This is a genomic window from Streptomyces rhizosphaerihabitans (genome assembly GCF_025399795.1).
GTDB lineage: Bacteria > Actinomycetota > Actinomycetes > Streptomycetales > Streptomycetaceae > Streptomyces > Streptomyces rhizosphaerihabitans.
The window spans coordinates 57,672-113,122 of record NZ_JAODTZ010000027.1 but is presented as its reverse complement, the minus strand read 5'-3'; the positions used below and the strand labels follow the sequence as shown (position 1 = coordinate 113,122).

The following is a 55,451-nucleotide window of genomic DNA, read 5'->3' as shown; positions in this document are numbered from 1 at the left end:
AGGTCCCCGCACTGCGCCGCAGGTCGGCACATATTGTCATGGCCTGGCAAAATATGAGCGCTGATCGATCGCGACGCACGGCCCCTTGCCGAGTCCCTTCCGCAAGAAGACGATCTTGGCGGCCAAGGAGGCACGATGTTGCGGTTGATGGACTGGTCAGTGGTTGCCATGGGGTGTGCGCTGGTTCTCGTGGTAATTGGTATCCGCTGGTGGGAGCGCTTCAGAACGCCAAAGGGAGAGAGCCCCGACCAGGACACGCGCCGCTCCTGGGTGTGGCTCCCCCTCCTCATGGGTCTGGCGATGATCGCCGCCAGGCTGCCGGGTCTGGTGCACGCACCCCACCCGGTCGTGGAGCTCGTCGACGCGCTGACGCTCGTGATCGCGGTGACAGGACTGGTCATCGCCGTCCGGTCGGCGCGGCACGCCTTCCGGGCACGCGGCACCGTGTGAGCGCGGTGTGAGCGCCGTGTGACGGCTCCGGCCGTGGCTTCTCGGGGTCCGGAGGCCGCAATGGGCATGAGGCCCGTCGTCCCGGGGGATCACTCACCGTGCGCCGGGTGCGTGCCGGGACGCCTGCGGATGCCTCCTTGCCGTAGGGGTCATCCAGGGTCCGCGACTGCTGTACCTCTACGGGCGGTGCCCGACCGCGTATGCATATGCGTATACGTATATCTGTGTGCGCGTGCGTCGCCATGGCCGCAATCAAGAGGAACAGGCTGACCAGCGCGGCGGGAACGGCGGCCGCCAGCCACTGCGGGCCCTTGTCGGGGCCGGTGGTCGGCGGTCGGCGGTCGGCGAAAAGGTCGCCGTGGCCACGGTGATGGCCAGTCCGGCGCCGACGAGGACGGCAAGGGCGGTGAGGCCGCTTCGGGAGCGGTGCGGCGGCACGCTCCGGCGTCCGTCCGGCTCTGACATCCGGGGCCGTTCGGCCCTATCCGTCCCGGGCCGCGAAGTGATCTTCTGGCGCGGCGGCCGGGTGCCCCGCCTCTCCAACTCCCGTTCCCCCGTACGGGAAAGAGGCCGGAGCACCCGGTACGCGCCAAGAACGGCCCCGGCCGGTACGGACCGCACCGGCCACGCACAGGTTTCCAGAAACCAGCCGGTCCCAGGAGGCTCAGTTGCGGCGCAGCTTCGTCACGATGTTCATGGTGTTGGCGATCCTCGGCACGATCGGCTCACTCGCGTACCCGGTGTTCTACTCGTACCCTCACCGTTTCGACGCCGCGAAGGCCTCCGTGGCCGACCCCGGACCGGCGGTGAACACACCCTGGGGACCACTGACCGTCGCCGATCGGGACCTCGTGGTGCAAGTGCAGCTCGAAGGGCTGTGGGAGATACCCGCGGGCCGGCAGGCGATCGAGCGGGCCCCCACGAAGGCGATCAAGGAGGCGGGCGACCATCTGGTGGCCGGCCACACCGAACTCGACAAGCGCGTTCGCACCGTCGCGGCCGACCTCGCCCTCGTGCTGCCGACCCAGCCGACCGCGGAGCAGCAGGGGTGGCTTGCGGAACTGTCGGCCGCCCAGGGCGAGGACTACCGGCGGAAGTTCGCGAATCTCCTGCGTGACGAGCACGGCAGGCTTTTCCAGGCACTCGCGCAGGTGCGCAGCAGCACCCGCAACACGCTGATGCGAGAGCTGGCCACGGCCACCAACCGGACCGAGCTGGATCACATCTCGGTGCTGGAGAAGACCGGATACGTCGACTTCGACGCCGTCGCGCACGATGCGACGGCCTCTCCGGCCGCGATCCCGACAGGATTTCCGGCGCTGTCCTCGCCGTGAGGACCGACGGCCTCGGGGCGCAGCCCGTGCGGCCACCCGGATGCCACCTCACCGGACCGCCCGGGTGCCAGTCACCAGGTCGGCCGGTTGCCACCTCACCGGACCGCCCGGGTGCCAGTCACCAGGTCGGCCGGTTGCCACCTCACCAGGCCGACCGCGTGCCCGTCACCGGACCGACCGGATGCCCGTCACGACCGACCGCGTGCCTGACATCAGGCCGACCGCGTGCCCGTCAGCAGGTCGACCGCGGCGCGGCCGGGGGGCCCGTAGCGAAGGCCGCGGCCGCGCGGGCGACTCAGTGGTCGAGCGAGCAGTTTCCCCAGGCGGCGGCCAGGGCGTCGGGAATCGCCGGGATGTCTCCGCAGCCGTGCGGTCCGGCGGGGAAGCCGTCGCTCGCGACGTAGACCCAGCCGTTGCCGGAGCTCCGGAAGTACTTGATGGCGCTGCCCTCGTCCTGCATGCCCACGAGTTCCGGCTGCGTGGCACCCGCGGTGAGCCCGAAACGGGTGGCGGCGTAACGGACGGTGCCGCACTGACCGTAGAAGAACACGTGCGGCACCGGCTCGATGTGCGTGAAGTGGGTGACATCGTGCCGGTAGACCCGGGTCACGGCGGCCTTCACCTCGTCGCCAACGGCCAGGTTGCGGCAGCCGGCGACGGCCGTGGGCGGGTGGCTGGTCGGGGCGGAGGCCTGATCCGCGGCCCGGTCCGGGGCGGCGGACGCGGTGGCCGAGGCGTGCGACGGCGTGCGCGTGCCGGCGGGACTCGACGAGGGTGACGCGGCCGAGGCGTCGGCCCGTACGGCTGCTTCGGACGAGGCGGCCGAAGCGGAGGTGTGGGTGCCCGCGGCGGAACCTGCGTCCGCCGAATCCTGACACCCCGTCAGCAGCATGATTCCGCCCGCTACCGCTATCACCGACGTACGTCTGAGACCGGGCATGGCCCATCCTTTCTCGACGACTTCTCCCGGCCGACTCTTCTCGACCGGCGAAGTCGTGGTCACGGCCTGCGTGACCACGGCATACGGCCGCTGTGTCCCCGGCCGCGGGTTCTGCCCCACAGGACGGCGCGGGACCGCCCGGGAGTTGCAGGGAGAGGCATGCGAGATGATCTCGATTCCGCATACGGGCCGTTCCACCGGGGCCCGACCTGCGCACGAGGCGTCCCCGCCGCCGGCCGTCGCCGTCATGCGGACTGTTCCACCGGGGGCCGTCCCTGCCATGCGGGGCGTCCTGCCGACAGCCGTCGCCTTCGTACGGGCCGTTCCGCCGGAGCCGTCGCCTTCGTACGGGCCGTTCCGCCGGAGCCGTCGCCGTCATGCGGGGCCGTCCCGCCGGGGGCCGCCCTCTGCCCCGCGATGCGGGGTACTGTGCCGTCACCGTGCCACGCGGTGCGCTCGCGGCCGGTCGGCAACGGCGCGGGTCGAATTTCGTCACATTTTCCGAACTCCGCCGCATGATGCCGGGGGCCCCGGACAGAAACGCTGCGACCCGGGCGAGCCAATATCTGTGGCGGCGACGTAAGAAATCGACGACGCACGCGATGAGGATTTCTTGATCGACAGGCGGAGCGAAGTTATCCGCCGCGCACAATCGATCGTGCCGTGCTACTGTCGATAGCAGTTGCAGTTGTGGTTCCCAAAAACTTGTGAGCATCCACCCTCTTCTTGCAGGGTGGAGTTCTTTTGTATCCGGTCATTTCCGGCGGGGTAATCATCACGGCGACACGGAGTCAGCGATCTGCGGACTCCGAGCACCGTCCCAAAGGAGAATTGACATGGCTACTGGCACCGTGAAGTGGTTCAACGCGGAAAAGGGCTTCGGCTTCATCGAGCAGGACGGCGGCGGCGCCGACGTCTTCGCCCACTACTCGAACATCGCCGCGCAGGGCTTCCGTGAGCTCCAGGAAGGCCAGAAGGTCTCCTTCGACATCGCGCAGGGCCAGAAGGGCCCGACGGCGGAGAACATCGTTCCCGCCTGACACCCGCACGCACGGCGCTGCTGGGGCCCGCACCTTGGGGTGCGGGCCCCAGCTCGCCGCGTTTTCGGCGCAGACGCCCCGGCGGTCCGCGGTGGGTTTCGACCCGCGACCGCGCTTCCGGGAGTTCAGGTTCGGATCAGGGTCCACAGCGACCCGCCCTTCCGGGGCCACGGCCCTCGGTACGGGAATCCGTATCCGCCGACCGGGAAGCGAGCGCGCCGGAACGGCGCCCGCGAACGGACCTTTCGGTTCTTTTCCCGACCTCTGCCGCCGATCTCGCACCCGGGCCACCTGGTCCACTCGTGGCCCGCTCCTCGTCCGGTCCTGGCCTACGCCGGCCTGTTCCCGTTCCCGGCTCGCTCCGGGTCCGCGCAGGGGTCGCGCATGGTCCGCGTAAGGGTCGCGTCCGATCTGCTCCTGTGTTCTGTCGCACATCGTCCGGCGCTTGCTCCTCGCTTCCCGTTCGTTTGTCTTCGCTTCTCTTCGTTTTCCTCCACCCTTCTCCATTCCGCTTCATCTGCTTCATCTGCTTCACCCTCTCCATTCCTCTTGTTTCCGGGATCGCGCCGCCCGTTCGGCAGCGCACCCCGTGAGAGATCTCACCGATCCGATTCGGTGTTGAATTTCATTCGGCTCGTTCTCGCGATTCTCTGCGCTGCTCATTCGCTGCGGGAATTCCTTGATACGCGCCCGGTCAAGGAAGGTTCCGCATGAACCGCACGCGCACCAACGATCGCTACTCCCGCACCCGCACCGAGGGTGCCGGCTCCAAGAGGAGTGGCGGCAGCCGATTCGGCGCCCCGTCCTCGGGCCGTTCCGGCGCCCCCAGCCGGTCGAAGGGCTACGGACGCCAGCAGGCCGCCCCGCAGGGAGAGTTCGCGGTGCCGGTGACGATCACGCCCGCCCTGCCGCCCGTGGAGGCGTTCGCCGACCTCGCCCTGCCGGAGCAGTTGCTGGCGGCGCTCGGCCACGAAGGCGTCACCGTCCCCTTCCCGATCCAGGGCGCGACCCTGCCGAACTCCCTCGCGGGCCGTGACGTACTCGGCCGGGGTCGCACCGGCTCGGGCAAGACGCTGGCCTTCGGCCTCGCGCTGCTGGCCCGTACCGCCGGTCAGCGCGCCGAGCCCAGGCAGCCGCTGGCCCTGGTCCTCGTGCCCACCCGAGAGCTGGCCCAGCAGGTCACCGACGCGCTCACCCCGTACGCCCGGTCCCTGCGTCTGCGGATGACCACCGTGGTCGGCGGAATGTCGATCGGCCGGCAGGCCGGAGCCCTGCGCGGTGGGGCCGAGGTCGTCGTCGCGACGCCGGGCCGGCTCAAGGACCTCATCGAGCGGGGCGACTGCCGACTGAACCAGGTCGCCATCACCGTCCTGGACGAGGCCGACCAGATGGCCGACATGGGCTTCATGCCGCAGGTCACGGCTCTGCTCGACCAGGTGCGTCCGGAAGGACAGCGGATGCTGTTCTCCGCCACCCTGGACCGCAACGTCGATCTGCTGGTCCGCCGCTACCTCTCCGACCCGGTGGTCCATTCCGTCGACCCGTCCGCGGGCGCGGTCACGACGATGGAGCACCACGTCCTGCACGTGCAGGCCTCGGACAAGCACCGGACGACCACCGAGATCGCTGCGCGCGACGGCCGGGTGATCATGTTCCTGGACACCAAGCACGCGGTGGACCGGCTGACCGAGCACCTGCTGAGCAGCGGTGTCCGCGCCGCTGCCCTGCACGGCGGCAAGTCCCAGCCGCAGCGCACGCGGACCCTGGCCCAGTTCAAGACGGGGCACGTGACGGTCCTGGTGGCGACCAATGTCGCGGCGCGCGGCATCCACGTCGACCAGCTGGACCTCGTGGTCAACGTCGATCCCCCGACCGACCCCAAGGACTACCTGCACCGCGGCGGCCGTACGGCCCGCGCCGGCGAGTCCGGCAGCGTGGTGACCCTGGTGATGCCCAACCAGCGCCGCGAGATGAGCCGGTTGATGGTCGCCGCCGGTATCACCCCGCAGACCAGCCAAGTACGTTCAGGCGAAGCTGAGTTGAGCCGCATCACGGGCGCCCAGACTCCCTCGGGCGTGCCGGTCGTCATCCGTGCGCCGGTGACGGAGCGTCCCCGCCGCAGCGCCTCGGCCTCCTCGCGGGGCCGGCGTGGCCGCCCCGGCCAGGGCCGGTCCACCGGCACCGCCACGCACCGCACGGCCCAGCAGTAGTCCGGACCGTCGCGCGACACCTGACTGCCGTCGCGCGACCCTCGACGTCTGGCGCCTGGCGCCTGATGGCCGAGATCCGACGGCTGTCAGCCGACACCCGACACCCGTCGGCTGACGGCTGACGGCTGACAGCTGACAGCTGACGGCTCAGGACCGCGACACACTGGTCGCCGGTGACACCACCGGCGACCGGTCACGCGTCGCCGGTCACCAGTCGCCAGTCCCGATTGCCGGTCACGGTGACCGGCTGCGGTGGCCGGCCCCTGGTTCCCGATCGCCGGTCACCAGCCGTCGGTCACAGATCGGCGGTCACTGATCGGCGGTCATGATCACCCTTCGCCGTAACCGGTTGCCGGTTACCGTTCGTCAGTCACCGGTTGCCGGTCAGTATTCGATGGTGACCAGTCACCGTTCACTGGTCACCGATCACTGGCGCCGGACAATGGTCACCCTCCACCGTTCGCCACGCTCACCCCGCACTCACCCCGCAGGAGGCCCCCTTTGGCGCTCGTTCAGATGCAGCCGCATTTCTCGGGACTCGTCCCGACCCCCGTCGTCGTCGACCTGGGGAACGCCTCCGGGCTGCGGGTGCGGGGCGACATGACCGTCGAGGTGGCGCTGTCCGTCATGGCGGGCGCCCGTGTCGGATATCTCCTCGTCTGCGACGAGGACGACCAGTGCACGGGCTCGGTCACCGAGGCCCAGCTCGCCGTCGTCCGCGACGGCTCCGCGTACACGGACCGGGTCCGCGTACGTGACGTCCTCGGCGCCCGCCGCACCCCGGGCGTTCTCGCCCTCTCCCACTGAGCGTCCCGCCGTCCCCGGCCGACCCGCTCGGCCCGGCTCGCCGCTCGGGCCCTTTTTTTCCCGCTATCTGTGAGGCATCATGCGCTGTGTCATCGCCCGCTTCCCGTTCGACCTCACCAAGAGTGGTGTGCTGGAGTCGATGAAGGGGATCAAGCCCGAGCCGATCACGGGTGAGTCCGTGATCATCGGCCGCTGCCACTACCCCGTCAAGCAGGTGGGCGAGGTCATCACCCGCCAGGACCGCCGCGACTTCACGAGCGGCGAAGTGACCCGGGCCATGGCCCGTCTCGGCTTCACCTGCCGTACCCCTGAGGTGGCCACGCCCCCGCCCGCCCTGAGCCCGCTCCAGAACGCCTCGGCACTGCTCGGCAGCCCCGACCCGCTCGAGCTCTGAGGACCTCCGCCTGCATCAGGACTGCGATGAGGGCCCCGCCGACACGGTCGGCGGGGCCCTCATCGCGTTTCACTGGTCGGAGTAGCTGAAGTCGCCCACGGTCCAGGCGCTGACGTGCTCGATCGCGACGCGGTACATCCCGCCGGTGTCGGGAATCCCGACGCTGCCCTGCAGGATGCGGGCGAGATGGAAGTGCAGATGGGTCGGCGACCCTGCGCGGTCACCCCCGCCCGCTGTCCGGTCGGGGGCGAAGACGTCGGAGAACGGGCCGAGACGGTCCGAGTCCTTCAGGACCTCCGACACCCGCTCCCGCCACACGGCCTCCGGGGCCAGTCGGCCGGTGATGACGGCGCCGCCGACGACCACGGTCAACGACATCTGCGTGCTGTGCCCGGACTCCACCATGGCGGAGATGTCAACGAGGAGCTCGTCAGGGTTCGACATGGAAGTCCATTCTATTCAGCGGCCCGTCCGCTCGCTGTGTCGCTCGCTGGGGCGGTCGCCGTGTCACTCGCTGGGGCGGTCGCCGTGTCGCTCACTGGGCCGGTCGCTGGGGCGGTCGCTGTGTCGCTCGCTGGGGCGGTCGCCGTGTCACTCGCTGGGGCGGTCGCTGTGTCGCTCGCCGTGTCGCTCGCTGGGCCGGTCGCCGTGTGCCGCAGAATATCTGGGCCTTGAGCCGCTCGAAATCTGCCTTTGCCACGGTAGACATCGGACGGTGGCGTGATTAGGGTTTCTTGTAGAGACATCGTCGGGCCGGAGGAGTTCGCTGCCGGCTCGGCCGGTACCCGAGACAGCGGAAGGACGGAGGAAGCAGACGCCATCAGGATCGCCCGGCCGGTGAGCAATCCCGGTCCGGGTACCGCAAGAACCCGGAATGGACGGTGGTTCCCGGTCACGCCTACACGATCCCCGCTCACCCGCCCCTCGCTCGGGCCCGGTAGCGGAAACAGACGGTCGGCTCCGCAGTAGAGCCGGCAGATGGTGTTCAATTTCCTTCGGGGCCCTGGTGCCGTACGGCAACGGGGCCCCTCGACGCGTGCCACAACGAGGTGAAATGACAGCGGAAACTCCACTCAGTGGTCGTCTCGACGACGACGACTACCCCGCGTACACGATGGGCAGGGCCGCCGAGATGCTCGGCACCACACCGGGCTTCCTCCGAGCCATCGGTGAGGCACGCCTGATCACTCCGCTTCGCTCGGAGGGCGGCCACCGTCGCTACTCCCGCTATCAGCTGAGGATCGCCGCCCGCGCGCGGGAACTCGTCGACAGGGGAACCCCGATCGAGGCCGCTTGTCGCATCGTCATCCTTGAGGACCAGCTCGAAGAGGCTCAGCGCATCAACGCCGAGTACCGGCGCGCCGCGCAGACGGCACCGGAGGGGTCCAACGCAGGCTGAACGCGTCCGCAGCCGGCAGATCGTCCGGCCGCGTGAATCGACACCCCGGAATCGACACCCCGAAATCGGCACCCCCGAGCGACAGCCAAGGGTGGAGTGCGTCCGCGACCCGGAACGGGATCGCGTTGACACAGGGGGTCGCCCGGCGTTGACTGACAGCCCGGTGTGCAGCCCATGCCTCTCGGGTGACCCTGGCGGCCGTGATCACCGCAGTGATGACCCTTCCGGAACGCCGGGCCCGATCATCACGATGCGATCGCCGCGACGCGATCGTGTCACCACGCGATCGTCACGACACGATGGCACCACCCGATCGGCTCGACACGATCGTTGCGACATGATCGTCGCCACCCGGTCTCTCTACGCGCCCCGCCGGTACGACGTACAGGAAGTGGCCCACGATGATGTACGACCAGACACGCGCCCAGCAGCCCCCGGACAGGCAACCCGGCTCCGCCGGGCGTCGCACGCCGGGCCCGGAGCCCCTGCTCGGGGCGGACGAGCGGGCCGAACTCACCCAGCGGCTCCACCACGCCCTCAACACCTTCGCGCACAGCCCGCGTGAGGCGCTGGAGGAGGCCGAGACCGCGTTCGACGAGGCCGCGGCCCAGCTCATGAGCGCCCTCACGGAACGGCGCCGCGCCCTCCACGAGGGCTGGCACGGCCAGGACCCCGAGACGCAGTCCGACGAACTCCGCCACGCGCTGCGGCAGTACCGCGAGATCACCCAACGGCTGCTGCGCATGTGACCGCGCGGCCGCGCATGTGACCACGCACGACTCCGCCCCGGGCCGGAAACCGCCGGTGCCGGGCGCGCCGTCGATCCGGGTCCTGCCGTCAACCCAGGTCTTACGCTGCGATGACGTGGTGGGCGTGGTGGTGCCGCCCGACGGGGTGACGGTTCTAGCGTTCGGCTCATGCGTGTACTGGTTACCGGCGGGGCCGGGTTCATCGGAGGTCAGGTCGTCGCGGCGCTGCGCGCGCGGGGGCACGAGGCGGTCGGGTTCGACCTGCGGGACGGACTCGACGTGCGGGACGCCGAGGCCGTCGCGGGAGCGCTGAACGGCGTGGACGCGGTGTGTCATCAGGCCGCGATGGTGGGCCTCGGCGTCGGGTTCGGCGACGCGGTCGAATACGTGTCGCGCAACGACCTCGGTACGGCCGTGCTGCTCGCCGGGATGGCGGACGCGGGGGTACGGCGGCTCGTGCTCGCCGGGTCGATGGTCGTGTACGGGGAGGGGCGGTACGCGTGCGAGTGGCACGGGGTGGTGCGGCCGGGGCCGCGCGCCGGCGCCGATCTGGACGCGGGACGCTTCGAGCCGCGGTGCCCGCGCTGCGGCGAGGAACTGACGCCGGGTCTGGTGGGCGAGGACGCTCCCGTCGACCCGCGCAATGTGTACGCGACGACCAAACTGGCCCAGGAGCATCTCGCGGCGGCGTGGGCCCGCTCGACGGACGGCACCGCGGTGTCGCTGCGCTATCACAACGTCTACGGCCCCGGAATGCCCCGCGACACCCCGTACGCGGGCGTCGCCTCCTTCTTCCGGTCCGCGCTCGCCCGTGGTGAGGCCCCGCGCGTCTTCGAGGACGGCGGCCAGCGGCGGGACTTCGTCCACGTCAAAGATGTGGCGGCCGCCAACGTGGCCGCGCTGGAGGCGAGTTCGCAGGACGGCGCCCTCACCGTCTACAACACCGGCAGCGGCGAGCCTCGTACGGTCGGCGAGATGGCGCGGGCCCTGGCGGACGCCTACGGCGGGCCCGAGCCGGTCGTGACCGGGGAGTACCGGCTCGGGGACGTACGGCACATCACCGCGGACTCGGCCCGGCTGCGGGCAGAGCTGGGGTGGAAGGCGGAGATCGGATTCACCGAGGGAATGCGGGAGTTCGCGACGGCACCGCTGCGCGGGGAGTAGCGCGTCCGGCAGCACGCGCGCCACCCAGGACCTCCGGAAGCGCAGGCGCGCAGGCGCGCAGGCCGAGACTCCGGAAGTACACGCGTGCCGGCCGAGACCTCCGGATACACGCGCCCCGGCCAGACCTCCGGCGGCCACGCGCCGGCCGGAACTCTGGGCGCGCGCACCGGTGTCCAGGTCTCTGGGCGCGCCGGGCAGGATTTCCGGTAGCACGCGCAGGTCAGGACCTCAGGTGCCACGCGCCGGTCAGGACCTCGGGTGCCACGCGCGGGTCAGGGCCTCGGGAGCCGGCGCCCCGGCCGGAAGGCCGGGGGTGTCTCTCACGCCCCGGCCATCGGGAGGGTGACCTCGAAGCGGCAGCCGCCGGGGACGTTGTGGACGGCGGCCATGCCCCGGTGGGCCTCGACGATGCCGCGGACGATGGCGAGGCCGAGGCCGGCTCCGGCGGGTGGCGTACGGGCGTGGGTGCCGCGCCAGCCGGTGTCGAAGACGCGCGGGAGGTCCTCCTCCGGGATGCCTCCGCAGCCGTCGGTGACGGACAGGACGACGCCCACGTCCGAGCGTTCGGCGGCGACGGCGACCGTGCCGTCGGCGGGCGTACGGCGGATGGCGTTGACGAGGAGGTTGCCGAGCACACGGCTCATCTCCTTGCCGTCCACCTCGACCGGCACCTGCTCGATGCGGTTGCCGACCAGACGCACGCCGTGCTCACGGGCCAGCGGATCCGCCCCCGCGAGGGCGTCACCGACGAGGTCGTACACGGAGACGCGGGAGGGGGACAGGGCGAGGGCGCCCGCGTGGATCCGGGAGAGTTCGAAGAGATCGCCGACCATGCCGTTGAGGCGTTCGACCTCCGTACGGATCTGGCGCAGGTAGCGGTTCGGGTCCGCCGCCACGCCGTCCTCCAGGGCCTCGGACATCGCGCGCAGCCCGGCGAGCGGGGTGCGCAGGTCGTGCGAGATCCAGGCGACGAGCTCACGGCGCGAGGTCTCCAGGGCGCGTTCGCGGTCGCGGGACTCGGCCAGCTTGCGACTGGTGGCCGCCAACTCGCGACTGAGCGCGGAGAGTTCGGCGGTCGCCGGGCCCTCGGGGGCCGCGAAGTCGCCGCCGTCGCCGAAGGAGCGCGCGGCGAGAGTCAGCGCCCTGCTGCGGGCCACGACCCAGCGGCCCAGCAGGAGCGCGGTGGCCAGGGAGACGACGGCCGCCATGGCGACGACCGTCGTGACCACACTCAGGTCGTGCGGGGACAGGAACATCGCCCATGCCACCGCCAGCGTTCCCGCGAGCATCGCGCCGACGGCCACGGCGGCGACGACCGCGACGGAGGCCGTGAGCGAGCGGCGCCGGAGCAGCCGGAGGGCGCCCGCCCCGAGCAGACCGGCCGCGGCGGCGCCCAGGAAGGCGAACAGAGCCATGACCAGTATGTCGTTCACGGGCGGGCCTCTTCCTCGGGCGCGGGGTGGGTCTGTCCGGCGTCGGCGGACCGGGCCGCCGCCTCCGTGTCGTCGAAGCGGTAGCCGACGCCCCACACCGTCTGGATCAGGCGGGGCCGCGCGGGATCGTCCTCGACCTTGCCGCGCAGCCGGCGCACGTGGACGGTGACCGTCGACAGGTCACCGAAGTCCCAGCCCCACACCTCGCGCATCAGGTCCTCGCGGGCGTACGCCCGGCCAGGATGCCGGAGGAAGAAGGCGAGGAGGTCGAACTCTCGCAGGGTGAGCGCGAGTTCGATGCCGTTCTTGGTGGCGCGGCGGGCCGACGGGTCGATGGTGAGACCGGCGGCGCTCAGCGGGCGCGCGGCGGCCACCGGCCGGGTCCTGCGCAGGACGGACTCGACCCGCAGGACCAGCTCCCGCGGGCTGAACGGCTTGGTGACGTAGTCGTCGGCCCCGACCTCCAGGCCGAGGATCCGGTCGTCCTCGTCACCGCGCGCGGTGAGCATGATGACCGGCACGGGCCCCTGGCCGCGCAACCGGCGGCACACCTCCAGGCCGTCCATGCCCGGCAGCATCAGGTCGAGCACCACCAGGTCGGGCCGGTGCGCGGCGGCACGGGCGAGCGCGGCGGGGCCGTCCGCGACACGGTCCACGAGATACCCGGCGCGGTCGAGATACCCGGATACGACCTCGGCCACGGTCGGGTCGTCGTCCACGACGAGGATCCGGGTGCGCGCCGCGTAAGCGGGCGCGGCGGTCTCTCCGAGCGGACTCGCGACGGATCCCGGGTGGGTGTTCGGAGCAATCCCCGGGTGCGGGTCCGCAACCGGTCCCGGACCCCCGTTCACGCTCGGGGCAGGTCCGGCACCTGGGGATTCGTGCGGTTGATGCATGGATCCAGCGTCCCACCCGGCCCGGTCCGGTGCGGCTCGTCGGGACCGACGTCCGAGTTTCGTAAGGACATGAAGTCCGGTATATCCCTTTCGCGTTCGTAAGGTGAAGCCCGTGACGACCTTTCCCGTACCGGACCCGGACGTCGACCTGGTCCTTCCTTGTCTGAACGAGGCCGGCGCCCTGCCCTGGGTGCTCTCGCGGATCCCGCCCGGCTGGCGCGCGCTGGTCGTGGACAACGGTTCCACGGACGGCTCCGCGGAACTGGCCCGCGCGCTCGGCGCCACCGTCGTACGCGAGGAGCGCCGCGGGTTCGGTGCCGCCTGCCACGCGGGACTGACCGCGGCCACCGCGGACATCGTCTGCTTCTGCGACTGCGACGGTTCCCTCGACCCGGCCCTGCTCCTGCCGTTCGTCGCCGAGGTGCGGGCCGGCGACGCCGACCTCGTGCTCGGCCGGCGCCGCCCGCAGGGGCGCGACGCCTGGCCCGCGCACGCCCGTGCGGGCAACATCGCGCTGGCCCGGATGCTGCGGCGCCGTACCCGGCTGCGCCTGCACGACCTCGGTCCGCTGCGCGCAGCCCGCCGCGAGGCGCTGCTCGGCCTCGGGCTCACCGACCGGCGCAGCGGCTATCCGCTCCAGATGGTCGTCCGCGCCGCCGACGCCGGCTGGCGCGTCGCCGAGCACGACGTGCCGTATCTGGCCCGCACCGGTGTCTCCAAGGTCACCGGCACCTGGCGCGGTACCTGGCAGGCGGTCCGGGACATGCGCCGCGTCCTGGCCGAACCGCCCACGCCCGTACGGGTTCCCGCCCATGCCCCGGCCCCCGCTCAGGCCCACTCCCCGGCCCTCTCCTCGGCCCAGGCCGGGACCGAGGCCCGGACCGGAGCCGAGGCCGGAGCTCAGGCCGGAGCTCAGGCCGGAGTCCAGGCCAGAGCCGAAGCCGGAGTCCAGGCCAGAGCCGAAGCCGGAGTCCAGGCCGGAGTCCAGGCCGGAGCTCAGGTCCCTGCCTCGGTGCCGTCCGCGTCGTCGGCCTTCGCACCCTCCCGAGGAGGAACCGTCCAGTGAGCGTCACCCTGCTCGTCATCGCCAAGGAACCGCGTCCTGGACGGGTGAAGACCCGGCTCACACCGCCGTTCACTCCCCGGGAAGCGGCGACGCTCGCCGAGGCGGCCCTCGTGGACACCCTGCGCGCGGTGGCGGCGACGCCCGCGCGACGCCGGGTCCTCGTGCTCGAAGGAGCGCCCGGCCCCTGGCTTCCGGCCGGCTTCGACGTCGTACGACAGTGCGCCGGCACTCTGGACGAGCGGCTGGCCGCGGCGTTCGCGGGCTGCGACGGGCCCGCGCTGCTCATCGGCATGGACACGCCCCAGGTGACGCCCGCCCTGCTCACGGTGGACTTCGCGGACTGCGACGCGTACTTCGGGCCGGCCGAGGACGGCGGCTTCTGGGCACTGGGCCTCGCCGAACCCGACCCCGAGCTCCTGCGGGGCGTACCGATGTCGACGCACACGACGGGTGCCGTGCAGCGGGAACGACTCGTCGGGGCCGGGCTGCGGGTACGGGATCTGCCCCGCCTGCGGGACGTCGACACGGCCGCGGACGCGACGGCGGTCGCGGCGGTCGCGCCCGAGGGGGGCTTCGCGGCGGAGCTGGGCCGGCTCGGCGCGGTGGCCGCACCGGCCGCCGGACACGTTCCCCGACCGTCCACGGGCGAGGCGACCTGGCCGGTCCCGGGGCAGGCCCCCGGACAGACCGCGGGGCGGACCCCGGGAACAACGGCCGACCAGCCCTCGGGATTCATCGCCGGCCTCAAGGCCGTGCAAGCCGCCGGAACCCCGGCCGGAATCGGTACCGACGGTGATGCCGGCGCGGTCGCCGGGCAGCGGGGTGCCGGACGATGAGCGGCACACGCGGGACGACCGCGCGGGGTGCGAGCACGACACGGAGCTCCGTTCCCATCGCGGGGACGGAGGCCCTGCCCGGGACGAGGACCGAGTCCGGGACTGGCGCTGGGACCCGGACTGGGAACGGAACTGGGACTGGGACTGGGACTGGGAACGGGATCTCGACCTCCCCCGGGACCGGGACCGCGAACGGGACTGGCACCGGGATCGGGAGCCAGGCTGCGAACGGGACCGGGACCGGCATCGACGGCCGGACCGGGGCAGAGGCCGGGGCCAAGACAGGCACGGGGACCGGAACAGCAACCGGAAGCGGCAGCGGAGCCGGAAGAGGCGGCGGGACCGGAAGCGGCAACGGGACCGGAGGAGGGGCCCTGGTCGGGCGGGCTGCTCGGTCCTGGGCCGCTGATCCCTACGCGGACGCGCTGGGCGCCGGTCGGGGACCCCTGTTCCTGCGGCGGACGGACGGCTGGCTGCTCCCCCTGGAGGTGGAGCGCTGGTGCGCCCGCGCCGACGCGGTGGACCTGCAGGTGCTGGCGTACTGCGAGGGCGCCGTACTCGACGTGGGGTGCGGGCCGGGGAGACTGGTCGCGGAACTCGCCGCGCGGGGACGCCCCGCACTCGGCATCGACGTCAGCGAGGCCGCCGTGGCACGCACGGTACGGCTCGGCGGGCAGGCGCTGCACCGGTCCGTCTTCGAGCCGCTACCCGGAGAAGGCCGATGGGGCACCGCCCTGCTCGTCGACGGCAACATCGGCATCGGCGGCGACCCGGCCGCCCTCCTGCGTCGCACGGCCGAACTTCTCGCCCCGGGCGGCCTGTTGATCGCCGAGACCGTGGCAGGCGCGGACGTCGACGAACGCGTCGACGTCCGCATCGTCCGCGCCACGCACACCGACGACGAGGACGCGGACGCGGACGCGGACGCGGACGACGGTGCTTCCGAGACCCGGGCCGGGACCGGGGCCGGGGGGACCGAGCCCGGGGGCGAGGGCACCGGCGACGGCGAGGGCACCGGCGACGGCACAGGCGCGGGCGATGGCGCGTCGGGCGACCGGGGCGCCTTCCCGTGGGCCCGGCTCGGCACCCCGGCCCTGCTCCGGCACGCGGCGCGCGCCGGATGGCGCACGGACGCTCAGTGGGCGGCGGGCGGACGTTCCTTCGTGGCCCTGCGCAACGGGTCCCGGCGGGACGCCCGGACGGACCGCAGGAGGAGCAGCAGCGCGGACCCGGCGAACAGCGCCGCCGTGATCAGCAGCCAGTGGGCCAGGAAGTCGTCGGCCGACAGGGCGGTCGCCGACCGGTAATGGTCGGCGACCTGCCCGCTGATCAGCGGGAACCACACCAGCAGCAGGAGACCGGAGAGGGCCGCCGGAACACGGACGTACATCGTCCGGTCCCGGTGCCCGGTCGCGTCCAGCGCCTCCGAGACGGCCCGGTCCGCACCGGCGTACAACGGCACCAGGACCAGGTCGTGCAGCACCGCCGCGCCCACGAACCAGAGCGCCACCCGGGACCATTCGGCCGCGAGCAGCCGCACCCCCGCGTAGGCGGCGAGCGCGAACGTGCAGGCCAGCAGGAGGAGTTGGAAGGGGCTGCCGATCAGGTCCCGGCCGATGCGCGGACGCGTCGCCGGGCGCAGCGCCGCAAGTCGTCGTCGCAGCTCAAGTCGCCGCGGGTCGAGGCGTCGCGGGTCAAAGCGCCGCGGGTCGAGGCGTCGCATCACAGGTCTCCGAACGTCATCCGGGCCACCCATTTGGTGTTCAGCACGCCGGGCGCGGCCGGAACGATGACCCGCGCCGGGTAGCCGTGATCGGGGGTCAGGTCCTCGCCGTTGACGAACAGGGCGAGCAGGGACCGCGGATCGCGTACCTGGTTGTCACGCAGGGCGGCCACCCGGAACGCCCCGTGCCGCTGCAACGACTCCACCAGTACGTCGGGGGCCGCGTCCTTCTCGTAGCCGACGAGCCCCGCCAGGTCCCGCAGCCGCACGCCCCGCCACCACTGGTCGGACGTCGACCAGCCCTCGACGCAGGCGATGGGCAGCGCGGCGCTGTACAGGGGGAGTTCCCGGAGTTCGGTGCGGCTCAGCCGGACCGTGCGGTCCTTCCCCGTGACGACCAGGCGCCAGGCCTCTTCGCTGGTCTCCGTGGCGGTGATGCCGCGTGACGCGGCCGTCTTGTTGATCTGGAAGCCGTTCGGTCCGGAGCCCGGTTCGGCGCCGCCGTGCGGGGCCAGCAGCGCCGTTTCGCGCAGCGGTCCGTCGAAGCCGTGGCCCGCCGTGGTGGCGACCAGGAGCACTGACCCGCCTCCGACGAATCCGAGGGCCCCGCGCCGCGAGACGGTGGGCGGCAGCGGGTCCGGGGACACCAACTCGTCCTCGGGCCGTGCCGGTTCACCCGCACCGGGCAGGCCGCTCGCCCGCTCGGGCGAACCACTCGCCGGCCCCGTGCTCGGACGGCGGACGTGGCGCAGGTTGCGGAAAGCCGTCGGCACCCGCAGGACCGCGTGCGTCACGAACGCCGCGATGAACACCCAGGCTCCGTAGAAGTGCAGCGTGTAGAAGGAGCCGGGGAAGACGTAGTCGAGCTGGATGTTCAGCACGCCGGTGGTGAACTCGAAGAGCGCGCCCCCTACCAGGAGCAGCAGTGAGAGCCGTTCCAGGGCGTGCGCGAGCGATCGGGCCGGCGGCAGCGCGAACAGCTTCGGTACGACCGACCACAGCTTCGCCAGCAGGACGGGGACCAGCGCGATGCCGAGCGTGACGTGCACCCCCTGCGTGAGGCGGTACAGCCAGACCGGACGGGTCGGCCAGGGGAAGAGGTAGAACCCGAGGATCCCCTTGTCGGGGGTCTTGTCGTTCACCGCCGAGAGGTTCGGGTTGTAGGCCGCGTACGACAGGAGCCCGGTCACGAACAGCACCGTGATCCCGACGAGCAGCACCACGCCGAGCACGGAGGTGAACCAGGGACCGCGCAGCGGGCTGCGCCAGAACGCGGGTGACGAGGGAGACCGTGGCATGCCCCGACCGTAGGCCGGGGGCACCCTCCGAACGGGTTCTCAAACCATGACGAAACTCTGACGTCCACCTCAGTGGCCCCGCTTGTCGGAGCCTCCCGGCCTAGCGTGCGAGGGTGAACCGCGACCTCTCCCGCGATCTGCCTCGCGACCGCCCCGAAGACCCTTCCCGGGTCCTTCCCCCGGCTCCTCCCCGAGCCGTTCCCCGGGCAGTTCCCCGAGCCGTTCCCCGAGCACTTTCCCGGTGCCTGTCCCGTGTCCGGTTCCGGGCCGGGTCCCCCGACCTTTCCCGCGCGCTGCTGAGCGACCGGCCCCGGGACGTCCTGCGCGACCTGGCCGCCGCCCTGGCCGCCGCGCTGCTCGTCCTGACGGCGGTGATCGTCGGCTACGTCATCGAGCACAGCGACGGCACGCTGTTCGTCAGCGCCGCGCCGCTGTACGGGAGCTGGGGGCCGCATGTCGGACCCGGCACCGCGGCCGCGATGACCGTGGCCGTCGCGGTCGTGGCCTACGGACCTCTCCTCGCCGCACGGCTGCCCTGGCGGCGGCTGCTGTCCGCCGTGTGGGGCACGACGACGGTGTGGACGTTCTCCCTCGCGCTGATCGACGGCTGGGAGCGGGGCGTGGCCCGGCGCCTCACCGCGCGGTACGAATATCTCCAGGTCATCTCCCCGGTCAACCGCTTCCACGACATCCCGGCCGCCCTGCGGGACTTCACCCACCACATCCTGTTGCACTCCCCCGACCACTGGCCCGCGCACATCGCCGGACATCCGCCGGCCGCCACCCTCACCTTCGTCCTCCTCGACCGGATCGGGCTGGGCGGCGGGGCCTGGGCGGGCGTCTGGTGCGTCGCCGTCGGCGCGACGGCCGGGGTGGCGGTGCTCGTCACCGTGCGCGTCCTGGCCGGGGAGGCTCTCGCCCGGCGCGCCGCGCCCTTCCTCGCCCTCGCCCCGGCGGCCGTGTGGATGGGCACCTCGGCGGACGGCTACTTCGCGGCCGTGGCCGCCTGGGCCCTCGCCCTGCTCGCCCTCGCGGTCACGGGACACCGGCCGCGGACGACCGGCCTCGCCTCCGGTCTCCTCCTCGGCCTCACCGCGTATCTCTCCTACGGGCTGACCCTGATCTCCGTGATCGCCTGCGCCGTCCTGCTGCTCGGGCGCCGCTCCAGGCTCCGGCCGCTCCTGTACACCCTGGCCGGACTCACCGTCGTACCGCTGGTGTTCACCCTGCTCGGCTTCAACTGGTGGGAGACGTACCGCCTGTTGGTCACCCGCTACTACGAAGGGGCGGGCGGTATCCGGCCGTACGGCTACTGGGTCTGGGCGAATCTCGCCTGCACGGTGCTGATCGCGGGACCGGCGTCCGTGGCGGGTCTGCGCAGGGCGGGGGCGGCGGCCCTGCGGATCGGGGCGGCGCCGGTACGGCTGCGTACGACTCCCGTACCGGAGAACCGGTCTCCGGCGCTGGAGAACCCCTCTCCCGCGCCCGAGCAGGCCACCCCGGCCCACGAGGAGGCCGCGGCCACCACCGGACCCGCCCCGCGTCTCGCCGTCCTCGTCATCGCGGCGCTGCTCGCCCTTCTCGTCGCCGATCTCTCCGGTATGAGCAAGGCCGAGACCGAACGCATCTGGCTGCCGTTCGTGATGTGGATGCTCCCGGCGGGGGCATTCCTCCCCCGGCCCCGAGCCTGGCTCATCGCCCAGGCGGCCCTGGCCCTGCTCCTCAACCACCTGGTGCTGACGGGCTGGTGACCGTCGGACCGGTCCCGGGTGCCCGACGGCGGAGCGTCGGGTCACGTCGACGGAGGCCATCAAGGACTTGATCACGGCCGCTCGAAGAGGTGGGCGCCCTCGCCGCTGGACCGCAGCAGCAGGCCGGTCAACCGGGCCAGGAACGCGGCGACTTCGTCCGGAGCGGCGACCGTGTCCGGCTTCATCGGCCACCTCCCCTCGACGCGTGGCCCGGCACCCACCGGGATGTGCGCGCGGTCCCGCCACCAGCATGCGGAACGCCCGGCCCGCACGCCGAGCGAAGCGGTCCGAACGGGTGAGGAGGGGCGGCCGGAACCGGCGACACCCATTGCTCACCCGGACGGGTGAGCAACAGCCAGGGCCGGCAGAGACCGCTGCCCACCCGGACGGATGAGACCGGGCCAGGACCGGCGAGGACCGCTGCTCACCCGGACGGCTCACCCGCCGCGCGATGCCACTCACGCGCCCGGAGGCTGGCCTCAACTCTTTCGCCCCATGACCAGGGAGGGGTCCGATGAGCTCGATGGACATGCCCGCGGACGCGCCACGGCAATCGGCGCGGGCCGCGCACGCCACGATCCCGGATGCGCCCCGACTCACCTGGCTGACGCTGGCGCTGATGACGACGGCGTCGGTGGCGAGTCTGCGGGCCGCGCCCACCATGGCGGTGTACGGGCTGGCCTGCGTGTTCCTCTACCTGGTCCCGGCGATCGTGTTCCTGCTGCCGACCGCCCTGGTTTCCGCGGAGCTCGCCTCGGGCTGGAACGGCGGTGTCTACCGCTGGGTCAGCGAGGGGCTGTCCAAGCCGCTCGGCTTCCTCGCCGTGTGGTGCCAGTTCGCGATGACGATCTTCTACTACCCGAGCCTGCTGGCCTTCGTGGCGAGCACCCTCGCGTACGTCATCGACCCGGCCCTCGCCTCCAGCGGCCTCTACACCGCGATCGTCATCATGGTCCTGTACTGGACCGGCGTCTGGATCTCCTCCCGCGGCACCAAGGCCCTCGCGGGGCTGTCCAGTTGGGGCCTGGTCATCGGCACCCTGATCCCCGGCACGATCCTCGTCGTGCTCGGCATGGTCTTCCTGGCCCAGGGCAACCCCTCGGCCGCGCCCATGACGGCCAGCCATCTGCTGCCGGAGTGGACGGGCCTGGCCAGCCTCGTGCTGATCGTGAACAACTTCCTCTCGTACTCCGGCATGGAGATGAACGCCGTCCACGTGTCGTCGCTCAAGAACCCGGCGAAGGAATACCCGAAGTCGATGTTCCTGGCGATGGGCCTGGTGCTGCTGATCTTCATCCTGCCCGCGCTGGCGATCAGCTGGGTGGTGCCCTCCAGCCAGACCAGCCTCACCGCCGGTGTCATGCAGGCGTTCGACGCGTTCTTCTCGTACTTCGACATCGGCTGGATGACCCCGATCGCGGCGGTGATGCTGATCTCCGCGTCACTGGCCGGCATGCTGACCTGGCTCGCCGGACCGTCCAAGGGTCTGCTGGAGATCTCCCGCAGCGAGGGCTATCTGCCGCCGTTCCTGCAGCAGTTGAACCGGTTCGGCGTCCAGCAGAACATCCTGGTGACCCAGGGTGCCGTGACCACCGTGATCGCCCTGGGCTACGCGTTCATCCCGAACGTCTCCAACGTGTACTGGATCTTCTCGACGATCACCACGCAGGTGTACCTCATCGTCTATCTGCTGATGTTCGTCGCGGCGATGCGCCTGCGGAAGAACCAGCCCGACCACCCGCGCGGTTACCGCGTCCCCGCCCTCAATGTGCTGTGCGTGGTCGGTCTGCTGTCCTCGGCCGCGGCCATGGTCATCGGTTTCGTGCCGCCCTCCCAGTTCGGCGGCGGCAGCGTGCTGGTGTACGTCGTCATCATCGGCAGCGGCCTGGGCCTCCTCGGCCTGCTGATCCCGTGGGCCTTCCTGAAGTTCCGCAAGCCGAGCTGGCAGACGGAGGCGGCGCGCGAGGAGGGAGCGGCGTCATGAGTCCCACCCGGTTCGCCTCCGAGCACAAGTGGATCTACATCGGCGCGATCGTCGTGCTGCTCGCGCTCGTCGTGATCGGACTCGTGCGCTACGCGGCCATCACGACGAACAACAAAGCCACGCAGAAGGCCAACGAACTTGCCGACGCCGCGGTGGCGGCCGGCTACCGCCGCCCCGACACCGCGCTGATCGCCGGCCTCCTGGGCACCGACGGCGGCCTGGTCTGCGACGACCCCGCCAGTGCCCTCAAGTCGGCCCTGTGGAAGATCAACGTGTCGAACGGCGCCGCGTTCGTGGGCCAGCGGCCTGTCATCGGCGACGGCAGGGCGCTCGCGGCGGAGGCCACGATCATGAAGATCTACTGCCCGGACAAGCTGGACAAGATCCAGGACAAGCTCGACGACCTGAAGACCGACGACACCGTGAGGCAGTGACGTGTCCGAACTCGCCGAGAAAGTGGCCGGGTTGATGGGCCGGGCCAGGACGGACCTGGCCGAGCTGGTCGCCATCCCGTCCGTCGCCGACCCGCGCCAGTACCCGTCCCAGGAGTGCCATCGGGCCGCGCGCTGGGTGGCCGACGCCTTCACCGAGGCGGGGCTGCGTGACGTCCACCTCGCCGAGACGCCCGACGGCAGCCACGCCGTCATCGGCCACCGCCCGCCGCCGCCCGGCGCGCCCACCGTCCTGCTGTACTGCCACTACGACGTGCAGCCGCCGCTGGACGACGACGCCTGGACCACCCCGCCCTTCACCCTCACCGAACGCGACGGCCGCTGGTACGGACGCGGCACCGCGGACTGCAAGGGCAACATCGTGATGCACCTGACCGCCCTGCGGGCGCTCGGCGACGACATCCCGGTCGGCCTGAAGTTCGTCGCCGAGGGGTCGGAGGAGCAGGGCACGGGCGGACTGGAGAGTTACGTGGCCCAGCACCCGGAGCAGTTCCTCGCCGACGCGCTGCTGGTGTGCGACACCGGCAACGCGGAGGTCGGCACGGGCACCGCCACCGTCACGCTGCGCGGGCTCGCCAACGTCGTCGTCACCGTCGACACGCTCGCCGGAGAGGTGCACTCGGGCATGTTCGGCGGCCCCGCCCCGGACGCGCTCGCCGCGCTGATCCAGATGCTCGCCACCCTGCGCGACCCGGCCACCGGCGCCACCCGCGTCAACGACCTCGACTGCGAAGGCAGTTGGGAGGGGGTCGGCTACGACGAGACACAGTTCCGCGCGGACGCCGGCGTGCTGGACGGCGTCCGTCTCACCGGAACCGGCACGGTCGCCGACCGGCTGTGGGCGCGCCCCGCCGTCACCGTCCTCGGCATCGACTGCCCTCCGGTGGTCGGCTCCGCCGCCGCCGTACCGGCCACCGCACGGGCCCGGGTGAGCCTGCGGGTCCCGCCCGGCACCGACTCGGCGGCAGCCCGCGCGGCCCTCACCCGGCACCTCACCGGGGCCGCGCCCTGGGGAGCGCGGGTCACCGTCGAGGACGAGAGCACCGGGGCCCCGTTCCGGGCGGCCACCGACGGCCCCGCCTACACCGCGCTCGGCCGCGCCATGGACGAGGTCTACGGCAGACCCATGGCGTTCCTCGGCCAGGGCGGCTCCATCCCCCTGTGCAACGTCCTCGCCGAGACCTACCCGCGCGCCGAGATCGTCCTCATGGGCGTGGAGGAACCCCGCTGCCTCATCCACGCCCCCAACGAGAGTGTCGACCCGACCGAGATCGAGCACATGGCCCAGGTCGAGGCCCTCTTCCTGCGCGCCTACGCGGCCATCGGGGGCCGCGGCCGCTGACTCGCGGCACGATCGCTCCCCGCGGGATCACGACGTCGCCGTACGGCCGTGATCCCGTCCCTCGGTCCTGCGCGGACGTACGGTCACCCCTGCACGGAAGCCTTCTTGATCGCCTCGCGGATGCGGGAGTAGGTGCCGCAGCGGCAGACGTTCTCGATGCGGTCGATGTCCGTGTCCGTGGGGTTCGGGGTCTTCTTGAGCAGGGCTGCGGCGGCCATGATCTGGCCCGGCTGGCAGAAGCCGCACTGGGAGACGTCACAGTCGAGCCAGGCCTGCTGCACGGGGTGCAGGCGGTCGCCGTCGGCGAGGCCCTCGATGGTGGTGACCTCACGGCTCGCACAGTCCGCGACCGGGACGACACAGGGCTGGAACTCCGCGCCGTCGAGATGGCTGGTGCAGGCCCGGCAGACACCGACACCGCAGCCGTACTTGGGCCCGGTCACCTCCAGCAGGTCGCGCAGCACCCACAGCAGGGGCATGTCCGCGGGTGCCTCGACGGTGACTTGTTTCCCGTTGAGCACGAAGGAGTAGGACGGCATCAGCACTCTCTCCGGAGCGGCATCGGTACCTGCACCTCTAACGGGTCTCGGAAGGGGGTCGGAAAGGAATCGGAAGGAAGCCTCAGAAACTGATCGGGAAACGGCGGGGACGGGTTCCCGTCGCCCGGGCGTAGGCGTTGGCCACCGCTCCGGCCGCCGCGGGAACACCGAGTTCGCCGGCTCCTCCGGGGTCTCCTCCGGAAGGCATGATGTGCGCCTCGAAGTGCAGCGGCGCGTGCCGATGACGGGCCCAGTGGAAGTCGGCGAAGCTGCCCTCGCGGACGGCGCCCCGGTCGAGGTGCAGCCCGGCCGTGAGCACGGTGGAGATGCCGTCGACGGCGGTGCCCATGAGCTGGGCCTCCAGTCCGCGGGGGTTGACGGCCGTTCCGACGTCGGCGGCCATCACCACCTTGGTGACCCGCGGGTTCTTCGGGTCACGGGCGTCGATCTCGACCAGGCAGGCCACGCAGGAGCCGTACTCCTCGTGCACGGCCACGCCCTGTGCGTGCCCGTCCGGCATGCTCCGGCCCCAGTGCCCGGCGTCCGCCACCCGGTCGAGCACGGCCCTGACCGCCTTGCCGCGCAGTGTCGTCCGCCGGAACGCGACCGGGTCCTGGCCGAGGCTCCGGGCGATGTCGTCGACGACGATCTCCTCCGCGGTGCGCATGGTCCCGGAGTCCACGGAACGCCAGGCACCCAGCGGCATGGCGAGACCCACCGATCCAGAATCGCCGGACACACGGCCGAAGTTGTAGAGCCCGCTGTCGCTGGGCAGCGGTCCGCCCGCCCTGGCGCCCATGGCGGTGACACCGCCCTGCGCGGTGACGCCCGGCTTCTCGTACGACTCGCTCACCGACGCCGTCATGTGCGTGAACGCCACGACCCGGCCGCCCGCGTGGCTGGCCCGGATGCGGTGGTGGCTGGCCGGGCGCATCCGGCCGTGCCGCATGTCGTCGCTCCTGCTCCACATCAGCTTCACCGGACGGCGGGCCGCCTTGGAGACGAGGGCCGCCTCGACGGCGGCGTCGTAGGTGAGCCGGCGCCCGAACGACCCTCCGCCGCGCAGGACATGGACCCGGACCTTTGAGGCGGGCAGCCCGGTCGCCGAGGCGATCGTGTCGCGCGCGTCCATCGGCGTCTGGGAGGAGAACCAGATCTCGGCGCTGTGCTCCCGTACGTCCGCGACCGCGGTCAGCACCTCCATCGGGGCGTGTCCGACGAAGGCGAACTCGAACTCGCCGCCCACCTGCCGGGTGCCGAGCAGCGGGGTGCCGAGCGGCGGGACGGCGGCGCGCAGCCGGGCCCGTACGTCCACGTCGGACAGTGCGGCGAGCGGGCCCGGCGACCAGGTGATCCGCAGGGCGTCCCGAGCCTTGAAGGCGTGGTGGAAGGTGTCGGCCACGACGGCGACACCGCCCTCGATCCTGACGACCGCGTGGACGCCGGGCAGCGCGCGGGCGGCCCGGTCGTCGAGTGAGCGGACCTTCCCGCCGAGCGTCGGCGGCCGGGCCACCACGGTCGGTTTCGCCCCGGCCACCGCCAGGTCGCCGGTGTACTTCGCCCTGCCGGTGACGATGTCACGCGCGTCGATCCGGGATGTCGGCCGCCCGATCACCCGGTGCCGGGAGGCCGGCTTGGGGTCGGTGGACACGGCGGGCCGGTGGATCCGGGCGGCGGCCGCGGTCAGCGATCCGAACATGGCCGTACGGCCGTCGGGCGCGACGACCATGGTGTCCCGCGTGTGCAGCTTGCCCGGGGGTACGTGCCAGCGCCGGGAGGCGGCGGTCACCAGTTTGGCGCGCGCGGTGGCGGCCAGCGCGCGGGCGGGCCCGTACAGCGAACCGACCGAGTTCGAGCCGCCGGTGAACTGGTTGCCGCGAGTCCGGGCCTCGGCGAGGGGGATCTCGACATCGGCGAGCCGGGCGTCCAGTTCCTCGGCGATCATCATGGCTACCGCGGTGGTGATGCCCTGGCCGACCTCGACCCGCGGCAGCCGGACGACGACCTTGTTGGCGGCGGTGACCTCCAGGACCAGCATCTCGTCGTCGGTGCCGGTCACCAGAACGTCGGAGGGTCCCGAGGTGGGCTCGGCGCCCTCCGCCGGGGAGGCGTCGCAGCCGAGCGGCGCGGCGACGGTCAACGTGGACGCGGCCAGCGTGTGGACGATGAACCTGCGGCGGGACAGCTGACGGGCCAACGAAGGCTCCTCTCCGAGCCAGCCGGGGGCGTACAACTGGTAGGAGGGCGGACCCGGCCGTGCGGTTCCCGCTGAACGGATGCGGCGTCTGCCGCGTCCCCGTACCACCGGATGGCGGACGGGGAGCAACATGAACAAGCGAAGCAGGATCAGGGCGAGCGGCGGCGGCGTGGCGGTAACTGCCGTGGCACTCATGACGGTTCAGGGGTCGAGCGCCGACGCGGGAAGCGATCGGACACCCGTCGCGGAGCACACGACCGTGTGCGTCGGCACCCGGCCGACGCACAGCCTGCCCGGCAGGGAGTCCTCCCCGCTCCGGGTGACGATCCACGCCGACAAGAGGGGCGGGACCCGCTACAAGAGCGTCTTCACCGGCGTGTCGGTCGACGAGCGCGGGAACGCCGTGAACGTGTACCGCATCCCGTCCAAGGCGTTCGACGCGGACATCTGCAGCCACGCGATCAAGGGGGTGAAGGTGCGGATCCACGACACGGACGTCACCCAGCAGCAGACCTACGCCCTGGTCGACCGGATCAGCCACGACATGGACCGCTGGGACGGCCGGTTCAAGCTGTACACGGTGGGCCCCGACGTCAATGGCTATGTAATCTTCGGCGTCGACCGCCCGGCGAAGGCCGAGCCGATCATCAAGAAGGCCTTCGGGAAGTTCTGGGCGAGGCACATCAAGGTGGAGCAGTCGGGAGTGCCGAGGCTCGACTGACGGCGGCAGCCGGTCCGGGCAGGGGCCCTTCGCCCGGACCGGACCGGCTGCCGCCCTGTCCGGACCGGCTCGCACCGCGCCCGGGGTTCGGCTTGCAGGTGCGAGGACCGCCTGCCTATCGTCGCGCGTATGCAGTCCTACACGATCGGCCAGGCCGCCCGGCTCCTCGGGGTGAGCCCCGACACCGCCCGGCGCTGGGCGGACGCCGGGCGGGTGACCACGCACCGGGACGAGAGCGGACGGCGGCTCATCGAGGGGCGCGATCTCGCCGCGTTCTCGGTGGAGCTGGCCGGAGCCGGTGGTGAGGAGGGCGTCACCTCCTACACGTCCGTCCGCAACGCCTTCCCCGGCATCGTCACCGCCGTCAAACTCGGCGACGTCGCGGCCCAGGTGGAGATCCAGGCGGGACCGCACCGGCTGGTCTCCCTGCTGACCCGGGAGGCCGTCGAGGAACTGGGCCTGGAAGTCGGCGTGGAGGCCACCGCCCGGGTCAAGTCGACCAACGTGCACATCGACCGCGCCTGAACGGCCACCGGTTCAGGAGACCGTCGTCGAGTACGAGTCGGCGCCGGGGTCAGGAGACCGTCGTCGAGTACGAGTGGGCTCCCGTCCCCGCCAGCGCGCCCCCGTCGACGATCAGGTACTCGTCGCGGATCGGGGTGCCGTCCAGCCAGCACTCCAGGATCTCCCGGGTGCCCGCCGCGTAGCGGGCCTGCGCGGAGAGCGAGGAACCCGAGATGTGCGGGGTCATCCCGTGGTGCGGCATGGTGCGCCAGGGATGGTCGGCGGGCGCCGGCTGCGGATACCAGACGTCGCCCGCGTAACCGGCCAACTGCCCACTGACCAAAGCTCGTTCGATCGCATCCCGGTCCACGATCCGGGCCCGTGCCGTGTTGATGAGGTACGCCCCCCGCTTCATCGTGGCGAGCAGCTCGTCACCGAACAGTCCCTCGGTCTCCGGGTGCAGCGGCGCGTTGATGGTGACCACGTCGCAGTGCGGGGCCATGTCGGCCGCGGTGGGATGGAAGGTGAGCCCCAGCTCCCGTTCGACCGCCTCCGGCAGCCGGTGCCGGTCCGTGTAGTGGAGCTTCACGTCGAAGGGCGCGAGCCGCCGCAGCACCGCGAGCCCGATCCGTCCGGCGGCGACCGTGCCGACGTGCATGCCCTCCAGGTCGTACGAACGGGCCACGCAGTCCGCGATGTTCCAGCCGCCGTCGAGCACCACCCGGTGCGAGGGCAGGTAGTTGCGGACGAGCGAGAGCGTCGTCATCACCACGTGTTCGGCGACGCTGATGCTGTTGCAGTACGTCACCTCGGCGACCGTCACCCCGTGCGCGATGGCCGCGTCGAGGTCGACGTGGTCGGAGCCGATCCCGGCCGTGACCGCCAGCTTCAGGTTCCTGGCGGCCGTGATGCGCTCGGGGGTGAGGTACGCGGGCCAGAACGGCTGCGAGATGACGACGTCCGCGTCGGGCAGCTCCCGGTCGAAGACCGATCCGGTGCCGTCCTTGTCGGAGGTGACGACCAGGGTGTGACCGCGCTCCTCCAGGAAGCGGCGCAGCCCGAGTTCGCCGGTCACGCTGCCGAGCAGCCGCCCCGGGACGAAGTCCGTCCCCTTGGGAGTGGGCGCGGTCTGGCCGCCGGGGTAGTGGCCGATGACGGGGAGGTCGTCCCGGGCGTACGTCGTCGGGTATCCGTCGGCCGGGTCGTCGTACAGCACGCAGAGCACCTTGGCCATGTCGCGGCTCTCCTCAACTCCGTTGTCCGTAAGGTGCTTTCACCATCCTCGAAGTCAAATTCCCTGGTCAAAGCGAACGTTGCTATGTGCTGATAGCCGCGGGCTATGAACCCGCCTCCCCCAGATGCGTCTTCAGCAGTGCGTCCAGCGCGTCACGCACCCCCGCCTCCCTCGCTACCTTCAACAGCGCCTGCGCCAGCACCGATTCGGGCTCGTGCCGCGCGACCACGATGCCGACCCGGGGCCCGTGCGCGGGACCCTCCAGCGGCACCACCCGCATCCCCCGCGGCACCCCGAACATGTGCAGCCAGGCGTGCGAGATCACGCTCGACCAACGGCCCCCGGGCAGCTGCGCGTACAGCCCGGCGACAGTGTCGGACTCGATCGCCGGAGCCGCCCGCGCACCGTCCGCGGCGAAGCACTCGTCGATGATCCGGCGGTTGCGCATCCGCGGGCTCAGCAGACACAGGGGGAGACCGGCCGCCTGCGCCCAGCGGGCGGTCGCCGCGCCGGCCAGCGGACCGTCCACCGGGGTGAGCAGCACATACCGCTCCTCGTACAGCGGAAAGCGCCGTACGTGACGCAGGTCGTCGTCGTCGAGATACGTCATCGCCGCGTCGAGCTCGAACTCGGCGAGCCCGTGTGTGATCTGCGCCGACGACAGCGACTCCAGGCTGACCCGGGCCCGCGTGTGACGCTCGCAGAACGGGGTGGTGAGCAGGGACGCGGCGGGCAGCGCGGTGGGCACGATGCCGAGCCGCAGGGTGCCGGTCAGACCGCCGCGCAGCGCCGACAGCTCCTGGCGCAGGGCGTCCCGCTCGGCGAGGATCCGGTGCGCCCAGGCCAGGACCACCTCGCCCTCCGGGGTCAGCCCCTCGTACCGTCGGCCACGGCGCACGATCGGCACGTCCAGCTCGTGTTCGAGCCGACGGATCGCGGCGGACAACGACGGCTGTGACACGAAGCAGGCCGCCGCCGCGCGGGCGAAGTGCCGCTCCCGGGCGAGCGCGACCAGGTACTCCAGCTGACGCAGCAGCACGCGCCACCTCCCGTAGGCGGGCCAGGGTCGCAGACGCGGGGCGGCCCTGTCACGACCCTGGGACCGGCCTCGCGCCCAGGCGATCGGGCTCACGCCCCGGGCGGTCGGGCTCACGCCCCGGCCGGTCGGGCTCACGCCTCCGACCGCGGCTCACGACCGCGACGGGCGAACCCGGACCGGCTCGGGCGGTCAGCCGGAGGTCTCGTCGGACCAGGACGGGTAACGGCCTTCCACCCGGATGGCGTTGATACCGCTGATGTGCCGGGCCCCGCACCGGTCCTGCGGCAGGACCAGCTGCGGACCCGCCCGGTCCAGCGGGGTGCCGTCGATGCCGACCGCGAGCAGCACCGGAGCGCCCGCGAAGTCGGGGTCGATCTCGGCCCAGGTGAGCAGTGCGTGGTGACCGTCCGCACCCGCCACCGCGATGAGGAAGCGCAGCCGGTCCTTGCGGCGGGCCGGATCGAAGCGGGGCCCGGCGTCCCGCAGCACGTCGTGCAGCAGCGGGCCCTCGAAACCGTGGTGCCGCACTCCGCTGGTGGCGCACTCGAAGCTGACCCGGACCCGGTGCCGGGGCCACGCGAACAGGTCGGGCACGGTCAGCCGGGCCGGCCGGGCGAGGTCGCCGCTCAGAGCGAGTTCCGCGAGCGAGGGAGCCGGCGGCGTCGGCTGTGTCAGGGACTGGCTCACTGGGCAGCACCTCCCGCAGGACCGTACCCAGCGGGCGGTCCCGTGCAAACGCACATGCGTACATCCGAAGGCTGTACGCACAGCTCATGCGATGCAACAGGAGACTTAAAGCTCGCACATGCGGAAGTATGATCAGCGCACAACAGAACGTGAGCTCATGACTGAAGATCACGACGGAGGCTTCAGCGAGCCTCAGAGTTCCCGAGGGAGTAGATCCGTGATGACCCGATCCGCGCGACGGACCCGCCGCACCACCCGGACCCTGCAGGTGGCCGGCGTCGGTGCCGCCGCGCTGCTGGCCCTGAGCGCCTGCTCCTCCTCCGACAGCAAGTCCGACTCCTCCGACAAGACAAAGTCGCCGGCCTCGGCGTCCTCCGCGCCGAAGCTCTCCGGCACCGTCACCGTGTTCGCCGCCGCCTCCCTGAAGGAGAGCTTCACGGCTCTCGGCCAGGAGTTCGAGAAGGCCCACCCGGGCACCAAGGTCACCTTCAGCTTCGGCGGCAGCGACTCCCTCGCCGCGAGCATCACGGGCGGTGCCCCGGCGGACGTCTTCGCCGCGGCCAGCCCGAAGACGATGGCGATCGTGACCGACAAGAACGACGCGGCGACCGCCCCCGCCACCTTCGTGCGCAACCAGCTGGAGATCGCCACCCTGCCCGGCAACCCGGACAAGATCGCCTCCCTGAAGGACCTCACCAAGTCCGGCCTCAAGGTTGTCCTGTGCGACAAGACGGTGCCGTGCGGCGCCGCCGCGCAGAAGGCGCTGACCGCGAGCAGGCTGAAGCTCACCCCCGCCTCCTACGAGCAGGACGTCAAGAGCGCCCTGACCAAGGTGGAGCTGAAGGAGGCCGACGCGGCGGTCGTGTACAAGACCGATGTGAAGGCCGCGGGTGACAAGGTGGAGGGCGTGGAGTTCCCCGAGTCGGCCAACGCCATCAACGACTACCCGATCGCCCTGCTCAAGGACGCGCGCAACGCGGCCGCGGCCAAGGCGTTCATCGAGCTGGTGCGGTCCGCGGAGGGCCAGAAGGTGCTGACGGCGGCCGGCTTCCTGCAGCCCACGTCCTGACAACCGCCCCCGGCACCCACGTCCTGACACTCACGTCCTGACACCCGCCTCCCGGCGTCCGTCTCCTCCGTCCGTCCGTCTCCTCCTCCGTCCGTCTCCTGGCGCGGGCTTTCCCGGCACGTATCCCGTGAAGCCCGCCCCTTGAAGCGGACACCCTGAACCCGTCTCCTGAAGCCATGAGTGATCCCGTGACCTCGCTCGACAAGTCCGACGCCCCGGCCGACACCCTCATGGGTGGGCCGCGGCGCGGGCGCGGCCGGACGCGGGGCCGGACGGGTGGCCGGGTGCGGGGCGGGGCGCCGCCCGCCCTTCTGCTGCCGGCCCTCGTCGGGCTCCTCTTCCTGCTCCTCCCGCTCCTCGCGCTGCTCGTCCGGGCGCCCTGGCGCAGCCTGCCGGAACAGCTGACCGAGCCCGAGGTCTGGCAGGCCCTCCAGCTGTCCCTGTTCTCGGCCACGGCGGCCACCGCGGTGTGCCTGGTGCTCGGTGTGCCGCTCGCCTGGCTGCTGGCGCGCACGGAGTTTCCCGGGCGCGGGCTCGTCCGGGCACTGGTCACCCTGCCGCTCGTACTGCCTCCGGTGGTGGGCGGTGTCGCGCTGCTGCTGGCCCTCGGCCGCAACGGAGTCGTCGGGAAGCTGCTCGACTCATGGTTCGGGATCACGCTGCCCTTCACCACGGCCGGGGTGGTCGTGGCCGAGGCCTTCGTGGCGATGCCCTTCCTGGTGATCAGCGTGGAAGGCACCCTCCGGGCGGCCGACCCGCGCTACGAGGAGGCCGCCATGACCCTCGGCGCCTCCCGCTTCACCGCGTTCCGCCGGGTCACCCTGCCCCTCATCGCGCCGGGCATCGCCGCCGGTTCCGTCCTGGCCTGGGCCCGCGCGCTGGGCGAGTTCGGCGCGACGATCACCTTCGCGGGCAACTTCCCGGGCCGTACCCAGACCATGCCGCTGGCCGTCTACCTGGCCCTGCAGAGCGACCCCGACGCCGCGATCGCGTTGAGCCTCGTCCTGCTCGTGGTGTCGATCGCCGTTCTCGCCGGGCTGCGGGACCGCTGGCTGACGGCGGCGTCATGACGGACATCCGTACGAGGGCCGAGCAGGAAGCCGGACGTCCCTACGAAGGCGAGCGTCACACCGGTCATCCCTACGAGGGCGAGGTGATCGCGTCATGACGGACGCGACCCCGACGGCCACGACCGCGCCGTCCGACAAGGGCCTCGACGCCCGTCTCGTCGTCCGGCGCGGCTCGTTCCGCCTCGACATCGAACTCTCCGCCGCCCCCGGTGACGTCGTCGCCCTGCTCGGGCCGAACGGCGCGGGCAAGACCACCGCGCTGCGCGCGCTGGCCGGGCTCACCCCGCTGTCCGAGGGCGGCCGGCTTCGACTGGACGGTGCCTCCCTGGACCGTACGCCGCCCGAGTCCCGCCCCGTGGGCGTCGTCTTCCAGGACTATCTGCTCTTCCCGCACCTGTCCGCGCTCGACAACGTCGCCTTCGGGCCGCGTTGTCAGGGCGTGCCCAAGGCGGAGGCGCGGGCACAGGCCGCCGCATGGCTGGAGCGCATGGGCCTCGCCGACCACGCCGGGGTCAGACCGCGCCGGCTCTCCGGCGGGCAGGCGCAACGGGTCGCCGTCGCCCGCGCCCTCGCCACCCACCCCCGGCTGCTGCTGCTCGACGAACCGCTCGCCGCGCTGGACGCCCGTACGCGCCTGGACGTACGCGCCCAACTCCGGCACCATCTGGCCGACTTCGAGGCCGTGGCCGTTCTCGTGACGCACGACCCGCTGGACGCGATGGTGCTGGCCGACCGGCTCGTGGTCGTGGAGGACGGCCGGGTCGTCCAGGAGGGCAGTCCGTCGGACATCGCCCGCAGGCCGCGCACCGACTACATCGCCCAGCTGGTCGGCCTCAACCTGTACCGGGGCGAGGCCGAGGGCCACACCGTACGGCTGGAGACGGGCCCGGCGATCACCACGACCGAGAAGCTCGACGGACCCGTGTTCGTGGCGTTCCCGCCGGGCGCCGTCACGCTCCACCGCGACCGCCCGACCGGCTCCAGTGCCCGCAACCTGTGGCAGTGCCGCGTGGGCGGTCTGGAGACGCACGGCGACCAGATCCGCGCGGACCTCACCGGCGAACTCCGGCTCGCCGCCGACCTGACGACGGTCGCCGCGGCGGAACTCGACCTGCGTCCGGGCGCCGTTGTCTGGGCCACGGTGAAAGCGGCCCAGACACACGCCTATCCGGCCTAGGGGCTGTCCGACCCCACGCGTCGGATCGGACCGCGGCATCCGGTGACAGCCTCCGATGCCACTCCCCAGCCGGGGGGGGGGCGCTCCCTGTCGGACATACGCGCGTGTCCGCCGGGAGTTGGTTGAACCCCTTCCGGCCGCGTGATAGAGGCAGGGGGTGACCTCTCCTGAGACCGGAATTCCCGCACTGGCCGCCGCCCTGAACATGCAACCCCACCCGGAGGGCGGCTGGTTCGTCGAGACCTGGACCGCGCCGCAAGCCTTCCGGCCCGACGGCTACCCCGGCCCCCGCGCCGCCGCCTCCGCCATCTACTTCCTCCTCGCACCGGGCGACACCTCCGCCTGGCACACCGTCCGCTCCGACGAACTCTGGCTGTGGCACCGCGGCGGCCCCCTCGACGTGCTGCTCGGCGGCGACGGAACAACTCCCCAGTCCACCCCGCAGGTTGTCCGTCTCGGCCCCCGCGTCGAGGCCGGGGAGCGCCCCCAGGTGCTCGTCCCCGGCGGCGTCTGGCAGTCCGCCCGCCCGGCCGGCGACGAGGAGGTTCTGGTCAGCTGCGTGGTGGCGCCCGGCTTCGACTACGACGACTTCCACCTGCTGGACTCGGGGCGCTGAACCGCCCGTTGGGGCCCCGTGGCGCCCGAACGGGGCCCTGTGGCGGCTTTGTGACGTAGGTCGTTGGTTGCCGATCGCCCGGGTGGGGCATCACCCGAAGGCAGGACCGGCCGCGCACCGTCTCGCGCGGGGTTCCGGTCGACGGGGACGGAGCCGTCGGCCGGTGCCGGTTGTCCTGGGAGGGGAAAGAGAGGTGTCAGTCATGCGTGCGCACCAGCGCACCGTCCGGCCGACCGCCCGCGTGGAGTACACACTGCCGCGTACGGCCGTCTCGGCGGGCAGGGCCCGCAAACTGACCACGGCGTTTCTGACCCGGCCACGGCCGCGGCTCGCGTCGCCGACCGCGGACCAGGTGGACGACGCCACACTGATCGCCTCCGAGCTCGTCGCCAACGCCGTACGGTACGGCCGCAGCGGCTGCAGGCTGCGTCTGCAACTGGGGCACGGGCGGGTGACGGTCGAGGTCCACGACGACAGTCCCGGACGGCCGCAGGTCGGCGTGCTGGACGCGGAATCGGAAAGCGGCCGGGGCCTGGCCATGGTCCAGCAGCTCGCCCACAGCCTGGAGGTCGTCAGTACGGGCTTGGGCGGCAAGACCGTCCGAGCGGTCCTGGCGGTGTAGCAACCGGGCTTACGCCATCGGCGCGATCGGCAGCGAGCCCTCCGTGGGCATCCGCATCGAGATGGGCCGGCATCGCCCGATGCGCTGGCACGGTCGGCGCGGTCGGCGCGGTCGGCGCGGTCGAACAGAGGAGCCGAGTTCGGAGCCGCCGAACGTGGGCAAAGGGCATCGAAAATTCATCGCAATTTCAATGACCGAAAAAAACAGATGGCCGGAGCCCACACCTTGCGGTGCGGACGCCGGCCATCCGGTGTCCCAGACTAGGCGGGGACGATGTTCTCCGCCTGCGGGCCCTTCTGGCCCTGCGTGACGTCGAAGGTCACCTTCTGGCCTTCCTGGAGCTCACGGAAGCCAGAGGTGGCGATGTTCGAGTAGTGAGCGAAGACGTCGGCGCCGCCGCCATCCTGCTCGATGAAGCCGAAGCCCTTTTCCGCGTTGAACCACTTCACGGTGCCAGTAGCCATATCAAAATCTCCTTCGGGGCAAAGCTCGAAGGTCCACACTGTGTGGACCTGCGTCGCCGCAATGATTGCCCCAACCGGAATGCACCGGGAAAACTTTGGGAACCACAACTGCAACTGATATCGACAGTAGCACGCTAGAGGCCCCGAAGGGGGCGCACTATCTCACCCCGGCGCGGGGAATATCAAAACCTCGCGGGCCCGTGCACCAAATTCTGTATCGGCCGAAGCAGATATCCCGCGACCGGCCGGGAAACGGCCTGAGAGGGCCTCTGACTTGCCACTCACGCGTCCTGCGGTGTCGACCCGCGCAGCTCCGCGTTGATCCGCAGAGCCTCGTCGAGGCAGTCCTCCAGCGTGACGATCCGGCAGGCCGCCTCGACGGGCGTGCCCTGGTCGACGAGATCCCGGGCGCGGGCCGCGACGCGCAGCTGATTGCGGGAGTAACGGCGGTGGCCGCCCTCGGAGCGCAGTGGCGTGATCAGCCCGGCCTCCCCGACGGCCCGCAGGAACGCGGGGGTGGCGCCGATCAGCTCGGCGGCGCGGCCCATCGTGTAGGCGGGGTAGTCGTCGTCTTCGAACCGGTCGGTGGGGCTCATGGTGCTTCCCTGGGGCGCGTGCATCACCTTCCACTTTGGCAGATCCCGTCCGGTACCGGCCCGGGGCACCCGGCATCGGCCCTGTGACATCCGCGCGCCGCACTCACCCGGACGGCCCGGTGCGCTGGTGGGAGGCCCTGTCCGGTGATGGCGTGGAGGGACACAGCCCGACCTCGGGACCGTCCTCGGGAGGCCTCCGCAATGAACCGTCCGTCCTGTCTCCTCGCGTCCGCGCTGACCGCGGGGATGCTCCTCTCGACGGCCGCCTGCTCGACCGACGGAGGTGACGGCGGCGGCTCCGGCCGTACGGACTCCCCCGCGTCCCCCGCCTCCGCGTCCACCGTCCCGGCCTCGCCCGTCGCCGAGGAGCCCGGCGCCGCGTCGCCCTCGCCCTCCCCCTCCGTCCGTACGCTCACCAAGGCCGAGGCGCAGACCGCGCTGATCACCAACTCCGACCTGGGGTCGCAGTGGGACGAGTCGCAGGGCGTGGCGGCCTGGCACGACGCGCTGCTCAAGAGCAAGGTCGACGAGGCGGACTTCGTCACCGACAAGGCGAACGCCGAGCAGTGCCAGAAGCTGCTGGACGGTCTGTACTCCGAGGACCTGCTGGGCAAGCCGCAGGGAGCCAGTGCCGTCACCGGCTTCGACGACAGCGACAACGACGCCCAGATGCGCTACGAGGTCGCCTCGTACGGGAAGAGCTCCCTGGACTCGCAGCTGAAGTGGCTGAAGACGCTGCCGGACATCTGCGACCAGTTCACGGCCGTCAACGGCAAGGGCGACCGGCAGACCGTCCAGGTCGTCTCGACGCATCTGCCCGACGTGGGGGACGCCCGTCAGGGCCTCCAGGTGACGATGAGCGGTGAGCTGGAGGGCGACCCCGAGACCCTGACACTCGACTTCGCCGCCGTGCGGGTCGGCGACAGCGCCCTCTCCCTCACCAACGGCGGCCTCTCCGGAACCGAACACCAATCCACCGAACAGGCGGTCAAAGCAGGCGCGAGCCGCTTGAAGGACGTCCTGGCGGGGAAGTCGCCCGCCCCGACACAGGGCTGAGGACCGAAGGGGCACGGAGACGGGCACGGCGCCGCCGCTCCCGCACATCGGGAGCGGCGGCGCCGTGCCCGTGGCGGCCGTGTCTCTCAGGGCGTGACGATCGGGAACCGGGGGTCCGGCCGGTCGACGTACGAGAACAGGCGTCCGAGCAGCGCGGTGTCGCCGTCGCTCTCGATGCCCGCCAGGTCCCCGCCGGCCAGGAGGCCCAGGAGTTCCGGCTGGGTGAGGACGAGCGTCAGGCCGGCGTGCGGCTTCGGGGTGTGGTGGACCGGCATGGAGCGGTGTGTGAGGGCGCCGTTGTGCAGGTTGACGCGGTGGCGCCGCTGTTCGTCGGTGAGGACGAGGTCGATGGTGATCCGGTCGTCCCAGGCGCGCGGCCCGTCGATGCGTACGGCCACGGAGTCGAGGAGCATGGTCACCGAGAGCGCGGACGCCATCTCGGGGTTCGTGGTGTCGATCTCGACGGCGTGCGGTCCCTCGCGAAGTTCCAGGGCCCCGGTGAGATAGAAGTTGCGCCAGGTCGCGTTCTCGGCGCCGTGGCCGAGGCGGTCGTAGACACCGGCGAGGGCCTCTCTGGCGGCCATGTCGTCCGGGTCGGCGAAGACGAGATGGTTCAGGAGGGTGGCGGCGAAGCGGAGGTCTCCGTCCGCCGCGTACCGCTGTGCCGTCCGCAGCGCCTGTTCCGGTCCGCCCGCGACCTCCACGTAGCGCCGGGCCAGCTCGACGGGCGGGTGCTCCCACAGATGGGCCGGGTTGCCGTCGTACCAGCCCATGTACCGCTGGTAGACGGCCTTCACGTTGTGGCTGAGGGAACCGTAGTAGCCGCGGGCGTGCCAGGCGTTCTCCAGCGCGGGCGGCAGCCGCATCTCCTCGGCGATCTCGGGGCCCGTCAGGCCGTCGTTGAGCATGCGCAGGGTCTGGTCGTGGAGGTACGCGTACAGGTCGCGCTGTTCCGCGAGGAAGCGGACGACGTTGTCGCGTCCCCAGGTCGGCCAGTGGTGGGAGGCGAAGGCGACGTCGTAGGAGTCGTCGAAGAAGTCGATGGCCTCGTCGAGGTAGCCGGCCCACTGGCGGGCGTCGCGGACCAGGGCGCCGCGCAGGGTGAGCAGGTTGTGCATGTTGTGCGTGGCGTTCTCCGCCAGGCACAGGGCCCGCAGGTCCGGGAAGAGGAAGTTCATCTCGGCCGGGGCCTCGGTGCCGGGGGTGAGCTGGAAGACGATCCGGACGCCGTCGACCGTCTCCGTCTGGCCGGTGCGGGTGATGTCCAGGGTCGGCGGGACGAGCGTGATGGTGCCGGTGGAGACCGCCGGGCCGAGCCCCGTGCCGATCTGGCCGTGGGGCACCTTGGGCAGCTGGTCGCCGTACATGTAGCCGGCGCGGCGGACCATGGCGTTGCCCGCGTAGACGTTCTCGCTGACCGCGTGTTCCAGGAAGCCCTCCGGCGCGATCACCGGGACGCCCTCCTCGGTGCCGTGCGGCAGCACTCCGCGGGCGCCGCCGAAGTGGTCGCCGTGCGAGTGCGTGTAGATCAGGCCGGTGACGGGGCGGTCGCCGCGGTGCCCGCGGTACAGGGCGAGCGCGGCGGCGGCGGTCTCGGCGGAGATCAGCGGATCGATGACGATCACTCCGCGGTCGCCCTCGACGATCGTCATGTTCGAGAGGTCGAGGCCCCGCACCTGGTACACGCCCTCGGTGACCTCGTACAGCCCCTGCCGCGCGCACAGCTGCGCCTGCCGCCACAGACTCGGATGCGCGGTTCCGGGACATTCCGCGTCGAGAAACCCGTAGGCCTCGCTGTCCCACACCGCCCGCCCGTCCTCCGCCTCGACCACAGCGGGCCCGAACGCCACGAGAAAACCCCGGTCGGCGTTCTCGAAGTCGGTGACATCGTCGAACGGCAGCTCATCACGCCCAGGAGAGGTCATGCACCCAGCCTCGGCCGGGGCCCGGCACGGAGCATGCGCTGTGGGCCGTTGGGGGCCGGGAGCAATGCGGACGAACCGATGGACGGCGAACCCGGACGGGCGATGGACGGGCGGCATAAGGTTCCGTGACTCACCGGGGGAAGCGCGTCACACCCGGCCGGTCTGCACGTGGAGACCCTCGTCGACGGGGAGGCGGGCGGGCCGCGCGGCACTCTGGAGCGGCTGCGTCCCGAACCGGCGGACATCCTGCCCGGGAACGGCGACCGGATCACCGGTTTCCGGCTGTCCCTCTTCCGGGGTACGGGGAACACCCGTGGCAACGCCGAATCGGGCTTCATCCGCAGCGCCGACGACTCCGTCGACCGTTTCCACGACCTTGTCGTGGTCCATCTCGACCACCGCGCACCGCGGCCCCGGCAACCTGTGGTGGGGGCTGCCGCGGGCTGAGGTGGCGGGCCGGGGTGTTACGTCATTGCGTGCTAGTCAGAGCCGGTCCATCCGGGTGTAAGGGCTCAGGACGCGGACCTGGCGGGCGCCGAAGTCGACGAGCATCGCAATGCCCTCTTCGACGCCGACGATCGTGCCCAGGCCGTACTGGTCGTGGGAGACCCGGTCTCCGAGGCTGAACTCCTTGGCCACGGGGACGACGGGTGCGGCGAAGGGGCTGGTGGGCAGGTGGCGCCGGGGCGCGGAGGATTTACTCATCGTGATTCCAGTATGGGCCCTATTCCGGCGGGCGGTAGGGCTTGATGGTCTCGATCCCGCTCCGACTCGGCGTCCCGGACGGCTCCGGAACCCGGTGTGCGGGGACCCCGGTGTGCTGTCCCCGCCCGGCCGGCCGCGCGTTCCCTGAGGTCAGCCGTCGGGGCGGCGGGTCCGCGATCTTTCAGGTGCGCGGACCCGTCCACCGGGCGAGCCTGTTGTGCACCGGACAGGCCGCGACGGCGGGTCCGGGACGGGCCGGACCCGCCGTCGCGGGGGCGGCGGCACGGCGGATTCCCCGGGGGCGTACGCCGGCACGCTGCCCGCACATCGGCGCCGGGGAACCGCGCGACAGGAAAGCGTGAACTCCTGGCGGGCCGACTCGGCACGCACCCCGTGTCCCGGGGTGCGTGCCGACCGGGCTCGTCAGCCCCCGGATGTCAGCTTCGGGCCCTGAACCGGCCGCGGGGCGACGGGATCCAGTCGGTTCATGACGCCCGCCACGACATTGGCGGCCACTGCCGACGCCGTGGACGGGAGTTGGGCGATGCGGGCCGGGTGCCCGCCGTGGGCGGGATGCTGGGCGAAGAGGGCGACCGTGGTGGACAGCTTCGCGTCGTACATGGTCTGCCACAGGGTGCGGGTTCCGGCACCGCCGGTGAACACGCCCCAGCGCCCGCCGGCGGAGTACAGGAGTTTGGTGACGAGCTGCGCGGAGGACGGGTCCATCGCGGTACGGGTGTGCGGGCGGGCGGTGTAGAGGGTGCGGCCGTCCCGGGTGATCCTCTGGACGGTGTACGGCTCGGCGTACGTGCCGCCGGCCGCTGCCGTGGCGTAGGCCGCGGACAGCGAGAGCGGAGTGGGCGCGGCCCGCTTCGCGAGCGCGGCCAGCGGAGCGCCGAGCCCGGCCCGCGTGAACGGCTCCATCGCCGTGCCCGCCTCCACCGCGCCGGCCAGCGCGTCGTTGAACGGCTGCCGGGCGTAGTCCGCGCCCCCGTACAGCACACGGACCGCGCCGTCGCCCGGCACCAGCGCGACGATCGCGGTGTGCAGGCTGATGCCCTTGGCACCCGCCTTGTCGGCGACCGGTTCCGCCGCCGCGTCCTGGGCGGCGAGGTCGAAGGTGGTGCGGATGGTGTACCCGCCGCCGGCCAGTTCGTCCTGGGTGATGCCGAGCCGGTCGGCGGCCTCCGCGGAGGCCGCGTCGATCAGATACTGGCGCTGGCCGTCCGTGGCCCCGGCCGGATAGAACCGGAACGCGGGAAGGCGGGCCGCGGCGCGCTGGGCCGGTGTGATCGCCCCGCTGTCGGCCATCGCGTCCAGCACCCACTCCCAGCGGCGCGTCAGTTTCGCCGTCACCGCGGCGTCCGAGCCTGCCTTCTCGTAGTACGAGGGGATGTTGATGACGGCGGCGAGGGCGGCACCCTGACTGACCGAGAGAGCGGACGCGTCGACCCCGAAGTAGTTGCGCGCGGCGGCCTGGATGCCCGCGGCGCCGCGGCCGAAGTAGACCGTGTTGAGGTAGCCCTCCAGGATCTCGTTCTTCGACCGGGTGCGGTCCAGCTTGATCGAGATCAGTGCCTCGCGCGCCTTGCGGGACAGCGACTGCTGGGGACTGAGCAGGGCGTTCTTCACGTACTGCTGGGTGATCGTGGAGCCGCCCTGCCGGCCGCCGCCGCTCGCCGTCGACCAGGCCGCCCGGAGGATCGCGGTCGGCGAGATCCCGGTGTCCGTACGGAAGGAACGATTCTCCGCGGCGATCACCGCCTCCTGGACATGCCGCGGCACCCGGGCGAGCGCGACCTCCTGCCGGTCCACCGGGCCGCGCCGCCCCAGGTAGTCGCCCCGGGCGTCGACGAAGACCGTGCTCTGCATCGCCGTCTCGGGGTGCGGCTCGGGAATCCCGGTGAGCCGGTACGCCACCACCGCCGCGCCGGCGAGCGTGAGCGCGAGGACGAGCAGGGCGATCAGCGCATGGCGCAGACGGCGGCCGCGGGTGCGGCGGGCCTTCACGCGCCGGGCGCGGAGGATGCGGCCGAGGCCGGACCGGACGCGGGCACCCGGGCGCCCGCTCCGCGCAGGGGCGGTGCTCTCGGCCCGCGTCCCCCGCCACGACGGCGTCCCCGGCACGGCTCGCGAACCCCTCCTGCCTCGCGAGCCCCACACGCCGCGCAGACCCGTCACACCTCGTGAGCCCTGTACACCTCGTACGCCTCTCACGTCACGTGCGCCAGGTACACCTCGCGCGCCCGTCACGTCATGTGAGCCAGATACGTCTCGCGCATGTGAGTCAGATACGTCTCGCACGCCCGTCACACCTCGTGAGCCCCGCACACCTCGCAGGCCCGTCGCGCCCCGGCGGCCCCTCACGGCCTGTACCACCCGGTCGCCAGTACCGCGCCCGAGCTGTCGTACACCGTGACTCTCCGGGGATCCTGGGACGGGGCGTCGTCGGGGGCCGGGGTGGGCGGCGCCGGCATCACCGCGTACCAGGCGCCCCAGCCGGGCTTGCCCGCCAGGGTCAGGGCGGTGGCGTGGACGATGCCCGCGGCGGTCGTGACCTCGACGCGGGCCGCTTCGCCCGAGCCGTGGAAGACCCCGGAGAGGAACGTGCGGCCGTCGTTCCAGTAGGACGACTGGAGCGAGACACCGGGGCTGCTCAGATCGAGGTTGCCGTTGACGACGCTGTGGAACTGGACGGGCATGCCCGGTTCCGTCCAGCGCGAGCCGTCCTTCGTCAGCCAGATCTCGGTGCCGGACGCCACCGACACCCGCTCGCCCGACGCCACGACCCGCATCCGCCCGGCGGTCTCCGCGGGGGAGGGGGTCACTCTGTCGCCATGGGCGGCGGGCGGGCTCACCGACTCGCCGAATCCGAAGGGCACACCGTCGCGGAATCCGACCACGGCGAGCGGCACCAGCAGCGCACCGCAGGCGGCCCCCAGCACGGTGGCCCTGCGCCGGCGCCGGCGCCGGCGGCCCTCGCGCTCGATGGCGACGAGCGGCACGGCGGAGGGCGTGACGTCGTACGCGGCCTCGGCGAACACCTCGCGCAGCCGCTCGGCCTCGGCCGACATGCGCGCGGAACGGGACGAGAGGTTCATGAGCGTGCTCCGGAGACGGGGTGGCGGCCGGCGAACACCGGGTGGGCGCGCAGCGCCTGCAGGCCGCGCCGGGCATGGGTCTTGACGGTGCCGACCGAGCAACCGAGCAGCTGGGCCGTCTCGGCCTCGCCCAGGTCCTCCCAGTAACGCAGCACCAGGACGGCACGCTGCCGTGTCGACAGCGCGGCCAACGCGGTGTCCAGAGCGGCCCGTTGGGTGACCGCCTCGGCGTGTCCGGGATCCCGCTGGTGCGCCCGCTCGGGCACGAAGGGCATCAGCAGCTGCGCGACCCGTCTCTTGCGCGTCCGGCTGATGTTGTTGTTGACCAGCGAGCGGCGTACGTAGAAGTCGACGTCGTCGCTCGGGATGCGCCGCCAGCGGGCGTACACCTTGGCCAGCGTGATCTGGACGAGGTCCTCGGCGTCGTGGAAGTCGCCGGTGAGCAGGTGCGCGGTGCGCACCAGGCGGGGCCAGGCAGCGCCGGCGTATGCGGCGAAGTCGCCGCTGTCGGCGTGGACTTGGGAGGTGGCGGTGAGGTTGTGCGGCACGACCTGCGGTCCCTCGGGTCGGGTGCGTGGGGGGGGGTGGTTCAGGGCGGGGGAGCCGGAGCCCGGGCGGCCCGGCTCCCCCGCCCGCGTGCTCAGTTCAGGTCCAGCCGGGAGTAGACCTCGCCCTCGGTGTCGCGGACGACGATGTGGCGGACGCCGAAGTCGTCACTGTGGGCCGGCAGGTCGGCGCTGACGTACCAGACGCCCCAGCCGGGGTTGCCCGCGAGTTCCAGGAGCTTGCCGTGCAGGGTCCCGGCCGTGGTCCGCACCGTGACGCGCGAGGCCGTGCCCCTGCCGCCGTAGTACACGCCGGAGAGAGTGGCGTGCCCTTCGGCGGTGACCTCGACGTGCGCCGAGACACCTGGCGTGTGGAGGTCGATGTTCCCGTCGACCACGCTCGCGAACTGGGGATCGGGGTTGTCGAGCGTCGTCCAGTGCTTGCCCTGCGCCGTCAGCCAGAACTCGGCGCCGCCGGGCTCCACGACGTGCTCGTCCGGGGCGACGATGCGGGCCGTGGGGGCGATCGTCGCCAACGAGAGAGGGGTGGCGTGCACCGACCCGACGGTCACGTGCGCGGACCGGCCGGAGGCGGGCGCCGCCTTCCCCGGCGAGACGCCGTACGCCGCCGTGGGCGCCCCGATCAGCGCCACGGCGACCGCCGCGGCCGCGACATACTTCTGAATCCCTGCCATGAACGGACAACTCCTCCTGATGTAGCCGACGTTCGGACGGTGCAAGGGCGCCTCTCCCCTCCTACAAACTCCCGGCGCCCGCGGGCCGGATGACACCGGCCGGAGATTTTCCGCACGGATGTGCGTCAGTCGAGCGCGCTCGCCGCCCGCCACTGGTCCCAGCTCAGGTTCCAGTCGCCGTAGCCGTTGCCGACGGCGACCGTGTCCCGGGAGCCGACGACCTTGACGACGTCGCCGGGGACGACCTCGTCGTAGAACCGCTTCGCGGGGCCGCCGGTGGCGAGTCCGACACAGCCGTGCGTGACGTTCTGGCGCCCGCCGTAGGTGTTCGCCTTCGGGTTCTGGTGGAGATAGGTGCCCGAGGTGGTGAGGTGGACGGCGTAGTAGTAATAGCCCGCGTACGCGTCGCCGTAGCCGACGGACTGCGAGTTCATGAAGACCCTGGCCGCCTTGTCGGAGACGACCATCGTGCCGTTCCAGGTGTCCATGCCCGGCGCGCCCGCGGTGATCGGGACGCGGCGCGACGAACCGGCCGTCTCAACCGTCATGAAGTGTGTACGGACATCCACCGTGGCGACGAGGGAGCGGCCCACCGTGAAATGCCTAGTGATTCCGGCTCCGGCCCGGACGGTGACCGCCGTGCCGGGCTTCCAGTACACGCGGGGCCGGAAGTCGACGCGCCCGCCGTCGGCGAGGTTGTGGTCCCTGACCCAGCCCCAGGAGCCCTCGGCATCGGCGGTCACCTTCAACTGCCGTTCCACATCGGCCCGTTCGGCCACGGGTATCGGGTGGTCGAAGGTCACCGAGATCGGCATGCCGACGCCGACGGTCTGCCCGTCGGTGATGTTGATGTGCGCGCCCGTCAGGGACTTGAGCGGGGTGGCGGAGGGCTTCGGCCGGGCCGTGCCCGTGGGGTCTGCGGTCCCGGTGGCGGCCGCCTTCCCGTCCGGACCGACTCCCGTACCCCCGCTGCCGTCGGCCACCGCCTGCGCCGAGCACCCGGTGAGCGCGAGCGCGCACACGGCCGCCGCGCTCCAGGCGCGGGCGAACCGGCCGCGGCCGCCTCTCAGTTCCGTCGTCATGGTGATCCCCCTGTGGTGTGTTTCGATGTGCGACGTACGGGACCTGTACGCACGACAGGGACGGCCGGGTTGCACACGGCCGGCGAAACTGCGGAAATTCCGGCGGGGGGCATGACCGAGGAAGAGTTCGACGCGTTCTACGCGACCACGTTTCCCCGGCTGACCGGCCAGCTCTACGCGTTCACCGGGGACCACGGCGAGGCGCAGGACGTCGTCCAGGAGGCGTTCGTCCGCGCCTGGGACCGGCGGCGGGAGTTCCTCGCCGACGGGGCACCCGAGGCATGGATACGGACCGTGGCGACGCGGCTCGCGGTGAGCCGCTGGCGCCGGGCGCGGCGCTGGCTGGAGCTGGTGCGGCGCACACCGCCGTCCGACCACGCCCCGGGCCCCGGCCCCGAACGCACGACACTCATAGCCGCGCTGCGTACCCTGCCCGAGGCACAGCGGATGGCGATCGTTCTGCACCATCTGTGCGACTTGAGTGTCGAGCAGGTAGCCTCCGAAACCGGTGCCCCCGTGGGCACGGTCAAGGCCCGGCTCTCCCGTGGCCGGGCGGCGCTGGCACGGGTGCTCTCGGAGGATTCGGCGGACCCGGCCGGCTCCGCGCGTCCCACGGACTCCGCGGGCGCGCCCGGCAAGGGGGAGAGGGAGGACGACCGTGTCCGATGAACTCACCTCTGACCTGCTGGAACTGGCGGCAGAGGGCGAGCGGCCGCCGACGCTGACCGGTGCGCAGATCCGCGGCCGGGCGGTACACCGCCGACGCCGCCGACGTACGGCACTGGCCGCGGCCGGCGCCTCCCTCGCGGGAGCGCTCGCCCTGGTCGTCGCGGTGAGCCTGGGCGGCGGTACGGACCGGAATCCGCCCCCGGCCGCGAGCCCCACCGTCACCCCGAGCCTGCCGACGGCGGCGTCGCCGGACGCCACGATCGACCTGGGCCGGCGCGTGATCTCGGTCGCCGGCCGCGAACTGACGCTGACCTCCGACAGCCTGACGGGTTACGTGCCGACCCTGCGGACGACGGTCACCGTCAAGAAGCCCTCCATGAGGGTCTCCGGCAAGACCGTCGGCTTCGGCGACGCGTACAGCTTCAAGGCCTCCTGGGCGATCGAACTCAGCGCCCCCGACGGCACGACGGACTACGTCGGCTCCCTGAAGTACAACGAGAAGGGCGTCTACGACCCGTCCCACGGCTGGATCGGCCTGCGCGAGGCCGACGCCAAGTGGCTGTACGAGCGGCTCGCACCGGGCTCGGTGGTCGAGATCAAGCCCTCGGCAGGCGGGCCTTCTTCACCGAACCCGACGGCGGTGGACCGGGGCAGGGCGACGGCCGGCACGAACACGGGCACGGCGGGCACGAACACGGTCACGGGCTCGGGCCTGGTCACCGGCACGGGGGCCCCGGGCTCGGGAACCTCGGGCGGCTGACGGCTCGGTGCGCGACAGCCGATGGCGCCCGCCATCGCGCGATCCGCGCGTTCACGAAGCTCCGGCGGTGAGGCCGGGCGTCGCCGGCGGATGAGCGCGCGTCCAAGGGTCCGGCCGTTCCGGGCCGTAAGTCGGCACAACGGAAGGGGCGGTGCCGGAATCCTCCGGTGCCGCCCCTTCCGGATGTCTGTCCGCGTGCTCAGGAGCCCGACATGGCGTCCCCGAACATGGGGTCGTTGCCCGAGTTCCCGATGCCCACGGACGACGCGCCGAAGCTCACCGCGCCGGTGGCCGTGACGCCTCCGGTGGAGCCGCGCAGGACCCACACGGCGCCGTCGTCACTGTTCTCGCCGCCCGCGCCCACCGACAGGTCGGCGCGGCCGTCCTTGTTGTGGTCGGCGAGGTGGACGGCGCCGCCGAACATGTCCGCCGACTCGTTGCCGCCCGGGACACCCGAGGTGTCCTGGTTGAAGGACTGTGCGCCGGTCCCCGTCAGGCCGGAGGGGCCGCCGCGCAGCACCCAGACGTTGCCGACGCCCTCCGCCGAGCCGATGGATTCGTTGTCGGCGCCGACGGCGAGGTCCGGGTAGCCGTCGCCGTTGACGTCGCCCGCCGCGAGTGAGGTTCCGAACCAGTCGTTGGACTCGTCCGATCCCGGCACACCCGGCGTGTCCTGGCTGAAGGCGGCGCTGCGCGTGGTGTCGACGCCGGCCGTGCCGCCGTAGAAGACGGTGGCGTAGCCGCCCTTCACGGACGAGTTCAGGATGTCGACGAAATCGGTGCCGACGACCAGGTCGTCGTGCCCGTCGCGGTCGAAGTCGGCGACGGCGAACGCGCTCGCGTACCCCGCGCCGGCCTCGGTCTGGAGCGTGGGTCCGGTCGAGGCGCCCCGGTAGACGAAGTTGCCCGCGGAGGAACCCACCACCAGGTCGTCCGTGCCGTCGTTGCCGAAGTCCCCCGCCGCCAACTGGACGGCGCCCTTGGGATACGCGCCGGACTCGATCTGGGTGTCCAGGCGCACCTTGCCGGCCGCGCCGCCGGACTTGGTGAAGCCGCCCTTGAAGATCCACACGTCCTTGCCGGTGGAACCGACCGCCAGATCGGCCTTGCCGTCACCGGTGAAGTCGCCGACCGCGAGGGACTGGCCGAACCGGTCGTGGCCCGACGCGTTCGGGTCGCTGATCGTCGTACCGCCCGACAGTCCGGACGAGCTGCCCCACAGGATCGTGACCAGACCGCCGTCGACATCGCCGCTGACGTCCTCCAGCGGTGTGCCCACGACGAGATCGCCGTAGCCGTCGCGGTTGAGGTCGCCGTGCGCGAGTTCGGTGCCGAAGCGGTCGGAGGTCTCCGAGTCGCCCGGCACGCCGGAGGAACTCTGCGATGTGGTCTTGTGGCGCGCGGCACTGATCCCGCTCGACGAGCCGTAGTTGACGACCACAGCGCCCGCCTTCGCCTTCCCGCCCGCGACAGCACCCGGGGCGCCGGTCGCCAGATCGCGGTAGCCGTCACCGTTGAAGTCGTCGGCGAGGCCCGACGCGGCGGCACTCGCGCCGCCGGGCAGGGCGATGAGCAGGCCGCCGGCCAGGGCGGCCGCGACGGCGACGGCGCCCAGGACGACGGGACGCCGTGAACGCTTGTGGGGGGACCGGGACATCAGTTCCTCTCAAGAACATACCTGCGGACTCGGAGATGACCTGCGGTGAGCCTGAAGGGTTGTACGGGACAAGGAAATCGCCGCCGAAGAAGGCCCTCCGGAACTTCCCCGGACGCCGCGAGCACTTCGCCGAGAGCTGTCCGGCCGCCGTCGGCCCGCTCTCCGACCGCACCACCGAAAGATGATCACCCGTCAGTCACCGGTCACCAGTCATCACCGGCCCCCGGGCCGGCACGCCCCGGCCTCCATCGCGCACCACGCCTCAACGCCGCTGGGCGGAAGCGCTCCCGGCACCGGCGTGCGCGCCGAACCGGGCATCGGTCCGGGCATCGATGTGCGCGTCGATGTGCGCGTCGAGCGCGGCGAACGTCGCCTCGGGCCGCTCGATGTGCGGCAGGTGACCGGCCTCGGCGATCGTCTCGAACCGCCCTCGCGCGAACGCCCGCGCGTAGGCCCGCCCGTACGCGGGTGTGACGATCCGGTCGCTCTCGCCCCACAGCAGCAGGGCCGGGATCCGCACCCGGCCGAGCCGGTTCAGGAGCTTCGGGTCGTGCATGTACGGGTCACCGGCCAGCACGCGCATGGTGGCCATGTTGGCCTGCTGGGCCGCGATCCGCTCCTCGGTGAGGGTGGCGGGGTCCACGGCGAACCGGGCCGGATCGTGGAACGAGTACGCGGCGATCTCGTCCGGGCGGAGCCCGAAGATCTCGCGGACCGGCTCTCCCGGGACGGCCACGCCCGCCGCGTTGACCAGCACCAGCGAGCTGATCACCGCGCCGTCGTCGCGGAAGGCCATCTCGGCCGCGGTCCAGCCGCCGAGCGAGGAGCCGACGACGAGGACGTCACGGTGGCCCTCGTCCCTGAGCCAGTGCAGATAGGCGATCGCCAGGTCGTCGACACCGGTGAACCAGCCGGGACGCTCGGTCCCGTTCCAGCCCGGGTGCGTGGGAACGACGGCACGCATGCCGTGCCGGCCGGCCAGGTGCGCGGCGATGCCCTGGACGGTCGCGGGCCCGCCGCCGCCGTGCAGGACGAGCGCGAGGCGGCCGTCGGCGGGGCCGGTCTCGGTGAGGGCGAGGGGGAGGTCGGGGCGCGGGTGGACGGTACGGGTTCGCATCTCGGTGTCGGTCATGCGCCCCACGGTATCTACGCATACGTATATACGCAACCTTAGATTCCGGATTAGGATGCGGACATGACCGCGAACCATGAGGACCCCGGAGCCCGCGCCGCAGCCGACAGGACCGAGAGCGGGACCGCTGCCAGGACTGCTGCCGGTCCCGGTGCCGGGCCCGCCGACGACACCGGGACCGGCACCGGGGCCGGCGTCCCCGCCGCGGCCGCCGTGGACCCGGACCCGTCTCCCGCGCTCCCCGCTCCCGTCGATCTCGAAGAGCTGGGGCGTGCCGTGAAAGAGGCGCAGTACCGGCATCACCGCACGCTCGACACCCGCCTCACGGCGGTCGGCACCACGCTGGCGCAGTGGGACGCGTTGCGGGCGATCGCCCGCACACCCGGAGCGTCCGCGCACGAGCTGGCGGTCGCGACCTTCCAGGGCGACCAGTCCTTCGGCACCCTCGCCTCCCGGCTCGCGGCCCAGCACCTCATCGAGCGCCGGCCCGGTCGCGGCCGGCGTATCGAGCACCACCTGACGGAGACCGGCGAGCGCGTCCTGGCGGCGGGGCGCGCCGTCACGCGCGATGTCCTCGCCGCGTCCTTCGGCCCGCTCGACGAGATCGAACGGACCACGCTGCTCGGCCTGTTGCGCCGCCTCGGCTCTCCGGGCGAAGCGCTCTAGGATCCGTGACCATGGAATTAACAGGTCTCATCGTCCTCGCCGGTCTCATCGTCGCGAGCTTCGCCGCCCTGGAGGGCAAGCTCGCCCGCACCGACCGCAGGGTCGCCCACGTCGAGCACCAGCTCGACCTGATACTCGACCGCCTCGGCATCCGCGAGGATCCCCCGCACCTGCCCGAGGTCATCGCCCTCGTGCGCGAGGGCAAGAACATCCAGGCGATCAAGGCCTATCGCCAGGCCACGGGCGCGGGTCTGAAGGAAGCGAAGGAAGCGGTGGAAGACATGATCTGACGCGTCCGCCGGTCCATCCCGTCAGGCGTCAGAGAGGGGGTTGGGCCGGGGCCGGGCCGAGGGTCGTCGTGCCGGGGGCGGTTCGGTGGCCGAGGCCGGTGCGGTAGGCGTCCAGGGCCGCCTCCACACGGCCGGTGCGCCGCAACAGGTCGCCCAGCAGCCGGCACAGGTCCGCCAGGTCCCCCGCGGCGCCCGCCCGCTCCAGGAGGCTCATCGCCCGCACATAGTGCTCCTCCGCCGCCTCGGTGTCCCGGGCGTCCTCCGCGATGATGCCGAGCAGGCGGTGCGCGGCGGCCGAGTGGATCGCTCCCCGCTCGGAACTCAGATCGCCGAGCACCTGTTGCAGCAGTTCACCGGCCTCGTCGGACTTGCCGCGCTTGTGCAGTACATCGGCCAGTTCCACGGCGACCTGGCTGGTGTAGAGCGCGGCCCGCTTGGCGGAGAGCATGGCTTGCGCCTCGCGCAACTCGCCCTCGGCACGTTCCAGTTCGCCGTTCTGCGCGTAGAGGTACCCGCGCATCCAGTGGCAGTTGGCGAGTTCGGTGCGGATCTGGAGCTGCCGGTAGAGCTCGGCGGCCTTGGCCAGGGAGGCGTCGGCCTCGACGATCCGCCCCTCGGCGATCATCGTCCGCGCCACCGACCGGTGCATCCGCGCCACCAGGGCCGGGTCCCCGACCTGCGGCGCGAGCGCGAGCGCGAACTCGGCGGCCTGGGCGGCACGGGCGTGCGCGCCCATGTCCATGTAGGGCGCGATGACTCCCGTGTAGAGGAGGAGCAGCGCTTCGGGGTCGTGCAGGCCCGTCCGGTTGAGTTCGTCGAGGGTCGACTCGAACAGGTAGCAGGCGTAACGGAGTTCACCGGCGAGGTAGTGGGAGACCGCCCGGCCGCGCACGGCGGGCACCCGCTGCGGCAGCGGCGCGTCCCCCATCCGCTGCTCGGACTCCTCGAAGCGCCGCTGTGCCGTCTCCAAGTCCCCCATGTCCAGGGCGCATTCGCCGAGCCCGAGGAGCGCCGCGGCCTGCTCGGCGACCAGCCCATGGGTCTCCGCCTCCGCGAGCAGCGCGGCGTAGACCTCGGCGGCCGGCTCGGCCTCTCCGGTGGAGAGCGTGCGCTGCGCGTCGGTCAGCCTCAGGCGCAGACCGGTGGCTAGGTGGGCGGGCCGCCCGGTCGCCAGTTCCTCGTACGCGATCCCGAGCCGGCCGGCGATGTGCCGCAGCGCGGGTTCGGAGGCCCGCACCCGGCCGGCCTCCAGGGTGGAGATGTACGCGGGCGTGTACGCGGGCTCCGCCAGCTGTTTCTGCGTCAAACCGCGTTCCGTACGCAGCTGTTGCACCCTGCGCCCGATGATCTCAGGGTCGTCCCGCTCCGCCATGGGGTAAGCATGCCATTAAGCCGAGTCGAGTCAGTCCAGCTTTTGACTACTGTCCAAGCTCAGGGCCCTCTTGCGACGGAAGCCCGGGAGCCTCTACGTTAAGCGCCGGATTAAGCATGCTTAATACGCCGCTGTTGTTGCGAGGTCACCGTGCTCCGACGTATTTTCGCGCGCTACTCCAGGGGGCTCCTGGCCGCCGTCATCGCGGTCGCCGCGCTGGTCACCGCGGCCAACATCGGCCCGGCGAGAGCGGCCGAACCGGCCCCCTCGGCACACACCGCCTCCCACACCGCCCCGTAGACGGCCTGGCATCAGGGATTCCGCACCGGACGGTGACGGGTTCCCTCCTGCGCGGGCGGCCGGGGCACGCCGACGTTCACCCGGCCCGCCCCGGGCCCCGCACCCCGTCAGAGAGTGCCGGCCACCGCTGCCCCGACGAAGGCGGCGAAGGCGTCGCCCCCGACCGTGAGGACCCCGAGTGCGGGAGCCTTCGAGTCGCGGAGGGCCACGCGGGTGGCCAGGGGGGCCACCTCGACGCACTGACCTCCGGTGTCGCCGCTGTAGGACGACTTACGCCATCGCGCCGCCGTCAGATCCTGGCTGGTGCCCATAACGCCCCTCCATCACACGAGCGATCAGCTCCGCCGAGGCCTCAACGGACAGGGCGGCGGCCTTCAAGTGATCGTATCGAAGGAAGCCCTCCTTGAGACTGGCCGGATTGGCCGTCATATGTCCCTGCACGAAGTCCTCGGTGTAGACGATGTCCGGGTCGCCATCGAAGCGCAGAAGGTTGAACGAACCCATCGATCCCGGGTGTTGACCTGCCTCGAACGGCAGCACCTGGACCTGCGTCCAGCCGTCACGGGGAAGGTCCAACAGACGGCCGAGTTGGTCACGCATGACTCCTGCACTCCCGATCTGCCGGTGCAGCACGGCCTCGTCCAACACGACCCATGCCACGGGCGGTTCATCCCGGGCCAGGACCCGCTGCCGCTCCAGCCGGGCGGCCACCTTGGCGTCGAGGTCCTCTTCGCTCCGCGATCCCAACACCGCCCGTGCGTACCCCGGGGTCTGGAGAAGTCCGTCCACCAACTGCGCCTGGAACGAGTAGACATAGGCGGCCCTCGCCTCCATCTCCGCGTACGCCTGGAACCACGTCGGCAACTGGCTCCGCAGCACCAGCCCCACGAGACGGGAGAACGCCCCGCCCGTCAGCAGGGCCGCGTCGACGCGCTCGGCGAAATCCCGGGTCGGTACCTTGTGGGCCGTCTCGACCTGGCCGATCAGGGAGCCGGTGCAGAAGATGATGTCGCCCAGCTCGCCCTGTTTCAGCCCCGCCGCCTCTCTCAGTCGGCGCAGCTCCGAACCGAAGTAGTCCAACGGGGACGCGCTGGGGTCCAGTTCACGGATGTTGGGCATGGGACGGTCACCCCCGGGTCCGAACGCCCGACGGCGTTCAATTCGACTTGTAGCCGAGCGTAACCGTCCCGCTCCACGCTGGAGTCGTGAATCATGCAACTGACCTGCCGAACGGGACGATCGACGCGAGGTACGGCATCCGTTTCACCGTGGGTGAGCATTCGGCGCGGCAGCTGCGCCGGATCCTGAAGGCGTATCTGGTCGCCTGGGAGATGCCGGAGCTGACGGAGGCGGCGGCGCTGGCGCTGACCGAGCTGCTCGCGAATGTCGTCCGTCATGTGCCCGACCGGCGCGCCGCGCTGCTGATGCTGCGGCGGGCGAACGGTGTGCGGGTGGAGGTGACCGACACCTGCCCCCGGCCACCGCTGTCCACAGCTGTGGACAGCGAACTCGCGGAGCGCGGACGCGGGCTGCTGATCGTGGACGCGGTGACCGACCGGTGGGGATGGCATCCGCTGCCGGGACGCGGGAAGACCGTCTGGTTCGAGTGCCACACCTCGGTTCGCGCCCCCGCGTGACCCACCCGCCGGAGCGTCCTCGCATACGCCACGGTCGTACGACAGCCGCGAATCCCCCGTACGAGGGACAGATGGCGCCTACGCTGGCCCCGTGACCTCTGCCGCCGCCCGCACCGCGCTGGACCTCACCGCCGACCTCCCGGTCCTCGCCCTGGAGGACTTCTACCGGGACCTGCACCGGCATCCCGAGCTGTCGCTGCGCGAACACCGTACGGCCGCCGCCCTCGCGGAGCGGCTGCGCAAGGCCGGGTACGACACCACCGAGGGCGTCGGCGGCACGGGCGTCGTGGGCGTGCTGCGGAACGGGGACGGGCCCACCGTCCTGCTGCGCGCCGACATGGACGCGCTGCCCGTCGCCGAGGAGACCGGGCTGCCGTACGCCTCGGGGACCGACGGAGTCATGCATGCCTGCGGTCACGATCTGCACGTCACCTGGCTGGCCGGGGCGGCGGAGGTGCTCGCCGCCGGGCGCGACACCTGGTCCGGCACGCTGGTGCTGGTCGGGCAGCCCGCCGAGGAGACCGGCGACGGCGCGGCCCGCATGATCGCGGACGGGCTCCACGAACGCTTCCCGCGGCCCGACGTCCTGCTCGCCCAGCACGCGGCGCCCGGCCCCGCCGGGCTGTACGCGCACTCCCCAGGCCTGATCATGTCCGCCTCGACCGACATCGACATCGTCGTGCACGGGCGGGGCGGGCACGGCTCACGGCCCGAGGCGACCGTCGACCCGGTGGTGACGGCGGCGTACATCGTGACGCGGCTCCAGACGGTCGTCAGCCGGGAGATCGCGGCCCGGGATTCCGCCGTGCTCACGGTGGGGCGGATCGAGGCCGGCACCCGGCACAACATCATCCCGTCCGAGGCCCGGATCGCCCTGAACCTGCGGACCCAGTCGCAGGACGTGCGGGAGCGGATGATCGCCGCCGTGCGGCGCGTCGCGGCGGGCGAGTGCGTGGCTGCCGGCTGCCCGAGCGAGCCCGGGATCACCGTCGGCAGCGACTTCCCGATGACCGTCAACGACGCCGACACCGACCGGCGGATCGCCGCCGTGCACGGCGAGGTCTTCGGCGCCGGGACGATCCTCGACCCCGGTCCGGCCATGGCCAGCGAGGACTTCCCGCGGCTCGCGGCCGGTGGGATCCCCTACTCCTACTGGTTCGTGACCAGCACTCCGGCCGACGTCTGGAACGCGGCCCCGGGCGGCGACGACCTCATGACCCGGCTCGCGGCCGTGCCCAGCAACCACAGTCCGCACTTCGCCCCCGACCTCGGCACGGTCGCGCCCGGCGTACGGACCCTGGTGTCGGGGGCGCTGGCGTCGCTGTCGACCGGCGGCTGAGTTCCCCCGGACGCGGGCCGACGGCTCGGGCCGGCGGACGCGGGTCCGCTGCCTCAGGCCTGCTCCCTCAGGCCTGCTGCCTCAGGGCTGCTGCCTCAGGGCTGCGTCTGCAACTGGCGCAGTTGTTGCCGTACGTGGTCCAGCGCGCCTTCCCGGCGGCCGGGCACGCGCAGCCTCAACCGGGCCAGTTCCGCGCCGAGTTCGCGGGCCCGTGCCGGATCGTCGATACGGCCCCACTGGTGGTGCGCGCGGTCCACGGCCGACTCCACCTCCGGGGCGTCCGGCGCCTGCCCCGCGTCCAGCCGGGTCCCCGCGAGAGCCAGCCAGCCACGGCAGCTGCGCTCCGGGTCCCCCGCGAACATCGCCAGGTCCGCCCGTACCTCCATCCAGTGCAGCACCTGCTCGGAGCCGAGCCCGTACGCACGCAGCGCCTCCCGCTCCCGCCGCCCCGCCAGAGCGAGAGCCTCGTCGTGCCGGCCGTCCCGGACGGCGGCCGTGATCTCCCCATGGGGATCGGACGGCGGTGGACTCACTTGTTGAACGGCTTGGCCGGGGATGGCCACGGGCGGCGCGGGCGGCACGGCCGGCGGGGACGGCGGGGTCCGCGGCGGAGACGTCACGGTCGTGAACCCCGGTGCCGGGGGCCATGGTTGCCCGGCCCACGACTGCCCGGGTGCGAACACCAGGTCCGCCGCGCCCGGCCGGGCGGTCTCCTCG

At 71.9% G+C, this 55,451-nt stretch carries 54 protein-coding genes and 3 pseudogenes (1 of these 57 only partly in view); 32 read left to right on the top strand and 25 right to left on the bottom strand.

Annotated features, from left to right (window positions below; translation table 11 throughout):
* The first annotated feature begins 135 nt into the window (after window positions 1-135).
* Together N4G66_RS25760 and N4G66_RS25755 are read left to right on the top strand one after the other, a co-directional pair.
* Window positions 136-450, top strand: coding sequence for a hypothetical protein (locus N4G66_RS25760; RefSeq protein WP_261706567.1), 315 nt, complete (start codon window positions 136-138; stop codon window positions 448-450).
* Window positions 451-1,118: 668 nt separating this feature from the next.
* Window positions 1,119-1,784, top strand: coding sequence for a DUF4142 domain-containing protein (locus tag N4G66_RS25755; protein ID WP_261706566.1), 666 nt, complete (start codon window positions 1,119-1,121; stop codon window positions 1,782-1,784).
* A gap of 295 nt (window positions 1,785-2,079) precedes the next feature.
* Here the strand turns inward: N4G66_RS25755 and N4G66_RS25750 are convergent, their stop codons facing one another.
* Window positions 2,080-2,724, bottom strand: coding sequence for a hypothetical protein (locus N4G66_RS25750; protein ID WP_261706565.1), 645 nt, complete (start codon window positions 2,722-2,724; stop codon window positions 2,080-2,082).
* Window positions 2,725-3,560: 836 nt separating this feature from the next.
* Between N4G66_RS25750 and N4G66_RS25745 the strand changes: the two genes are divergently transcribed.
* The 4 genes from N4G66_RS25745 (at window position 3,561) to N4G66_RS25730 (ending at window position 7,175) form a co-directional block, all read left to right on the top strand.
* On the top strand, window positions 3,561-3,764 hold the full coding sequence (locus N4G66_RS25745; RefSeq protein ID WP_030224351.1) for a cold-shock protein: 204 nt from the start codon (window positions 3,561-3,563) through the stop codon (window positions 3,762-3,764).
* Window positions 3,765-4,474: 710 nt separating this feature from the next.
* Complete coding sequence (locus N4G66_RS25740) at window positions 4,475-5,974, top strand: DEAD/DEAH box helicase (protein WP_261706564.1); 1,500 nt, start codon at window positions 4,475-4,477, stop codon at window positions 5,972-5,974.
* 501 nt (window positions 5,975-6,475) lie between these two features.
* Window positions 6,476-6,781, top strand: coding sequence for a CBS domain-containing protein (locus N4G66_RS25735; RefSeq protein WP_315903690.1), 306 nt, complete (start codon window positions 6,476-6,478; stop codon window positions 6,779-6,781).
* A gap of 79 nt (window positions 6,782-6,860) precedes the next feature.
* Window positions 6,861-7,175: an SCO5918 family protein gene (locus N4G66_RS25730; RefSeq protein WP_261706563.1), complete on the top strand. Its 315-nt coding sequence runs from the start codon at window positions 6,861-6,863 to the stop codon at window positions 7,173-7,175.
* A gap of 69 nt (window positions 7,176-7,244) precedes the next feature.
* Here N4G66_RS25730 and N4G66_RS25725 read toward each other — a convergent pair whose 3' ends face one another.
* Entirely contained in the window at window positions 7,245-7,619 is a 375-nt protein-coding gene (locus tag N4G66_RS25725; protein ID WP_261706562.1) for a hypothetical protein, read from the bottom strand.
* A gap of 610 nt (window positions 7,620-8,229) precedes the next feature.
* Between N4G66_RS25725 and N4G66_RS25720 the strand changes: the two genes are divergently transcribed.
* The 3 genes from N4G66_RS25720 to N4G66_RS25710 all read left to right on the top strand — a co-directional run bounded on the left by N4G66_RS25720 (window position 8,230) and on the right by N4G66_RS25710 (window position 10,487).
* Entirely contained in the window at window positions 8,230-8,574 is a 345-nt protein-coding gene (locus tag N4G66_RS25720; protein ID WP_261706561.1) for a helix-turn-helix domain-containing protein, read from the top strand.
* Window positions 8,575-8,975: 401 nt separating this feature from the next.
* The gene (locus N4G66_RS25715) at window positions 8,976-9,323 is read left to right on the top strand and encodes a hypothetical protein (RefSeq protein ID WP_261706560.1); all 348 of its coding nucleotides are present in this window, start codon (window positions 8,976-8,978) and stop codon (window positions 9,321-9,323) included.
* A 168-nt stretch (window positions 9,324-9,491) separates the two neighbouring features.
* Entirely contained in the window at window positions 9,492-10,487 is a 996-nt protein-coding gene (locus tag N4G66_RS25710; protein ID WP_261706559.1) for an NAD-dependent epimerase/dehydratase family protein, read from the top strand.
* A gap of 320 nt (window positions 10,488-10,807) precedes the next feature.
* Here N4G66_RS25710 and N4G66_RS25705 read toward each other — a convergent pair whose 3' ends face one another.
* The gene (locus N4G66_RS25705) at window positions 10,808-11,902 is read right to left on the bottom strand and encodes a sensor histidine kinase (protein ID WP_391858882.1); all 1,095 of its coding nucleotides are present in this window, start codon (window positions 11,900-11,902) and stop codon (window positions 10,808-10,810) included.
* Between the two features lie 14 nt (window positions 11,903-11,916).
* On the bottom strand, window positions 11,917-12,816 hold the full coding sequence (locus tag N4G66_RS25700; protein WP_261706557.1) for a response regulator transcription factor: 900 nt from the start codon (window positions 12,814-12,816) through the stop codon (window positions 11,917-11,919).
* A gap of 103 nt (window positions 12,817-12,919) precedes the next feature.
* Here N4G66_RS25700 and N4G66_RS25695 point away from each other — a divergent pair.
* From N4G66_RS25695 to N4G66_RS25685, 3 genes and pseudogenes are all read left to right on the top strand, one after another.
* Window positions 12,920-13,606: pseudogene (locus tag N4G66_RS25695) on the top strand (glycosyltransferase family 2 protein); the annotation flags it as partial.
* Window positions 13,607-13,878: 272 nt separating this feature from the next.
* Window positions 13,879-14,493 (top strand): annotated as a pseudogene (locus N4G66_RS25690) (TIGR04282 family arsenosugar biosynthesis glycosyltransferase); the annotation flags it as partial.
* A 599-nt stretch (window positions 14,494-15,092) separates the two neighbouring features.
* Window positions 15,093-16,025: a class I SAM-dependent methyltransferase gene (locus N4G66_RS25685; protein WP_391858881.1), complete on the top strand. Its 933-nt coding sequence runs from the start codon at window positions 15,093-15,095 to the stop codon at window positions 16,023-16,025.
* A gap of 415 nt (window positions 16,026-16,440) precedes the next feature.
* Here the strand turns inward: N4G66_RS25685 and N4G66_RS25680 are convergent, their stop codons facing one another.
* On the bottom strand, window positions 16,441-17,739 hold the full coding sequence (locus tag N4G66_RS25680) for a molybdopterin-dependent oxidoreductase (RefSeq protein WP_261706555.1): 1,299 nt from the start codon (window positions 17,737-17,739) through the stop codon (window positions 16,441-16,443).
* Between the two features lie 293 nt (window positions 17,740-18,032).
* On the opposite strand from N4G66_RS25680, the gene N4G66_RS25675 reads away from it, so the two are divergent.
* From N4G66_RS25675 to N4G66_RS25660, 4 genes are all read left to right on the top strand, one after another.
* Window positions 18,033-19,490, top strand: a complete 1,458-nt coding sequence (locus tag N4G66_RS25675; RefSeq protein ID WP_261706579.1) for a hypothetical protein — start codon at window positions 18,033-18,035, stop codon at window positions 19,488-19,490.
* Window positions 19,491-20,004: 514 nt separating this feature from the next.
* Window positions 20,005-21,474 carry an APC family permease gene (locus N4G66_RS25670; protein WP_261706554.1) on the top strand — a complete coding sequence of 490 codons (1,470 nt, stop codon included), beginning with the start codon at window positions 20,005-20,007 and terminating at the stop codon, window positions 21,472-21,474.
* The gene (locus N4G66_RS25665; protein WP_261706553.1) at window positions 21,471-21,908 is read left to right on the top strand and encodes a hypothetical protein; all 438 of its coding nucleotides are present in this window, start codon (window positions 21,471-21,473) and stop codon (window positions 21,906-21,908) included. The genes N4G66_RS25670 and N4G66_RS25665 overlap by 4 nt, the downstream gene beginning before the upstream one ends.
* Window position 21,909: 1 nt before the next feature.
* Window positions 21,910-23,268: a dipeptidase gene (locus N4G66_RS25660; protein ID WP_261706552.1), complete on the top strand. Its 1,359-nt coding sequence runs from the start codon at window positions 21,910-21,912 to the stop codon at window positions 23,266-23,268.
* A gap of 83 nt (window positions 23,269-23,351) precedes the next feature.
* Here N4G66_RS25660 and N4G66_RS25655 read toward each other — a convergent pair whose 3' ends face one another.
* Window positions 23,352-23,807: a (2Fe-2S)-binding protein gene (locus N4G66_RS25655; protein WP_261706551.1), complete on the bottom strand. Its 456-nt coding sequence runs from the start codon at window positions 23,805-23,807 to the stop codon at window positions 23,352-23,354.
* Between the two features lie 82 nt (window positions 23,808-23,889).
* On the bottom strand, window positions 23,890-25,974 hold the full coding sequence (locus tag N4G66_RS25650; protein ID WP_261706578.1) for a xanthine dehydrogenase family protein molybdopterin-binding subunit: 2,085 nt from the start codon (window positions 25,972-25,974) through the stop codon (window positions 23,890-23,892).
* Window positions 25,975-26,134: 160 nt separating this feature from the next.
* Between N4G66_RS25650 and N4G66_RS25645 the strand changes: the two genes are divergently transcribed.
* Both N4G66_RS25645 and N4G66_RS25640 read left to right on the top strand, forming a co-directional pair.
* Window positions 26,135-26,725 (top strand): hypothetical protein, encoded by a 591-nt coding sequence (locus tag N4G66_RS25645; RefSeq protein WP_261706550.1) that lies wholly within the window; start codon window positions 26,135-26,137, stop codon window positions 26,723-26,725.
* 129 nt (window positions 26,726-26,854) lie between these two features.
* Window positions 26,855-27,250 carry a TOBE domain-containing protein gene (locus tag N4G66_RS25640; RefSeq protein ID WP_261706549.1) on the top strand — a complete coding sequence of 132 codons (396 nt, stop codon included), beginning with the start codon at window positions 26,855-26,857 and terminating at the stop codon, window positions 27,248-27,250.
* A gap of 49 nt (window positions 27,251-27,299) precedes the next feature.
* Here N4G66_RS25640 and N4G66_RS25635 read toward each other — a convergent pair whose 3' ends face one another.
* From N4G66_RS25635 to N4G66_RS25625, 3 genes are all read right to left on the bottom strand, one after another.
* On the bottom strand, window positions 27,300-28,463 hold the full coding sequence (locus N4G66_RS25635; protein ID WP_261706548.1) for an NAD-dependent formate dehydrogenase: 1,164 nt from the start codon (window positions 28,461-28,463) through the stop codon (window positions 27,300-27,302).
* A 103-nt stretch (window positions 28,464-28,566) separates the two neighbouring features.
* Window positions 28,567-29,502, bottom strand: coding sequence for a LysR family transcriptional regulator (locus tag N4G66_RS25630; RefSeq protein WP_261706547.1), 936 nt, complete (start codon window positions 29,500-29,502; stop codon window positions 28,567-28,569).
* A gap of 189 nt (window positions 29,503-29,691) precedes the next feature.
* Window positions 29,692-30,189 (bottom strand): molybdopterin-dependent oxidoreductase, encoded by a 498-nt coding sequence (locus N4G66_RS25625; protein WP_261706546.1) that lies wholly within the window; start codon window positions 30,187-30,189, stop codon window positions 29,692-29,694.
* A gap of 220 nt (window positions 30,190-30,409) precedes the next feature.
* Between N4G66_RS25625 and modA the strand changes: the two genes are divergently transcribed.
* From modA to N4G66_RS25600, 5 genes are all read left to right on the top strand, one after another.
* Entirely contained in the window at window positions 30,410-31,258 is an 849-nt protein-coding gene (gene modA / locus N4G66_RS25620) for a molybdate ABC transporter substrate-binding protein (protein ID WP_261706545.1), read from the top strand.
* A 176-nt stretch (window positions 31,259-31,434) separates the two neighbouring features.
* Window positions 31,435-32,328: an ABC transporter permease gene (locus tag N4G66_RS25615; protein ID WP_261706544.1), complete on the top strand. Its 894-nt coding sequence runs from the start codon at window positions 31,435-31,437 to the stop codon at window positions 32,326-32,328.
* Window positions 32,329-32,422: 94 nt separating this feature from the next.
* On the top strand, window positions 32,423-33,505 hold the full coding sequence (locus N4G66_RS25610; protein ID WP_261706543.1) for an ABC transporter ATP-binding protein: 1,083 nt from the start codon (window positions 32,423-32,425) through the stop codon (window positions 33,503-33,505).
* Between the two features lie 157 nt (window positions 33,506-33,662).
* Complete coding sequence (locus N4G66_RS25605; protein WP_261706542.1) at window positions 33,663-34,121, top strand: cupin domain-containing protein; 459 nt, start codon at window positions 33,663-33,665, stop codon at window positions 34,119-34,121.
* 202 nt (window positions 34,122-34,323) lie between these two features.
* Window positions 34,324-34,743 (top strand): ATP-binding protein, encoded by a 420-nt coding sequence (locus N4G66_RS25600; RefSeq protein ID WP_261706541.1) that lies wholly within the window; start codon window positions 34,324-34,326, stop codon window positions 34,741-34,743.
* A 260-nt stretch (window positions 34,744-35,003) separates the two neighbouring features.
* On the opposite strand, the gene N4G66_RS25595 is transcribed toward N4G66_RS25600, so the two are convergent.
* Both N4G66_RS25595 and N4G66_RS25590 read right to left on the bottom strand, forming a co-directional pair.
* Entirely contained in the window at window positions 35,004-35,207 is a 204-nt protein-coding gene (locus N4G66_RS25595; protein ID WP_020871138.1) for a cold-shock protein, read from the bottom strand.
* Between the two features lie 281 nt (window positions 35,208-35,488).
* Window positions 35,489-35,803, bottom strand: a complete 315-nt coding sequence (locus N4G66_RS25590) for a MerR family transcriptional regulator (protein ID WP_261706540.1) — start codon at window positions 35,801-35,803, stop codon at window positions 35,489-35,491.
* Window positions 35,804-36,004: 201 nt separating this feature from the next.
* Between N4G66_RS25590 and N4G66_RS25585 the strand changes: the two genes are divergently transcribed.
* Window positions 36,005-36,859: a hypothetical protein gene (locus N4G66_RS25585; RefSeq protein ID WP_261706539.1), complete on the top strand. Its 855-nt coding sequence runs from the start codon at window positions 36,005-36,007 to the stop codon at window positions 36,857-36,859.
* 86 nt (window positions 36,860-36,945) lie between these two features.
* On the opposite strand, the gene N4G66_RS25580 is transcribed toward N4G66_RS25585, so the two are convergent.
* Window positions 36,946-38,784 (bottom strand): alkyl/aryl-sulfatase, encoded by a 1,839-nt coding sequence (locus N4G66_RS25580; RefSeq protein ID WP_261706538.1) that lies wholly within the window; start codon window positions 38,782-38,784, stop codon window positions 36,946-36,948.
* 144 nt (window positions 38,785-38,928) lie between these two features.
* On the opposite strand from N4G66_RS25580, the pseudogene N4G66_RS25575 reads away from it, so the two are divergent.
* Window positions 38,929-39,231: pseudogene (locus N4G66_RS25575) on the top strand (TerD family protein); the annotation flags it as partial.
* Window positions 39,232-39,267: 36 nt separating this feature from the next.
* Here N4G66_RS25575 and N4G66_RS25570 read toward each other — a convergent pair.
* The 6 genes from N4G66_RS25570 to N4G66_RS25545 form a co-directional block, all read right to left on the bottom strand.
* Window positions 39,268-39,489, bottom strand: coding sequence for a hypothetical protein (locus tag N4G66_RS25570; RefSeq protein ID WP_037614735.1), 222 nt, complete (start codon window positions 39,487-39,489; stop codon window positions 39,268-39,270).
* Window positions 39,490-39,912: 423 nt separating this feature from the next.
* Complete coding sequence (locus tag N4G66_RS25565; protein WP_261706537.1) at window positions 39,913-41,499, bottom strand: transglycosylase domain-containing protein; 1,587 nt, start codon at window positions 41,497-41,499, stop codon at window positions 39,913-39,915.
* 353 nt (window positions 41,500-41,852) lie between these two features.
* Window positions 41,853-42,590, bottom strand: coding sequence for a hypothetical protein (locus N4G66_RS25560; RefSeq protein ID WP_261706536.1), 738 nt, complete (start codon window positions 42,588-42,590; stop codon window positions 41,853-41,855).
* Window positions 42,587-43,138, bottom strand: a complete 552-nt coding sequence (locus N4G66_RS25555) for a SigE family RNA polymerase sigma factor (protein WP_261706535.1) — start codon at window positions 43,136-43,138, stop codon at window positions 42,587-42,589. Before N4G66_RS25555 ends, N4G66_RS25560 begins: the two co-directional genes overlap by 4 nt.
* Window positions 43,139-43,230: 92 nt before the next feature.
* A complete protein-coding gene (locus tag N4G66_RS25550) occupies window positions 43,231-43,830 on the bottom strand; it encodes a hypothetical protein (RefSeq protein ID WP_261706534.1) in 600 nt (199 codons plus the stop codon).
* 125 nt (window positions 43,831-43,955) lie between these two features.
* Window positions 43,956-44,912 (bottom strand): L,D-transpeptidase, encoded by a 957-nt coding sequence (locus N4G66_RS25545; protein WP_261706533.1) that lies wholly within the window; start codon window positions 44,910-44,912, stop codon window positions 43,956-43,958.
* A gap of 111 nt (window positions 44,913-45,023) precedes the next feature.
* On the opposite strand from N4G66_RS25545, the gene N4G66_RS25540 reads away from it, so the two are divergent.
* The gene (locus N4G66_RS25540) at window positions 45,024-45,581 is read left to right on the top strand and encodes a SigE family RNA polymerase sigma factor (RefSeq protein WP_261706532.1); all 558 of its coding nucleotides are present in this window, start codon (window positions 45,024-45,026) and stop codon (window positions 45,579-45,581) included.
* Window positions 45,571-46,341: a L,D-transpeptidase gene (locus N4G66_RS25535; protein ID WP_261706531.1), complete on the top strand. Its 771-nt coding sequence runs from the start codon at window positions 45,571-45,573 to the stop codon at window positions 46,339-46,341. The genes N4G66_RS25540 and N4G66_RS25535 overlap by 11 nt, the downstream gene beginning before the upstream one ends.
* A gap of 199 nt (window positions 46,342-46,540) precedes the next feature.
* On the opposite strand, the gene N4G66_RS25530 is transcribed toward N4G66_RS25535, so the two are convergent.
* Window positions 46,541-47,998, bottom strand: a complete 1,458-nt coding sequence (locus N4G66_RS25530; protein WP_261706530.1) for an FG-GAP-like repeat-containing protein — start codon at window positions 47,996-47,998, stop codon at window positions 46,541-46,543.
* 262 nt (window positions 47,999-48,260) lie between these two features.
* Window positions 48,261-49,130, bottom strand: a complete 870-nt coding sequence (locus tag N4G66_RS25525) for an alpha/beta fold hydrolase (protein WP_261706529.1) — start codon at window positions 49,128-49,130, stop codon at window positions 48,261-48,263.
* Window positions 49,131-49,343: 213 nt separating this feature from the next.
* On the opposite strand from N4G66_RS25525, the gene N4G66_RS25520 reads away from it, so the two are divergent.
* Together N4G66_RS25520 and N4G66_RS25515 are read left to right on the top strand one after the other, a co-directional pair.
* Window positions 49,344-49,796 (top strand): MarR family winged helix-turn-helix transcriptional regulator, encoded by a 453-nt coding sequence (locus N4G66_RS25520; protein WP_261706577.1) that lies wholly within the window; start codon window positions 49,344-49,346, stop codon window positions 49,794-49,796.
* Window positions 49,797-49,807: 11 nt separating this feature from the next.
* Window positions 49,808-50,086, top strand: a complete 279-nt coding sequence (locus tag N4G66_RS25515) for a ribosomal protein L7/L12 (RefSeq protein WP_261706528.1) — start codon at window positions 49,808-49,810, stop codon at window positions 50,084-50,086.
* 28 nt (window positions 50,087-50,114) lie between these two features.
* Here N4G66_RS25515 and N4G66_RS25510 read toward each other — a convergent pair whose 3' ends face one another.
* On the bottom strand, window positions 50,115-51,458 hold the full coding sequence (locus tag N4G66_RS25510) for a helix-turn-helix domain-containing protein (RefSeq protein WP_261706527.1): 1,344 nt from the start codon (window positions 51,456-51,458) through the stop codon (window positions 50,115-50,117).
* A 150-nt stretch (window positions 51,459-51,608) separates the two neighbouring features.
* Between N4G66_RS25510 and N4G66_RS25505 the strand changes: the two genes are divergently transcribed.
* A complete protein-coding gene (locus N4G66_RS25505; RefSeq protein ID WP_261706526.1) occupies window positions 51,609-51,758 on the top strand; it encodes a hypothetical protein in 150 nt (49 codons plus the stop codon).
* Between the two features lie 107 nt (window positions 51,759-51,865).
* On the opposite strand, the gene N4G66_RS25500 is transcribed toward N4G66_RS25505, so the two are convergent.
* Window positions 51,866-52,069 carry a DUF397 domain-containing protein gene (locus N4G66_RS25500; RefSeq protein ID WP_261706525.1) on the bottom strand — a complete coding sequence of 68 codons (204 nt, stop codon included), beginning with the start codon at window positions 52,067-52,069 and terminating at the stop codon, window positions 51,866-51,868.
* Window positions 52,029-52,877 carry a helix-turn-helix domain-containing protein gene (locus N4G66_RS25495; protein ID WP_261706524.1) on the bottom strand — a complete coding sequence of 283 codons (849 nt, stop codon included), beginning with the start codon at window positions 52,875-52,877 and terminating at the stop codon, window positions 52,029-52,031. Before N4G66_RS25495 ends, N4G66_RS25500 begins: the two co-directional genes overlap by 41 nt.
* An 86-nt stretch (window positions 52,878-52,963) precedes the next feature.
* Between N4G66_RS25495 and N4G66_RS25490 the strand changes: the two genes are divergently transcribed.
* Both N4G66_RS25490 and N4G66_RS25485 read left to right on the top strand, forming a co-directional pair.
* Window positions 52,964-53,395, top strand: a complete 432-nt coding sequence (locus N4G66_RS25490) for an ATP-binding protein (protein ID WP_261706523.1) — start codon at window positions 52,964-52,966, stop codon at window positions 53,393-53,395.
* A 91-nt stretch (window positions 53,396-53,486) separates the two neighbouring features.
* The gene (locus N4G66_RS25485) at window positions 53,487-54,734 is read left to right on the top strand and encodes an amidohydrolase (RefSeq protein ID WP_261706522.1); all 1,248 of its coding nucleotides are present in this window, start codon (window positions 53,487-53,489) and stop codon (window positions 54,732-54,734) included.
* Window positions 54,735-54,829: 95 nt separating this feature from the next.
* On the opposite strand, the gene N4G66_RS25480 is transcribed toward N4G66_RS25485, so the two are convergent.
* Window positions 54,830-55,451, bottom strand: partial view of a hypothetical protein gene (locus N4G66_RS25480; protein ID WP_261706521.1) — the 3' portion only. The gene runs 590 nt beyond the window's last position; only the last 622 of its 1,212 coding nucleotides appear in the window; its start codon lies beyond the right edge, outside the window — the gene reads right to left on this strand; it ends in the stop codon at window positions 54,830-54,832.

Coding starts and splice junctions, on each gene's coding strand:
- N4G66_RS25760 (WP_261706567.1), top strand. CDS start 136: ATGTTGCGGTTGATGGACTGGTCAGTGGTTGCCATGGGGTGTGCGCTG.
- N4G66_RS25750 (WP_261706565.1), bottom strand. CDS start 2,724: ATGCCCGGTCTCAGACGTACGTCGGTGATAGCGGTAGCGGGCGGAATC.
- N4G66_RS25745 (WP_030224351.1), top strand. CDS start 3,561: ATGGCTACTGGCACCGTGAAGTGGTTCAACGCGGAAAAGGGCTTCGGC.
- N4G66_RS25740 (WP_261706564.1), top strand. CDS start 4,475: ATGAACCGCACGCGCACCAACGATCGCTACTCCCGCACCCGCACCGAG.
- N4G66_RS25730 (WP_261706563.1), top strand. CDS start 6,861: ATGCGCTGTGTCATCGCCCGCTTCCCGTTCGACCTCACCAAGAGTGGT.
- N4G66_RS25725 (WP_261706562.1), bottom strand. CDS start 7,619: ATGTCGAACCCTGACGAGCTCCTCGTTGACATCTCCGCCATGGTGGAG.
- N4G66_RS25720 (WP_261706561.1), top strand. CDS start 8,230: ATGACAGCGGAAACTCCACTCAGTGGTCGTCTCGACGACGACGACTAC.
- N4G66_RS25715 (WP_261706560.1), top strand. CDS start 8,976: ATGATGTACGACCAGACACGCGCCCAGCAGCCCCCGGACAGGCAACCC.
- N4G66_RS25710 (WP_261706559.1), top strand. CDS start 9,492: ATGCGTGTACTGGTTACCGGCGGGGCCGGGTTCATCGGAGGTCAGGTC.
- N4G66_RS25705 (WP_391858882.1), bottom strand. CDS start 11,902: ATGGCTCTGTTCGCCTTCCTGGGCGCCGCCGCGGCCGGTCTGCTCGGG.
- N4G66_RS25700 (WP_261706557.1), bottom strand. CDS start 12,816: ATGCATCAACCGCACGAATCCCCAGGTGCCGGACCTGCCCCGAGCGTG.
- N4G66_RS25680 (WP_261706555.1), bottom strand. CDS start 17,739: ATGCCACGGTCTCCCTCGTCACCCGCGTTCTGGCGCAGCCCGCTGCGC.
- N4G66_RS25670 (WP_261706554.1), top strand. CDS start 20,005: ATGAGCTCGATGGACATGCCCGCGGACGCGCCACGGCAATCGGCGCGG.
- N4G66_RS25665 (WP_261706553.1), top strand. CDS start 21,471: ATGAGTCCCACCCGGTTCGCCTCCGAGCACAAGTGGATCTACATCGGC.
- N4G66_RS25655 (WP_261706551.1), bottom strand. CDS start 23,807: ATGCCGTCCTACTCCTTCGTGCTCAACGGGAAACAAGTCACCGTCGAG.
- N4G66_RS25645 (WP_261706550.1), top strand. CDS start 26,135: ATGAACAAGCGAAGCAGGATCAGGGCGAGCGGCGGCGGCGTGGCGGTA.
- N4G66_RS25640 (WP_261706549.1), top strand. CDS start 26,855: ATGCAGTCCTACACGATCGGCCAGGCCGCCCGGCTCCTCGGGGTGAGC.
- N4G66_RS25635 (WP_261706548.1), bottom strand. CDS start 28,463: ATGGCCAAGGTGCTCTGCGTGCTGTACGACGACCCGGCCGACGGATAC.
- modA (WP_261706545.1), top strand. CDS start 30,410: ATGACCCGATCCGCGCGACGGACCCGCCGCACCACCCGGACCCTGCAG.
- N4G66_RS25615 (WP_261706544.1), top strand. CDS start 31,435: ATGAGTGATCCCGTGACCTCGCTCGACAAGTCCGACGCCCCGGCCGAC.
- N4G66_RS25610 (WP_261706543.1), top strand. CDS start 32,423: ATGACGGACGCGACCCCGACGGCCACGACCGCGCCGTCCGACAAGGGC.
- N4G66_RS25600 (WP_261706541.1), top strand. CDS start 34,324: ATGCGTGCGCACCAGCGCACCGTCCGGCCGACCGCCCGCGTGGAGTAC.
- N4G66_RS25595 (WP_020871138.1), bottom strand. CDS start 35,207: ATGGCTACTGGCACCGTGAAGTGGTTCAACGCGGAAAAGGGCTTCGGC.
- N4G66_RS25590 (WP_261706540.1), bottom strand. CDS start 35,803: ATGAGCCCCACCGACCGGTTCGAAGACGACGACTACCCCGCCTACACG.
- N4G66_RS25585 (WP_261706539.1), top strand. CDS start 36,005: ATGAACCGTCCGTCCTGTCTCCTCGCGTCCGCGCTGACCGCGGGGATG.
- N4G66_RS25580 (WP_261706538.1), bottom strand. CDS start 38,784: ATGACCTCTCCTGGGCGTGATGAGCTGCCGTTCGACGATGTCACCGAC.
- N4G66_RS25570 (WP_037614735.1), bottom strand. CDS start 39,489: ATGAGTAAATCCTCCGCGCCCCGGCGCCACCTGCCCACCAGCCCCTTC.
- N4G66_RS25560 (WP_261706536.1), bottom strand. CDS start 42,590: ATGAACCTCTCGTCCCGTTCCGCGCGCATGTCGGCCGAGGCCGAGCGG.
- N4G66_RS25550 (WP_261706534.1), bottom strand. CDS start 43,830: ATGGCAGGGATTCAGAAGTATGTCGCGGCCGCGGCGGTCGCCGTGGCG.
- N4G66_RS25545 (WP_261706533.1), bottom strand. CDS start 44,912: ATGACGACGGAACTGAGAGGCGGCCGCGGCCGGTTCGCCCGCGCCTGG.
- N4G66_RS25540 (WP_261706532.1), top strand. CDS start 45,024: ATGACCGAGGAAGAGTTCGACGCGTTCTACGCGACCACGTTTCCCCGG.
- N4G66_RS25530 (WP_261706530.1), bottom strand. CDS start 47,998: ATGTCCCGGTCCCCCCACAAGCGTTCACGGCGTCCCGTCGTCCTGGGC.
- N4G66_RS25525 (WP_261706529.1), bottom strand. CDS start 49,130: ATGACCGACACCGAGATGCGAACCCGTACCGTCCACCCGCGCCCCGAC.
- N4G66_RS25515 (WP_261706528.1), top strand. CDS start 49,808: ATGGAATTAACAGGTCTCATCGTCCTCGCCGGTCTCATCGTCGCGAGC.
- N4G66_RS25510 (WP_261706527.1), bottom strand. CDS start 51,458: ATGGCGGAGCGGGACGACCCTGAGATCATCGGGCGCAGGGTGCAACAG.
- N4G66_RS25500 (WP_261706525.1), bottom strand. CDS start 52,069: ATGGGCACCAGCCAGGATCTGACGGCGGCGCGATGGCGTAAGTCGTCC.
- N4G66_RS25495 (WP_261706524.1), bottom strand. CDS start 52,877: ATGCCCAACATCCGTGAACTGGACCCCAGCGCGTCCCCGTTGGACTAC.